Origin of the sequence: Lentzea sp. NPDC051208, assembly GCF_040682435.1 — a bacterium.
Lineage (GTDB): Bacteria > Actinomycetota > Actinomycetes > Mycobacteriales > Pseudonocardiaceae > Lentzea > Lentzea kristufekii.
In genome coordinates, this window is the sequence record NZ_JBFBAW010000002.1 from 375,403 (window position 1) to 432,126 (window position 56,724).

The 56,724-nt window shown below is 70.0% G+C and carries 54 protein-coding genes and 1 riboswitch (1 of these 55 only partly in view); of the genes, 34 read left to right on the forward strand and 20 right to left on the reverse strand.

Going from position 1 to position 56,724, the window contains the following annotated elements:
* Positions 1-144: 144 nt before the first annotated feature.
* The 7 genes from AB0M48_RS06135 (at position 145) to AB0M48_RS06165 (ending at position 10,222) form a co-directional block, all read left to right on the forward strand.
* Positions 145-789, forward strand: coding sequence for a TetR/AcrR family transcriptional regulator (locus AB0M48_RS06135; protein WP_363836273.1), 645 nt, complete (start codon positions 145-147; stop codon positions 787-789).
* 75 nt (positions 790-864) lie between these two features.
* Complete coding sequence (locus AB0M48_RS06140) at positions 865-2,169, forward strand: MFS transporter (protein ID WP_363836274.1); 1,305 nt, start codon at positions 865-867, stop codon at positions 2,167-2,169.
* A gap of 199 nt (positions 2,170-2,368) precedes the next feature.
* Complete coding sequence (locus AB0M48_RS06145; RefSeq protein ID WP_363836275.1) at positions 2,369-6,874, forward strand: hypothetical protein; 4,506 nt, start codon at positions 2,369-2,371, stop codon at positions 6,872-6,874.
* A complete protein-coding gene (locus AB0M48_RS06150) occupies positions 6,843-7,301 on the forward strand; it encodes a hypothetical protein (RefSeq protein ID WP_363836276.1) in 459 nt (152 codons plus the stop codon). Before AB0M48_RS06145 ends, AB0M48_RS06150 begins: the two co-directional genes overlap by 32 nt.
* Before the next feature lie 42 nt (positions 7,302-7,343).
* Positions 7,344-7,781, forward strand: coding sequence for a hypothetical protein (locus AB0M48_RS06155; protein WP_363836277.1), 438 nt, complete (start codon positions 7,344-7,346; stop codon positions 7,779-7,781).
* Positions 7,782-7,845: 64 nt separating this feature from the next.
* A complete protein-coding gene (locus AB0M48_RS06160; RefSeq protein WP_363836278.1) occupies positions 7,846-9,279 on the forward strand; it encodes a WGR domain-containing protein in 1,434 nt (477 codons plus the stop codon).
* 163 nt (positions 9,280-9,442) lie between these two features.
* Complete coding sequence (locus tag AB0M48_RS06165) at positions 9,443-10,222, forward strand: metallophosphoesterase (protein WP_363836279.1); 780 nt, start codon at positions 9,443-9,445, stop codon at positions 10,220-10,222.
* A gap of 498 nt (positions 10,223-10,720) precedes the next feature.
* Here the strand turns inward: AB0M48_RS06165 and AB0M48_RS06170 are convergent, their stop codons facing one another.
* On the reverse strand, positions 10,721-12,163 hold the full coding sequence (locus AB0M48_RS06170; RefSeq protein WP_363836280.1) for an IucA/IucC family C-terminal-domain containing protein: 1,443 nt from the start codon (positions 12,161-12,163) through the stop codon (positions 10,721-10,723).
* Positions 12,164-12,185: 22 nt separating this feature from the next.
* Between AB0M48_RS06170 and AB0M48_RS06175 the strand changes: the two genes are divergently transcribed.
* The gene (locus tag AB0M48_RS06175; RefSeq protein WP_363836281.1) at positions 12,186-13,547 is read left to right on the forward strand and encodes an IucA/IucC family protein; all 1,362 of its coding nucleotides are present in this window, start codon (positions 12,186-12,188) and stop codon (positions 13,545-13,547) included.
* Here AB0M48_RS06175 and AB0M48_RS06180 read toward each other — a convergent pair.
* Together AB0M48_RS06180 and AB0M48_RS06185 are read right to left on the reverse strand one after the other, a co-directional pair.
* Positions 13,537-14,550 (reverse strand): hypothetical protein, encoded by a 1,014-nt coding sequence (locus tag AB0M48_RS06180; protein ID WP_363836282.1) that lies wholly within the window; start codon positions 14,548-14,550, stop codon positions 13,537-13,539. The two genes, AB0M48_RS06175 and AB0M48_RS06180, sit on opposite strands and share 11 nt — an antisense overlap.
* Positions 14,551-14,633: 83 nt before the next feature.
* Positions 14,634-14,984, reverse strand: coding sequence for a hypothetical protein (locus AB0M48_RS06185; RefSeq protein WP_363836283.1), 351 nt, complete (start codon positions 14,982-14,984; stop codon positions 14,634-14,636).
* 177 nt (positions 14,985-15,161) lie between these two features.
* Between AB0M48_RS06185 and AB0M48_RS06190 the strand changes: the two genes are divergently transcribed.
* The 4 genes from AB0M48_RS06190 to AB0M48_RS06205 are packed head-to-tail and all read left to right on the forward strand — an operon-like array spanning position 15,162 to position 18,187.
* Positions 15,162-15,692 (forward strand): NUDIX hydrolase, encoded by a 531-nt coding sequence (locus AB0M48_RS06190; protein ID WP_363836284.1) that lies wholly within the window; start codon positions 15,162-15,164, stop codon positions 15,690-15,692.
* Positions 15,692-16,552, forward strand: coding sequence for a cobalamin-binding protein (locus tag AB0M48_RS06195; RefSeq protein ID WP_363836285.1), 861 nt, complete (start codon positions 15,692-15,694; stop codon positions 16,550-16,552). The genes AB0M48_RS06190 and AB0M48_RS06195 overlap by 1 nt, the downstream gene beginning before the upstream one ends.
* On the forward strand, positions 16,543-17,514 hold the full coding sequence (locus AB0M48_RS06200; RefSeq protein ID WP_363836286.1) for a D-cysteine desulfhydrase family protein: 972 nt from the start codon (positions 16,543-16,545) through the stop codon (positions 17,512-17,514). Before AB0M48_RS06195 ends, AB0M48_RS06200 begins: the two co-directional genes overlap by 10 nt.
* Positions 17,515-17,539: 25 nt before the next feature.
* Entirely contained in the window at positions 17,540-18,187 is a 648-nt protein-coding gene (locus AB0M48_RS06205) for a GTP pyrophosphokinase family protein (protein WP_363836287.1), read from the forward strand.
* Here AB0M48_RS06205 and AB0M48_RS06210 read toward each other — a convergent pair.
* The gene (locus AB0M48_RS06210) at positions 18,174-18,995 is read right to left on the reverse strand and encodes a MerR family transcriptional regulator (protein ID WP_363836288.1); all 822 of its coding nucleotides are present in this window, start codon (positions 18,993-18,995) and stop codon (positions 18,174-18,176) included. The two genes, AB0M48_RS06205 and AB0M48_RS06210, sit on opposite strands and share 14 nt — an antisense overlap.
* Before the next feature lie 101 nt (positions 18,996-19,096).
* On the opposite strand from AB0M48_RS06210, the gene AB0M48_RS06215 reads away from it, so the two are divergent.
* The 3 genes from AB0M48_RS06215 to AB0M48_RS06225 all read left to right on the forward strand — a co-directional run bounded on the left by AB0M48_RS06215 (position 19,097) and on the right by AB0M48_RS06225 (position 21,049).
* Positions 19,097-20,020: an anti-sigma factor RsbA family regulatory protein gene (locus AB0M48_RS06215; RefSeq protein WP_363836289.1), complete on the forward strand. Its 924-nt coding sequence runs from the start codon at positions 19,097-19,099 to the stop codon at positions 20,018-20,020.
* Between the two features lie 216 nt (positions 20,021-20,236).
* The gene (locus AB0M48_RS06220; RefSeq protein WP_363836290.1) at positions 20,237-20,587 is read left to right on the forward strand and encodes a DUF742 domain-containing protein; all 351 of its coding nucleotides are present in this window, start codon (positions 20,237-20,239) and stop codon (positions 20,585-20,587) included.
* A 48-nt stretch (positions 20,588-20,635) separates the two neighbouring features.
* Positions 20,636-21,049 (forward strand): lipopolysaccharide assembly protein LapA domain-containing protein, encoded by a 414-nt coding sequence (locus AB0M48_RS06225; protein ID WP_363836291.1) that lies wholly within the window; start codon positions 20,636-20,638, stop codon positions 21,047-21,049.
* Here AB0M48_RS06225 and AB0M48_RS06230 read toward each other — a convergent pair.
* Positions 21,003-23,627 carry a LuxR C-terminal-related transcriptional regulator gene (locus AB0M48_RS06230; RefSeq protein ID WP_363836292.1) on the reverse strand — a complete coding sequence of 875 codons (2,625 nt, stop codon included), beginning with the start codon at positions 23,625-23,627 and terminating at the stop codon, positions 21,003-21,005. The two genes, AB0M48_RS06225 and AB0M48_RS06230, sit on opposite strands and share 47 nt — an antisense overlap.
* A 280-nt stretch (positions 23,628-23,907) precedes the next feature.
* On the opposite strand from AB0M48_RS06230, the gene AB0M48_RS06235 reads away from it, so the two are divergent.
* Together AB0M48_RS06235 and AB0M48_RS06240 are read left to right on the forward strand one after the other, a co-directional pair.
* Positions 23,908-26,463 (forward strand): AAA family ATPase, encoded by a 2,556-nt coding sequence (locus AB0M48_RS06235; protein WP_363836293.1) that lies wholly within the window; start codon positions 23,908-23,910, stop codon positions 26,461-26,463.
* Between the two features lie 56 nt (positions 26,464-26,519).
* On the forward strand, positions 26,520-27,035 hold the full coding sequence (locus AB0M48_RS06240; protein ID WP_363836294.1) for an EF-hand domain-containing protein: 516 nt from the start codon (positions 26,520-26,522) through the stop codon (positions 27,033-27,035).
* Here the strand turns inward: AB0M48_RS06240 and folE are convergent.
* Complete coding sequence (gene folE / locus AB0M48_RS06245) at positions 27,023-27,571, reverse strand: GTP cyclohydrolase I FolE (RefSeq protein WP_363836295.1); 549 nt, start codon at positions 27,569-27,571, stop codon at positions 27,023-27,025. The two genes, AB0M48_RS06240 and folE, sit on opposite strands and share 13 nt — an antisense overlap.
* Positions 27,572-27,625: 54 nt before the next feature.
* On the opposite strand from folE, the gene AB0M48_RS06250 reads away from it, so the two are divergent.
* A complete protein-coding gene (locus AB0M48_RS06250) occupies positions 27,626-28,303 on the forward strand; it encodes a helix-turn-helix domain-containing protein (RefSeq protein ID WP_363836296.1) in 678 nt (225 codons plus the stop codon).
* On the opposite strand, the gene cobN is transcribed toward AB0M48_RS06250, so the two are convergent.
* A complete protein-coding gene (gene cobN / locus AB0M48_RS06255) occupies positions 28,264-31,830 on the reverse strand; it encodes a cobaltochelatase subunit CobN (RefSeq protein ID WP_363836297.1) in 3,567 nt (1,188 codons plus the stop codon). The two genes, AB0M48_RS06250 and cobN, sit on opposite strands and share 40 nt — an antisense overlap.
* 34 nt (positions 31,831-31,864) lie before the next feature.
* Positions 31,865-32,000: riboswitch (cobalamin riboswitch) on the reverse strand.
* Between the two features lie 8 nt (positions 32,001-32,008).
* Here cobN and AB0M48_RS06260 point away from each other — a divergent pair.
* From AB0M48_RS06260 to AB0M48_RS06270, 3 genes are read left to right on the forward strand one after another with little or no spacing between them, the layout of a single operon-like run.
* A complete protein-coding gene (locus AB0M48_RS06260; protein WP_363836298.1) occupies positions 32,009-33,085 on the forward strand; it encodes a hypothetical protein in 1,077 nt (358 codons plus the stop codon).
* Positions 33,082-33,702 (forward strand): precorrin-8X methylmutase, encoded by a 621-nt coding sequence (locus AB0M48_RS06265; protein WP_363836299.1) that lies wholly within the window; start codon positions 33,082-33,084, stop codon positions 33,700-33,702. The genes AB0M48_RS06260 and AB0M48_RS06265 overlap by 4 nt, the downstream gene beginning before the upstream one ends.
* Positions 33,699-35,165, forward strand: a complete 1,467-nt coding sequence (locus AB0M48_RS06270) for a precorrin-2 C(20)-methyltransferase (RefSeq protein WP_363836300.1) — start codon at positions 33,699-33,701, stop codon at positions 35,163-35,165. The genes AB0M48_RS06265 and AB0M48_RS06270 overlap by 4 nt, the downstream gene beginning before the upstream one ends.
* On the opposite strand, the gene AB0M48_RS06275 is transcribed toward AB0M48_RS06270, so the two are convergent.
* From AB0M48_RS06275 to AB0M48_RS06295, 5 genes are all read right to left on the reverse strand, one after another.
* Positions 35,137-35,838: a cobalt-precorrin-6A reductase gene (locus AB0M48_RS06275; protein WP_363836301.1), complete on the reverse strand. Its 702-nt coding sequence runs from the start codon at positions 35,836-35,838 to the stop codon at positions 35,137-35,139. The genes AB0M48_RS06270 and AB0M48_RS06275 overlap by 29 nt on opposite strands.
* Positions 35,835-36,575: a precorrin-4 C(11)-methyltransferase gene (gene cobM, locus AB0M48_RS06280; protein ID WP_363836302.1), complete on the reverse strand. Its 741-nt coding sequence runs from the start codon at positions 36,573-36,575 to the stop codon at positions 35,835-35,837. The genes AB0M48_RS06275 and cobM overlap by 4 nt, the downstream gene beginning before the upstream one ends.
* A complete protein-coding gene (cbiE, locus tag AB0M48_RS06285) occupies positions 36,572-37,717 on the reverse strand; it encodes a precorrin-6y C5,15-methyltransferase (decarboxylating) subunit CbiE (RefSeq protein ID WP_363836303.1) in 1,146 nt (381 codons plus the stop codon). Before cbiE ends, cobM begins: the two co-directional genes overlap by 4 nt.
* Positions 37,698-38,078: a TIGR03618 family F420-dependent PPOX class oxidoreductase gene (locus AB0M48_RS06290; RefSeq protein ID WP_363836304.1), complete on the reverse strand. Its 381-nt coding sequence runs from the start codon at positions 38,076-38,078 to the stop codon at positions 37,698-37,700. Before AB0M48_RS06290 ends, cbiE begins: the two co-directional genes overlap by 20 nt.
* 118 nt (positions 38,079-38,196) lie before the next feature.
* On the reverse strand, positions 38,197-40,746 hold the full coding sequence (locus tag AB0M48_RS06295) for a chitobiase/beta-hexosaminidase C-terminal domain-containing protein (protein ID WP_363836305.1): 2,550 nt from the start codon (positions 40,744-40,746) through the stop codon (positions 38,197-38,199).
* Between the two features lie 150 nt (positions 40,747-40,896).
* Here AB0M48_RS06295 and AB0M48_RS06300 point away from each other — a divergent pair, with 150 nt between their 5' ends.
* Both AB0M48_RS06300 and AB0M48_RS06305 read left to right on the forward strand, forming a co-directional pair.
* Positions 40,897-41,739, forward strand: coding sequence for a helix-turn-helix transcriptional regulator (locus tag AB0M48_RS06300; protein ID WP_363836306.1), 843 nt, complete (start codon positions 40,897-40,899; stop codon positions 41,737-41,739).
* The gene (locus AB0M48_RS06305; protein ID WP_363836307.1) at positions 41,711-41,893 is read left to right on the forward strand and encodes a DUF397 domain-containing protein; all 183 of its coding nucleotides are present in this window, start codon (positions 41,711-41,713) and stop codon (positions 41,891-41,893) included. Before AB0M48_RS06300 ends, AB0M48_RS06305 begins: the two co-directional genes overlap by 29 nt.
* Here AB0M48_RS06305 and AB0M48_RS06310 read toward each other — a convergent pair.
* From AB0M48_RS06310 to AB0M48_RS06325, 4 genes are read right to left on the reverse strand one after another with little or no spacing between them, the layout of a single operon-like run.
* Complete coding sequence (locus AB0M48_RS06310; RefSeq protein ID WP_363836308.1) at positions 41,871-43,535, reverse strand: aminotransferase class V-fold PLP-dependent enzyme; 1,665 nt, start codon at positions 43,533-43,535, stop codon at positions 41,871-41,873. The genes AB0M48_RS06305 and AB0M48_RS06310 overlap by 23 nt on opposite strands.
* Position 43,536: 1 nt before the next feature.
* On the reverse strand, positions 43,537-44,301 hold the full coding sequence (locus AB0M48_RS06315; RefSeq protein ID WP_363836309.1) for an amino acid ABC transporter ATP-binding protein: 765 nt from the start codon (positions 44,299-44,301) through the stop codon (positions 43,537-43,539).
* Positions 44,282-45,094, reverse strand: coding sequence for an amino acid ABC transporter permease (locus AB0M48_RS06320; RefSeq protein WP_363836626.1), 813 nt, complete (start codon positions 45,092-45,094; stop codon positions 44,282-44,284). The genes AB0M48_RS06315 and AB0M48_RS06320 overlap by 20 nt, the downstream gene beginning before the upstream one ends.
* 7 nt (positions 45,095-45,101) lie before the next feature.
* The gene (locus AB0M48_RS06325) at positions 45,102-46,004 is read right to left on the reverse strand and encodes an ABC transporter substrate-binding protein (RefSeq protein WP_363836310.1); all 903 of its coding nucleotides are present in this window, start codon (positions 46,002-46,004) and stop codon (positions 45,102-45,104) included.
* 134 nt (positions 46,005-46,138) lie between these two features.
* Here AB0M48_RS06325 and trxA point away from each other — a divergent pair, with 134 nt between their 5' ends.
* The 7 genes from trxA to AB0M48_RS06360 all read left to right on the forward strand — a co-directional run bounded on the left by trxA (position 46,139) and on the right by AB0M48_RS06360 (position 50,467).
* Positions 46,139-46,519, forward strand: coding sequence for a thioredoxin (gene trxA, locus AB0M48_RS06330; RefSeq protein WP_363836311.1), 381 nt, complete (start codon positions 46,139-46,141; stop codon positions 46,517-46,519).
* Positions 46,520-46,552: 33 nt separating this feature from the next.
* The gene (locus AB0M48_RS06335; RefSeq protein ID WP_090072592.1) at positions 46,553-46,942 is read left to right on the forward strand and encodes a phage holin family protein; all 390 of its coding nucleotides are present in this window, start codon (positions 46,553-46,555) and stop codon (positions 46,940-46,942) included.
* Positions 46,939-47,292: a DUF3618 domain-containing protein gene (locus AB0M48_RS06340; RefSeq protein ID WP_363836312.1), complete on the forward strand. Its 354-nt coding sequence runs from the start codon at positions 46,939-46,941 to the stop codon at positions 47,290-47,292. Before AB0M48_RS06335 ends, AB0M48_RS06340 begins: the two co-directional genes overlap by 4 nt.
* Entirely contained in the window at positions 47,289-47,558 is a 270-nt protein-coding gene (locus AB0M48_RS06345) for a DUF4235 domain-containing protein (RefSeq protein ID WP_266042589.1), read from the forward strand. Before AB0M48_RS06340 ends, AB0M48_RS06345 begins: the two co-directional genes overlap by 4 nt.
* Before the next feature lie 690 nt (positions 47,559-48,248).
* Entirely contained in the window at positions 48,249-48,767 is a 519-nt protein-coding gene (locus AB0M48_RS06350; protein ID WP_363836313.1) for a VOC family protein, read from the forward strand.
* Between the two features lie 12 nt (positions 48,768-48,779).
* Entirely contained in the window at positions 48,780-49,868 is a 1,089-nt protein-coding gene (locus tag AB0M48_RS06355) for an S-(hydroxymethyl)mycothiol dehydrogenase (protein ID WP_363836314.1), read from the forward strand.
* A complete protein-coding gene (locus AB0M48_RS06360; RefSeq protein ID WP_363836315.1) occupies positions 49,868-50,467 on the forward strand; it encodes an MBL fold metallo-hydrolase in 600 nt (199 codons plus the stop codon). The genes AB0M48_RS06355 and AB0M48_RS06360 overlap by 1 nt, the downstream gene beginning before the upstream one ends.
* A 160-nt stretch (positions 50,468-50,627) precedes the next feature.
* Here the strand turns inward: AB0M48_RS06360 and AB0M48_RS06365 are convergent, their stop codons facing one another.
* Both AB0M48_RS06365 and AB0M48_RS06370 read right to left on the reverse strand, forming a co-directional pair.
* Entirely contained in the window at positions 50,628-50,936 is a 309-nt protein-coding gene (locus AB0M48_RS06365) for a hypothetical protein (protein ID WP_363836316.1), read from the reverse strand.
* A gap of 14 nt (positions 50,937-50,950) precedes the next feature.
* Entirely contained in the window at positions 50,951-51,727 is a 777-nt protein-coding gene (locus tag AB0M48_RS06370; protein ID WP_363836317.1) for an enoyl-CoA hydratase-related protein, read from the reverse strand.
* Between the two features lie 85 nt (positions 51,728-51,812).
* Between AB0M48_RS06370 and AB0M48_RS06375 the strand changes: the two genes are divergently transcribed.
* Entirely contained in the window at positions 51,813-52,781 is a 969-nt protein-coding gene (locus AB0M48_RS06375) for a DUF2332 family protein (protein WP_363836318.1), read from the forward strand.
* An 11-nt stretch (positions 52,782-52,792) separates the two neighbouring features.
* Positions 52,793-53,713, forward strand: a complete 921-nt coding sequence (locus AB0M48_RS06380) for a hypothetical protein (protein WP_363836319.1) — start codon at positions 52,793-52,795, stop codon at positions 53,711-53,713.
* Positions 53,714-53,897: 184 nt separating this feature from the next.
* Here the strand turns inward: AB0M48_RS06380 and AB0M48_RS06385 are convergent, their stop codons facing one another.
* Complete coding sequence (locus AB0M48_RS06385; RefSeq protein WP_363836320.1) at positions 53,898-54,632, reverse strand: SDR family oxidoreductase; 735 nt, start codon at positions 54,630-54,632, stop codon at positions 53,898-53,900.
* A 69-nt stretch (positions 54,633-54,701) separates the two neighbouring features.
* Between AB0M48_RS06385 and AB0M48_RS06390 the strand changes: the two genes are divergently transcribed.
* Complete coding sequence (locus AB0M48_RS06390) at positions 54,702-55,484, forward strand: helix-turn-helix transcriptional regulator (protein WP_363836321.1); 783 nt, start codon at positions 54,702-54,704, stop codon at positions 55,482-55,484.
* Here AB0M48_RS06390 and AB0M48_RS06395 read toward each other — a convergent pair.
* Positions 55,481-56,299 (reverse strand): alpha/beta fold hydrolase, encoded by an 819-nt coding sequence (locus AB0M48_RS06395; RefSeq protein WP_363836322.1) that lies wholly within the window; start codon positions 56,297-56,299, stop codon positions 55,481-55,483. The genes AB0M48_RS06390 and AB0M48_RS06395 overlap by 4 nt on opposite strands.
* A gap of 221 nt (positions 56,300-56,520) precedes the next feature.
* On the opposite strand from AB0M48_RS06395, the gene AB0M48_RS06400 reads away from it, so the two are divergent.
* Positions 56,521-56,724 carry the start of a wax ester/triacylglycerol synthase family O-acyltransferase gene (locus AB0M48_RS06400; RefSeq protein ID WP_363836323.1) on the forward strand. It continues 1,407 nt past the right edge of the window, so the window shows 204 of its 1,611 coding nt (coding positions 1-204); its start codon is at positions 56,521-56,523; its stop codon lies off the right edge, out of view.

The following is a 56,724-nucleotide window of genomic DNA, read 5'->3' on the forward strand; positions in this document are numbered from 1 at the left end:
CGCGGCCGGACGGCCCGCATACCGGTGTTGTATGTGGGCCGTCCGGCCGTGCCACCAGGGGCCGCCTCGGGCCCGGCTATCGCGGACCAGACTTCGACACAGGCCCTAGAGTTGGCTGGTCATCCGCAGATCGAAGGGGGCTCGGTGACCGCACCGTCGTCATCCGATGCCGAGCGCCAGCGCGACAAGGACCGCACGCGCGCCGACATCCTGGAAGTGGCCACGCGGGAGTTCGCGGACAAGGGCTACACAGGGGCACGGGTCGACGAGATCGCCGAGCGCACCAGCACCACCAAGCGGATGATCTACTACTACTTCGGCGGCAAGGAACAGCTTTACATCGCCGTGCTGGAGCGGGCGTACCTGGCGATCCGGGCGCTGGAGGCCGAGGTCGACGTCGAGCACCTCGAACCGGAGGAGGGCATCCGCCGGCTCGCGGAGCTGACCTTCGACCACCACGAGGCGCACCCCGACTTCATCAGGCTCGTCAGCATCGAGAACATCCACCGCGCCGAGCACATCGCCCGCTCTGAAGTGCTGGCGGGCCTCGCGAACCCGGCGCTCGACGGTCTGACGAAGCTCCTCGAACGAGGCCGCGCCGCCGGGCGGTTCCGCGCCGACGCCGACCCGCTCGACGTGCACATGGTGATCAGCTCGTTCTGCGTCTTCCGGCTCGCGAACCGGCACACGTTCGCCGCGATCTTCGGACGGGACATGCTCGACCCCGGCCGCCGCGACCACCACCGACGCATGCTCGGTGACATGTTGATCACTTACTTGACCAGCTGAAATCTGACCCTTGACACGCGGGGGTGGCGTATCCGACCTTGTATTAACTAACTAGGCCGTACATAGGAGTACGCCGTGACCACATCGATGGCCCGCAAGACTGCGCTGGCAGCCTGGATCGGCAGCGCCCTCGAGTACTACGACTTCTTCATCTACGGCACCGCCGCCGCGCTGGTGTTCAACAAGGTGTTCTTCCCCGCCGCCGATCCGGCGACGGGAACCCTGCTCGCCCTCGCCACGTTCGGCGTCGGCTACGCCGCCCGGCCGCTCGGCGCGTTCGTGCTCGGGCACGTCGGCGATCGCTTCGGCCGCAAGAAGGTCCTCGTCTTCACGCTGCTGCTGATGGGCGTGGCGACGTTCGCCGTCGGCTGCCTGCCCACCTACGACACCGCCGGGGTCCTCGCACCGGTCATGCTCGTCGTTCTCCGCCTGCTGCAAGGACTTTCGGCGTCGGGCGAGCAGGCGGGCGCGAACTCGATGTCGCTGGAACACGCACCGCAGCACCGCCGGGCGTTCTTCACCAGCTTCACCCTGAGCGGCACGCAGGCGGGGCAGATCCTCGCCACGGCGATCTTCCTGCCCGTCGCCGCGCTCCCCCAGGAGGACCTGCTGACGTGGGGCTGGCGCGTGCCGTTCTGGTGCAGCGCGGTCGTCGTGGTCGTCGGCCTCGTCATCCGCCGCAAGATCGACGAGACCGCGGAGTTCAAGCGCACCAAGCCGGCCAAGCTGCCCGTGGCGACGCTGTTCCGGACGCACTGGGCCGACGTCCTGCGCGTCGTCGTCGCGGCCACCATCGCCTCGGTCAGCACGATCTTCACCGTCTACGCCCTGAGCTACGCGGTGAACACGGTCGGCCTGGCGCGCACGCCGATGCTCTGGGTCGGCGTCCTCGCCAACGTCGTCGCCCTGGCCGCGATCCCCTTGCTGGCAGGGCTTTCCGACCGAGTCGGCCGCAAACCGGTGTTCCTCGCCGGCTGCGGCGCGTGCGCCGTGCTGATCTTCCCCTACCTGTGGTCGATCTCCATCGGCGCGTACGGACTGGTGTTCGCGCTCGGCATCCTGCTGTTCGGCGTGGCGTACTCCGCGATCAACGGCATCTGGCCGTCGCTGTACGGCGAGATGTTCAGCACCGAGGTCAGGCTGTCCGGCATGGCGATCGGCACGCAGATCGGGTTCGCCGTCGCCGGTTTCGCTCCCAGCGTGGTGGCGGCGATCGGCTCCGGCCGTGACGACTGGATCGGTGTCGCGATCTTCACGGCCGTGGTGTGCGCGATCAGCGCCACCGCGATCGCGACGGGACGCGAGACCTTCCGGCGTCCGACGGCGGAACTCGGACGTCTGCCGCAGGAACCGGCCCCGGTCGTGACCGCCCAGGCCTGACGCGGTCCTTCCCCGTCCCCGTCCCGAACTCGTGGGGACGGGGACGGGCTCGTGGAGCAACGCGACTGCGCTGTTCGGCCCATTCGGGAACCTCGTGGAACCGGCGCGTCCGGCGCTGCGTCATCTTGGGGAACGACTGCGTTTCGGGGGAAGGACGGCACGTGCCGGAGGCCATCACCAAGATCATCGGAGGCGTGTGATGTCGAATCCTCTGGTGGTCAAGCCGGACGCCGAGCCGTCGGGGTTCATGAACGCCGGGACCGGCGACAACGGCTGGGCGACGGGCATCTCCATCGCCGAGTCCGCAATGGACACGTACAACGGCATCAAGGACGGCAACTGGGTCGAGGGCGGCCTGGGCATGGTGGGCCTCGTCGCGGACGCCGCGTCGATGGCGATCGACCCGTTCGGCACCCTGTTGTCCTCGGCGGCGTCGTTCCTGATGGAACACATGCAGCCGTTGAAGGAGGCGCTCGACTGGCTGGCGGGCGACCCGCCGGTGATCGAGTCGTACTCGGCCACGTGGAGCAAGGTCGCCGAGGAGCTCGGCAAGATCGCGCAGGACTACCAGCAGGCCGTGCAGGGCACCGCCGAGTGGCAGGGACCCGCCGCGGACGCGTACCGGGCCGCCGCGGGCGCCCAGGGCGACGCGATCACCGGTGCCGCGTCCGCCGCCGGTTCCGTCGGCACCGTCGTCGGCGTCATGGGCATGGTCGTCGCCTTCGTGCGCGAGATGGTGCGCGACCTGATCGCCGACCTGGTCGGAAAGCTGATCGCGTGGGTGCTCGAGGCCGTGTTCACGCTCGGGTTCGGCACGCCGGTGATCGTGGCGCAGGCCGTCACCGCGATCTCGAAGTGGGCCACCCGCATCGGTGAGCTCATCCAAAAGCTCATCAAGACCATCAAGAAGGTCTCGCCGCTGCTCGGCAAGATCGTCGAGATCTTCACGAAGATCATGAAGGTCGTCGGCAAGCTGGTCGGCAAGGTCACCGGCCTGGACGTGATCTCGACCAAGTCCATCAAGCCCGGCGGTCTCTTCCACCGCACTGATGGCCCAGACCTCCCGAACGCCGGCGGCACGCACACCAGCGGCTCGCCCACCAGCTCCTCCCCTGACGCGCCCTCGACTTCGTCGCCTTCCGCGCCGTCGAGCCCGTCACCGTCCTCACCGTCCTCACCGTCCTCGCCGTCTTCACCGTCCTCTCCGGACGGTCCGAGTCCGGCTTCGCCTTCGCCTTCAACGAATTCGCCGTCGGCTTCCGCACCTTCACCGGGTGGACCTTCGTCCTCGCCGAACGCGCCTACGTCCTCCCCGAGCGCACCGTCGCCGAACGGACCCTCGTCTTCACCGAGCGGGCCTTCGTCCTCGCCGGGACCGGACGGCCCCAGCACGTCGAACGCCCCGTCACCGGGTTCGCCGGGTTCGCCGTCGAGCGGTCCGTCTCCGTCAGGTGGCCCAGCGGGCCCGACCACGCACGGACCGACGTCGTCTCCCGACGCACCGGCGGCCCCGCCGCGCAACACCGGCCAGACCACTCAGGCTGGCGTCGCAGCACCGGAAGCACCGTCGCAGCACGCCCCGTCCGCACCACGGGACGGCGGACCGCCGGCAGGCTCCACGACCACTCCGCAGCAGGGTCCGATGGGCGGTCCCGCGGGAGGACCCGCCGGAGGTCCCGCGGGCGGTGCCCCGGCAGGGGGCGGCCCACGTCCGGGTTCCGGCGGAGGCTGGACCGGCACGCCGGGCGCACGCGGTGACCTGGGCTCGGGAATGCCTTCGCAGCGCACCCCGGACATGACCCCGTCGTCGGCAAGGCCGTCGGCTCCCTCGCAGCCGGGCTTCGGCCCGTCCGCGCCGCACGGTCCGAGCGCACCGCACTCCCCCGCCGCACCGCACACAGGCACGCCGAACGCGCCCCACGGCGGCCCCAGCACTCCCCACACCCCCAACGGTCCCTCGGGACCAAACTCGCCATACGGCGGTCCGGGTGCGCCACACGGCCCCAGCGCACCGTCGGGACCAAACTCGCCGTACGGCGGTCCCGGCGCACCCCACAGCCCCAACAGCCCCTCGGGACCAAACTCGCCGCACGGCGGTCCGGGTGCGCCACACGGCCCCAGCGCACCGTCGGGACCAAACTCGCCGTACGGCGGTCCCGGCGCACCCCACAGCCCCAACGGCCCCTCGGGACCAAACTCGCCGCACGGCGGTCCAGGTGCGCCGCACACGCCCAACGCACCGTCAGCACCGCATGGCGGTCCCGGCTCACCGCACAACCCCAACGGGCCGTCTGGTCCCGGCAGCCCAGGTGCACCGCACTCGCCTGACGGGTCGCACGGTGGTCCTGGAACCACGTCGCCGTCGGCGCGGGCAGACACACCGACCCGTCCGCAGGGAACCACTTCGCCGACTCACGCGGACGCCCCGCACGCCGGGCCGAGTGGTCCCGCAAACCCGCACACGCCGCAGCAGCCCGGCTTCGCGCCGACTCCGGGTGGTCCGGGGGCGCCGCACGCCGGTGGTCCCGGCCCGCACACGCCCGGCGGTCATGGCCCCGGCGGGCCGAGCAGGCCGGACTCGCCCGCACCGCACCAGCGTCCGGACGCCACCCGACCCGACGGCACCCGGCCCGACGGCGCCCGCCCGCGTGGTGCCGACGGTCCCGTCACGCACCCCGGCCAGCGTCCCGACGCGCCCGGTCAGCCGCACAACCGTCCCGACGGCTCACGACCCGACACGTCACGTCCGGACGGCACCAGGCCCGACAGCTCTCGTCCGGATGGCACCCGGCCCGACAACTCGCGGCCCGACAACAACGGGCCAGACGGCAACAGTCCCGACAACTCTCGTCCCGACAGCAACAGGCCGGACAGCAACCGTCCCGACAGCAACCGCCCGGACGGCACCAGGCCTGACGCCGCGCGACCCGACGGTCCCGGCAACGGGCCCGCCAGCGCGCACCGCGACACCGACGCCCCCGGCCACCACAACGACGCCGACAACCGACCCGACAGCGACGCACCGCAGTCCCACGCGGAAGAGCGGCCCTCGCCGGAGCAGGCGCACGAGCGGCACGCCGAACAAACTCCTGCCGGTGTCTCGCACCACGGCGGCGACCCCGACATGGGCGACCTGCCCCACCGCGTGCCGGACGACCCGCGGTTCTTCACGGCCGACGTGCACGTCACGCCGGACGGCCGGGCTCGCGTCGGCGGGCACGACTACACGCCCGCCGAGTACGCGGACATGTTGCGGCGCAGCGGTTACGACGGCAGCAGGCCCGTCCGGCTGATCGGGTGCGACGCGGGCAGCAACGACTTCGCGCAGCAGTTGTCCCGGCACCTCGACGCGCCGGTCGTGGCGCCTACCAAGCCCGCGTGGACGGACAGCAGCGGCCGGGTCTTCACCAGCGACCCCGAGATCTCGCCCGACGGCACGCGCTCGCCCCGGATTCCGCCCAACGGCGAGTGGGAGACGCACCACCCGGACGGTTCCAGGACCAGGGCGAGCGACGACGGGTACGCGCCCGGCAGCGATCGGGACACCGACGGCGTCGACGCCGTGGACCGCGGGGACGGCGCGCAGGGCAACGACCCGGACGCCGACCCCGAGTACACGCCGCCGCCGAAGGACCGGGTCATCCCGGCGGACGACCCGGCGTTCAACGAGCGGTTCGTCGACTTCGACCGGCCCACGCACCAGCCGGTCGACCCGAACAACCCGGACGCTCCGCGGCAGCCGCTCCACCGGCACGACGAGATCCAGGCGCCGCACCGCGACCGCGAGACCGTGCCGGACGGCAACACCCAGCCCGACCGGCTCCAGCCGATCGAGAACCCCGACCCGGTGCCGGTGCCGCTGCGGGACCACCAGCCGTTGCAGCCGTGGACCGAGTACCCGGTGGCCAACCAGAACGGCACGCGCACGACGTTCATCACCGACGGCGACGGCAACGTCAAGTGGGTCGAGGCCACGCCCGGCCGCCAGGACATGGCGGTCGACGGCAAGGGCAAGTGGTCCGGGTTCAACCCCGACCTCAGCCACCCGCTGCTGCCGGACGCCAAGTACCAGGTGCCGAACTACCACAACAACGACAAGATGCTGGCCTTCCACACCGACCAGCACGGTCAGACCGACTCGATGACCGGCGACGTCGAGGCGGGCGGCCAGACCAAGAACTACCGCGACGACGACAGCGGCAAGGGTGCCCAGCAGCGCGCCTACCAGGAAGGCGAGGCCGCGTATCCGAGTAACCCGCCGGACCGCACGCTCACCGACCAGGAGATCGAGAACTCGCGCGTCAAGTGGGCGGGTGGCCACCTGCTGGCCAACGAGCTCGGCGGCTTCGGCGAGTACCTCAACATGCACGGGCAGATGGCGGGGTCCAACTCAGGCAACGCCAAGGACGGCTGGTTCCACGAGCCGTCGTGGCGCAACAAGGAGACGGAGCTCGTCGAGTTCTCGAAGCCGGCGCACCAGGACATCGAGAACTACCAGGTGCGGGCGACCCGCGAGGCGGACGGCGTGCCGTCCGAGGTGACCATGCGCTGGCAGGAGGTCACGTACGCGCGCAACGCGGACGGTACCGTCCAGCTCGGCCCGGACAACAAGCCGGTCGTGGAGAACGTGGTGACCAAGGAGCGCGTCTTCCCGAACCGGCCGGAGGTGAACTATGGACCCCAGGACCGGTACAAGGGTCGCTGAGATCTGCGCGCTGCTGGAGGCGGGTGCCCCGGTCGGGTGGAACCGCGTCACCCTGGACGTCTGGGCGAACGTCATGGCGTACGAGCTCGCCACGTCCGCGCAGGACGCCCAGGGCCGGTTCGCGGGAGAGGTGCGGCTGGCGGAGATCACCGACCAGCTGCAGGAGCTCCGCGAGCAGATGTACGAGGAGGACCGCGGCACGTGGCTGTCGGCGCGGTTCGTGCTGCGCCGCGAGGCCGAGCCCGAGGTGACGTTCAACTACGACGAGGACCCGCGGTGGTCGCCCGAGCTGCACCCGATGATGTTCGTGCGCGATCTGGAGGCGTTCCCGCGCTCCGACGAGCACCTGCGGGGGTGGCTGCGCGAGACCGTCGAGCGCGGGCTGGAACTGCAGCGCGCACACGAGGCGAGCCTGGCCGATCAGTAGGCTGGCCGGGCCCGACCGCGATCTAGGAGGAAGCGAACAACCATGGCGAACTGGCCGGCGCTCAGTCCGATCGAGCAGCAGGAGAAGCTCGCGGAGATCACCCAGGAGATCCTGCCGACCCTGCCGCAGGGGTGGTCGCGCCTGGTGCTGCGCGCCAAGATGATCGGCCCGCACAGCGAGGCCGACACGGGCGTGAAGATGGCGGACGGAACCGTCCGCGGCTGGTCGTTCCCGCCGGAGGTGTGGCGGAAGTTCCAGCAGCTGCGCAAGGGCATGTACTCCGAGGGCCTCGGCTCGTGGATCGAGTTCGAGTACATCTTGGACCCTCCGGGCACGTTCTCCATCCGCTACAACCGCGACGAGGCACCGAAGTTCGACGCCGCGCCGTCCCCGGAGAACTTCGCCACCGAGCAGAAGTGGTTCCCGCGCAACGACGAGCAGATGCCGGACTGGTTCCGCAACGGGCTCGCGAACGCCTGACACCAGGAATTGTCAGACCCCCTTGCTACGGTCATTTCAGCTGATCAACGCGAGGGGGAAGACCGTGGCTGCTGCCACCACGTACCTGGAGCTGTCCGAGGCGAGCGGAAGCGCGCACAAGTTCTACGAGGTCGTCGTCGACGGCACGAAGGTGAGCATCACGTTCGGCCGCATCGGCGAGCGGGGCTCGACGCGCGAGTCCACGTTCGCCGACGAGGCCAAGGCGGTGAGCGCGGCCGAGAAGAAGATCGGCGAGAAGGTCCGCAAGGGCTACGCGCCCGCGGTCAAGGGCCGGCGGCAGCGGCGGGCGATCACCCGGCGCGAGATCACCAGCGTGCAGTCCAGCGCGCGGCAAGCCCCTGTGCTGTGGCGGTTCCACTCCGGCGCGCCCGCGTTCGGCATCTTCATCGGCGAGGACGAGGCCTGGGTCGGCAACGAGCGCGGCGACGTCTTCACGCTCGCGCACGACGGCCGGGTCACGGGGCGCTACGGCTTACCGGACGGCGTGAAGTGCATCGTCGCCGACGACTTCTGGATCTACGCGGGCTGTGACGACGGGCGCGTGTACGACCTGGGCGGCAAGGTTCCGCGCGTGGCGTACGAGATCGCCAACGACGTCGACATCTACTGGCTCGACATCGACGACGGCGTGCTCGGCGTGTCGGACCGGCAGGGCGGCATCACGATCGTCGACCACGAGGACGAGTTCCAGTGGTCGCGTCGCAGCGCGGGCGACAGCGCGTGGATGGTGCGGTGTGCACCGGAAGGCGCGTTCCACGGGCACTCCCGAGGCGTCACGCACTACGCGGCGCGCACCGGCGATCCCGTGTGGCACGCCGAGACGACGGGTGCGGTGCTGTTCGGCTGGCAGGAGCCGGCCGAGGTGTTCGCGGGCACCAGCCGCGGGTGGGTGCACCGGCTGTCGCGCGCCACCGGGGCCGAGACCGCGCGCTACCGTTGTGACGCGGCGGTTTTCTCCTGCGCCACCTCGCCGGGCGGCGACTACGTGTTCGCCGGGGACAACCACTCGTCGGTGTACTGCTTCGCGGCCGACGGCACGCGTCTGTGGAAGCTCGCCACGGGCTGCGGTTCCGCGTTCTCCATGCAGTACCGCGACGAGCGCCTCTACATCGTCACGACGGACGGCTCGCTGGCGTGCATCGACGCCAGCCCCGCGGCCATCCACGCGGCGGAGCAGGGCGAACTGCCGCAGCGCAGCGACATCAAGGCCGACCACTGGCAGCGCGTCGAAGCGACGGCCGAGGTCGAAACCGTGGTCGCAAGCGCGATTCCAGCCGGTGGCGTGGTCGTGGAGTGCGTGCAGGAGGGCGGCCGCATGCGCGTCCACGTGATCTCCGACGGCTACGACCGCTCCCGCGCCGTGCAGTTCCCGAAGGACATCCGGGTGCCCGGTGCGCGATACCTGGTGACCGAGATCCACACCTCGGCGAGCGGCGGCTTCTACCGGGCGAGGGGAGAGATCAAGCGCCTGCTCTGAACGGCCGGAGTTCGCCAGGTGGTGCACTGGTGGACGAGATCGCGGAAGGCCGTGCCCGCCAGGGCTTCCCGCCAGGGCTTCCCGCCGATGAGGAACCGGCAGCGTGCCACAGTCCTCTCCTGACCGATGCGCGCGGAGGTAGCGTGGATCGCAGGGGGTGGGCATGGCCAGGATTGCCGTCATCGGCGACGTCGGCGGGCACGCGGACCAGCTGCGGCGAGCACTGCGGGAGCTGGGTGCCGGTCTGGTCGTGATCCAGGTCGGCGACCTGGTGGACCGCGGACCGGACAGCCTCGGCGTGCTCGACGTGGTCGACGAGCGGCTCGGCCAGGGCTGGGTGCAACTGGTGGGCAACCACGAGGCCCAGTACCTGCCCGGCCGCGAGGTCTTCTGGCCCGATCCCCTGCCACCGCAGGGTATCGAGACGTTGCGCGCGTGGTGGGCGGACGGCCGGATGCAGGTCGCCGCGGCCGTCACGGCGGGCGGGGAGGAGTTCCTGCTCACCCACGCGGGGTTGACGCTCGCTGCCTGGCAACGGCTGGGCGAACCCGCCACCGCCACAGCGGCGGCGGATCTGCTCAACGAACGGCCCGACCTGATCTGGCGCATGGGCGCGCACGGCCGTGATTCGGAAACGGGGCCGTTGTGGGCGGAGTCGGGAGCCGCGTTGCACGAGCCGTGGATGCGGTACGGGGGCATCGTCCCGTTCGGACAGATCCACGGCCACTCCTCGATCGTGCACTTCGGCGACCAGAGGTGGACGTGTGACGGGCGGATCCGGCAGCGCGCCACCGTCGACTGGCAGGCGCGGCACGTGCGGGTGCGGGTCGGCGGACGCATGTTCGTCGGCGTCGATCCCGGCCACGGCCGCGAGGGTGCCAGTGCGTGGCAGCCGCTGGTCTTCGACGACGCCGTGGTGCACGCGGCACCAGCGAGGACCTGAGCTCGCCACCGCCCTCAGCAGGCGAGAAGTCGTTGTACGCACTCGGTTTCCGCCTCCATACCCGCTGGAGGTAGATGCCGAGCGCCTCGCCCCCCGCCTCGGCGCGTGAGCACCGGCCCAGCGCCACGACGGTGTGACCCAGCGCGCCGATGCCGCGCCCGGCCCGGTTCAGTGCCGGCAGGTACTGGCGCGCCACGCGTTCGTTCAGCGGGTGGCGCGCGACCCGTGCGGCCAGCTCGGCCACCGGCCGCCGGCCGCGCGTCGACCGGCTCGTGCGAGGCCGCCTGCCGCTCCTGTTCCAGCCGGTCGCGTTCCTCGCTCGCCCACTCGCCGTCGAGGCCTGTCAGCGCCTCGGTCAGCACCCCAGGGTCGCGTCCCGCCTCGGACCTGCGCGCGCAGGTCGTGGAACTTCCGGCACCCCAGAAGACACAGCACGAAACCCTCACGCGGCAGCGAGCGCCCAGGTTGCCGAGTGGATGCAGGTGCTGCCGATGATCGTCACGGTGCTCGGTACAACGGGTTCGGGCAGTCGACGTACCGGCTCGCCGCACCCTCCGCGCGCGTCCAGCGCAACAGGAGGTTCGCCTTGGCGGGCACGAACCTGTCCTCCAGCAACGACATGACCTGATCCCTTCCGTGATCTCGCGCATAGGCGACGAAGACAGACCGCGCCTCCGCCCACACGTCCAGGCCGGGGTGCCGGTCCAGCACCGCGCCCGCGATCTCGATCAGGTGGTTGACGACGAGGCAGTACCGCAGCCGCTCCCAGCCCTTGGCCTCGGACACTCCCCGCGATCCGTCCGCTCCGTTCATCGAGGACAGCAGCTCGGCGTGACGGGGCAGCAGCCGCATGCCTTCGGGATCGCGGTAGATCGCCTGGACCGGCATGCCCTCGGCGTCGACGCCCACCACGACGTTCTGCAGGTGGCACTCCATCACCACACCGTGTGCGAAGAACGCGTGCAGCACAGGGGGAACGACCACCGAGACGTACTGGCGGAACCACCGCAGCGCGCCGTCGGAGTCCAAGCCGTCCAGGGGATTGCCCTCGAAGCCCTCGCCGATCCCGGCCGCCAGCAACGGGGTCACGCCGGGAAGCGCGTGCTGCCGGATGCCGTCACGCACCACGACCGCCAGGCCCTCGAAGGAGTCCGGTGACGTCCGGTAGCCGCGGTCGATCAGGAAGGCCGCACCGGGGAAGACCGAGGCGATGTCCGCGAACACCGGCCTCAGCAGGCGCGCGAGCGGCGGGATCCACCGCAGGTCGTGCGCCCACAACCGGCGCACGTCGTTGGTGATCCGCACGTCGAGGCTGAACTTGTAGAACAGGTCGGCCGCCGGGTCGTAGACCGTGCGCACCGAGGACGTCGGCCACACCTCGGGCCCGGACACCGGACCTTCGAGTCCCAGCAACGAAAGCTGCCAAGGGTGTGCCGGGAGGACGCCGGCGGGCAACGGCACCTCGCCGTCGTCGGCGAACGAGCCTTCCAGGTGTGCCAACGAGAAGCTCGCGTGCACCTCGGGCGCGTACGGCAGCCACTGCGCCGCGGGCAGGCCACCGCGGCCCTTCGGTGCGGGGTGGTAGCGGTGCCCGGCGACCAACGCCTGCTCGGAGCGCCGGTAGAGGTCGGCGGGCGGAGCGGTGCGGGCGTCGAGCACGGCGGCGATGGCCGACCGCGAGCCCGCGATCTCGTCCAGGAAGCCGACCGGCGGGTCGCCGAGCTCCTTCGTGACGAGCACAGCGAGTTCGTGCCAGGACAACGGCTGCCACGAACCGGTGAACACCTCGGGGTCCGACAGCCAGCGCCCCTCCCGCGCGCGCAGCAGGGTTCCGGTGCGGGGCAGCCGGAGCGTGCCGTCCGCCCACTCCCCCACCTCGCGGCGCAGGCAGTTCAGCAGCGCCGTCGAGGTGATGCCGTCGGGGTCAGTGCTCGATTCCACCGGTGTCCGCTTCCCTCCGGCGATGTGTCAGGATCAGATCATTCTGACGCAAACACCGGTCGAGTCCGAGTTCGCCGCCGCGCTGGACGGAACACGTGCCGAAAGGTTCATCTCGGCGCTGCCCGGCGCTCGTGCGGCGATCCTCGCGCGCCTGCGCCGGGCCTTCGCGGTCGAGCCGTTGCCGCAGGTCAGCGTCGACCCGGCCGAGTACTCGCACCCGGTCGACCTCCTCACCGCGCTGCACTGGCCCCACTCGGAGGACCTGATCGCCGAGGTCGCCCACAGCGTGGCCGGACTGGCCCTGTCCCGCACGACGAGCCCGCTGGCGACCCCGTTCCCGCTCAGGACGCTGGAGGAGCACGAGCAGAGCGTGGTCGACGGCCATCCGCTGCACCCGTGCTGCCGCAACCGCACCGGGTTCACCGCCTCCGACCACCTCGCGTACGGCCCGGAGCACCGCCCGGTGGTGCCGCTGCGGCTGCACCCCGCGGCACAGCACGTGGTGTTCGGCGACTGGCCGGACGAGTTGCGCGACGGCGAGCGGATCCTCCTCCCGGTGCACCCCTGGCAGGCGGACCGCCTGAACGTGCCCAGCGCAGGCACGCTCGACGCCAGCCCGCTGATGGCACTGCGCACGCTCTCGGCCGGCGCCTGGCACGTGAAGACGACGCTGAGCGCCCAGATCACCTCGGCCGTGCGGGACATCTCCGGCGGCTCGATCGCCACCGCGACGACGGTCTCCGACTTCCTGGACAGGACTGTCGAGGGCATCGAACTGCAGCACAACCGGGCGTCGGCCGCCGTGCTCACCGACGGCGAACCGGACCGGAGGCTCGGCGTGATCCTGCGCGACAGACCCGTGCCGCGCGAGGGCGAGGCGCTGCTGCCCCTGGCCGCGCTGACCGCCGGCGACCCTCCGCCCATCCGCGCACTGGGTGACCCGTTCGGGTGGCTCGCGGAGTTCTGCGAGCTGGCCGTCCCACCGTTGATGACCCTGCTCGCGCGCGGAGTGGCGCTGGAGGCCCACGAGCAGAACCTCCTGGTGGGCCTGGTGCACGGCCGCCCGCGCCGGTTGATCTATCGCGACCTGGCGGACATCCGGGTCAGCCCGCGCGCCGATCTGCCCCAACGCCTGCACGCGAGCCCCGACGCGTTGCGCGCCAAGACGTTCGCGACCTTCTTCTCGACCGCGCTGACCGGGGTGGTCGGAGCGCTCGACGCCCCGGACGCCGAACTCTGGCAGGTCGTGGCCGCGACGGTCCCGGACACCCCGGACCGGCACGCCCTGCTGCACGACCCGTTGCCCGCCAAGCCGCTCACGCTGATGCGGCTCGACCCGCGCACGACCAGGTGGGCCTCCCTGCCGAACCCGTTCAGGCCCTGAGCAGTTCCTCCCGGTGCTGCCAGGCCAGCGCCAGCAGTGCGGCACCGGCGGCCTGCGTCGGTTCGTGCCGGGCGTAGCGCTCGACGTTCGCGGCGGTGAACGGAAGTCCGCGCAGCACCTGGCCCTCTTCGTTGTGCGGCACCAGATCGCCGAACAGCTCGTCGAACCGCGAGGCCTCGATCACCGCCACGGTCAGCATGTCGGTGGCGAACGTCAGCGGGTCCACGCCCGTGCCGAGGTAGAACACGCGGGCCGCCTCCGTGAGCCGCTGGGCGAACGGCCAGGACTCGTAGTCGGCGTCGTGGATCTCCTCCGCGCCGAGCATCTCCTCGGCGAACTCGCGGATCATGCAGTGCCACAACGAGAAGTCGGCCTCGGACGATCCCTGGAACACCCCGACCGGCAACACCTGGAACATGCCGCCCGCGTGCCCCACGCGCTTCGGGTCGCGCCAGTGCAGGAAGAACGTCGCCTCGCCGGAGACCTCGTCGTGCCGCAGGGTCAGCGTGCTGATGGCGACGTTGACGGGCCTGCGCCGGGGATCGCACGGATCACCGACGGCCGACCGCACCGGCAGCGCGCTGATCCGCCCGAGGTCGCGCGCCGCGTACTCGTGCGCACAGGCCTCGCCCACGTCGATGCCGTCGAAGTAGCTGCCGAGCCCGAACGTCAGGTGCCGCCCGGTGAAGCCGAGCAGCCGGTAGGTCTCGCGGTTCTGGAACACGGCGGGCGCGGCGAGCGCGGCCATCGCCTCCGAGTAGCTGCCGAACCCGTCGGGGAGCACCGAGGCCGGCACCTCGGGCAGCGCGGTGGACGCCTTCAGCTCCAGCGAGAGGTCGGCCAGCGGGATCGGCCCGGCGGGCATCCAGTCCGGCGACGTGAGCAGCGGTGTGCCGGCGACCCTGGGCACGTCCTGGTACTCGGCGACGGCCGTGAGCGCCAGCGCGTGGCGGTGTTCGAGCAGGTGAGCGCGCACTTCGAGCCACTCGGCAGACGTCGGCATGTCCTCATTCTGCGGGTGCGGAGCCCCGGGACACGGCGAGATGACCGGACCACCCCGTGGCCCGGCCTCCGCTCATGAGGCCCTCAGGCCCGCCAGCGCCGTGACGCGTGGACGACTTCGCCGACCGCGCGTGCCAGGCTTCCGTCGGCGTCGACGTGGCTCTCGTGGAGCTCTGCCGGAAGCGGCTGGGCCACCTCGGGCGGTGCCTCGTACGAGTCGCTGTCTTCCCAACGCAGCCTGCGCGCCGTCTTCACGAACGCGACCGCCGCTGCCAGCAGCAGCACCCCGACCACGGCCGGCCACCAGACCGATTCCGCGATCGCGATGGCGAACTGGACCTGGGCCACCACGACGAACACGACGGTGAGTCCGACCACCGACCACGGGGCCGATCCACCGTCACGTCTGCGCTTGGCGGCACCGGTTGCCCCCATTGGCGTCACCTCCACCGATGTTGCCTGGACATCGGCGATTGATCGCACGGAGTTACAGGGGTAAGCGTACTCCCCGATCGTTTGGTTGCAGACCGTCATGGTCCGGACGTCGGCTCACCAGCGCCGGAACGGTGTACAGGGCGTGCACCATTCACCCTGTGGTGTGATCATCGGCTCGTGTCCGCACTGCACGCGGGAGACCCCGCCTCATTCGCCGCCGATGTTCTCGACGAGGGCCCGGCCGAGCTGGAGCACGTGCCCGGAGTGGCGTCCAGCCGGCCCACCAAGACGTGTGCGGGAGGAGCGCTGATCCGTGATTCCACCGGACGCGTGCTGTTCGTCGTGCCGACCTACAAGGCGGTGCTGGACATCCCCGGAGGCATGACCGAGGAGGACGAGTCCCCGAAGGCCGCGGCGCGGCGGGAGATCCGGGAGGAACTCGGCCTGTCCGTGGCTCTGGGACCGCTGCTGGTGGTCGACTGGACGCCGCGCAACGGGGTCTGGAGCGACTGCCACCAGTTCGTGTTCGACGGTGGCGTCGTGGACGGTGCCGTGGCGTGCGATCCCGAACTGGAAGGCGTCCTGTACTTGACGCTGGACGAGGCGAAGCCGCGCATCTACCCGTCACTGCACCGCCGCCTCACGCTCGCTCTGGCGGCCGTTGAGAGCGGTTCCACGCGGTACGCCGAGTTCGGCAGGGAGGTCTGATGCGGATCGTCTCGCTGCTGCCCGCGGCCACCGACATCGTCGCCGAGCTGGGCCTGGCCGGACACCTGGTGGGACGCACCCACGAGTGCGACTGGCCCGCCGAGGTGGCGGGCGTCCCCGTCGTCACGAGCACCGGCGTCGACCAGGACGCCCTGAGCAGCAGGGAGATCAACTCGACCGTCCACCGCGGGTCGTCGCTCTACGGCCTGGACGCGGACCTGCTGCACGACCTCGAACCGGACGTGATCCTCACCCAGGACCTCTGCGAGGTCTGCGCGATCTCGTACCGCGAGGTCACCGGCACCGTCCGGGTGATGGACATCGGCCCGACGGTGCTGAGCCTCGAACCTTCCACGCTGGACGAGGTGCTCGGCTGCCTGAAGACCGTGGGCGACGTGCTCGGCGTCGACAGCGCGGACAGGGTCGCCGCCCTGCGGCAGCGCGTCGGCGACGTCGAGCGGCGGACCAGGGACCTCGTCCGCCCGCGCGTGGCCGCGATCGAGTGGCTCGACCCGTGCTGGCCCGCCGGGCACTGGGTCCCGGAACAGATCACGGCCGCGGGCGGCGTCCCGCTCCTCGCCGGGAAGGGCGAGCACACCGGGCCGATCACCTGGCAGTCGGTCCACGACGCGGAGCCGGACGTGGTCCTGCTCATGCCCTGCGGCTTCCCGCCCGAGCGGACGCTGCGGGAACTCCCCGGCCAGCCGCTGCCCGAGACGTGGGTGCTGGACGGACCGTCCTACTTCAACCGGCCGGGCCCCCGCGTGGTCCGCGGCATCGAGATCCTCGCCCACGTCCTGCACGGCATCGGCGAAGAACCCTCCGAACACGAGGCACTTAAACTCGCCGCATGGACCTGAGCGCGTTCCCCCGAGTCTCCCTGGGCACCTGGCCGACCCCGCTGGAGGACGCCCCCAGGCTCGCGGACTCGCTCGGCGCCCCGCCGGTCCTGATCAAGCGCGACGACGTCAACGGCCTCGGCGCGGGCGGCAACAAGCTGCGCAAGCTCGAGTTCCTGCTCGGCCAGGCGATCGAGCAGGGCGCGGACACGATCATCACGTTCGGCGCGCTGCAGACCAACCACGGCCGCCAGACCGCGGCGGCGTGCGCGAAGCTCGGGCTGCGCTGCGAGCTCGTGCTGACGGCCAAGGTGCCGATGACGGGCGCCGCGTACGAGCGGTCCGGGAACGTCGTGCTGGACCACATGTTCGGGGCCAACGTGCACGTCTGCGCGGACGCCGACGAGACCGTCCGGACGTACGAGAAGGTCAACCACGACAAGGCCGTCACGCTGCCCGTGGGCGGCTCGAACGGGCTGGGGACGCTGGGGTACGTCGCGGCGGCCGTCGAGCTCGTCGGGCAGCTGAACGAGCGCGGCATCGGCAACGCCACCATCGTCGTGCCGGACGGCAGCGGCGCCACGGCGGCGGGCGTGGCGCTCGGCACCGAACTCCTGGGCTGGCGCGGCACCGTCCACGCCGCGAGCGTCTCGCACACCGCCGCGGACGCCGAGCAGGAACTGCGCACCCTCGCCACCGACGCCGCCGCCCTCCTCGGCGAGCCGGCCCCGCGACTCGGCCACCTCACCGTCACCGACGACACGGTCGGGCCGGGCTACGGCGTGCCCACGCCGGAGATGTGGGACGTGCTGAAGCTGTTCGCGGAGACCGAGGGCGTGATCCTCGACCCCGTCTACACCGGCAAGGCCGCGGTGAAGTTCCGCGAGATCGCCCCGCGCAGCGACGTGCCAGTCGTGTTCCTCCACACAGGTGGTCTTCCCGGCTTCTACGGCTACGCGCCCGAGGCGGTCGCGCAGTTCTGACGAGCGTGATCAGTACTCTGGTGTGGTGACCGACCTCGCCGACGACCTGGGCCTGCTGCGCGACCTCGAACGGCGGCTGCTCGTCTACAAGTTCGCGATCGAGGAGCTCATGACGAAGCTCCGGATCCTGAGCGAGGAGTTCGACTCGGTCCACCAGCACGACCCGATCGAGCACATCACCAATCGGGTGAAAAAGCCGGAAGGCATCCTGGAGAAGCTGCGGCGCAAGGGTTTTCCGCTCGACCTCGACTCCATCGGCGACTGGCTCGACGACATCGCGGGCGTGCGGGTGATCTGCCCGTTCGTCTCGGACGTCTACCGGGTCAAGGCGATGCTGGCGCGCCAGCACGACGTGGAGATCCTGCACACCAAGGACTACATCGCCGCACCGAAGCCGAACGGCTACCGCAGCCTGCACCTGATCGTGCGGATCCCGGTGTTCCTGTCGGACCGGGTCGAGCACGTGAAGGTCGAGGTGCAGCTGCGGACGATCGCGATGGACTTCTGGGCCACGCTGGAGCACAAGCTGTTCTACAAGTACGACGACAGCCCGCCCGCGGACTTCGTGGGCGAGCTGATGTCGACCGCGATGATCGCGGCACAGCTGGACGAGCGGATGGAGTCCCTCCACCGGCGCATCCACCAGGACGAGCCGCCCGTTACGGCCTGGTGATCTCCAGCTGCAGCTCGGTCACCCAGTCCGCCGGGTCACCTTCGCCGTAGTTCAGGTACACCTCGCGGGCGAACCCGTTCTGCTTGTACCCGTGCGCCTCGATCCACGCCGCCACGGCCTGGTACGAGGTGTCGACGTCGTCCATCGTGCCGCGGTGCACGATCGTCGCCGCCTCGGCCAGCGCCGGCAGGTCGACGACCTCGAAGTCGTAGGAGGGGGACGGTTCCACGGCCACGGTCACCCCGGCCCGCACGATCACCTGGTCTCCCTCGGCGGTTTCGTAGGTCGCGATCCCGTGGCCGCACGGCGAGACCCCAGCGCGGCCCAGGCGTTCGAAGAGCTGCGGGTACAGCGGCTGGATGACCGGGCCGATGTCCTCGGGCTCGTACGACGCGGCGGTGGCGGTGAGGCGGGCGACCCGGACGGCGGGGACGGGCTTCACGACGATGTCGTCGGTGGGCATGGCGCCTTCTCTCTCTATGACGCGGAGACGTGCCTCGACCCGGCGCAGCCGCGACTCGTCCGCGAGGATCTGCTGCCGCAGCTCGGCCCGCCGCAACGAAAGCATGCCGTGCAACTGTTCGACGGAAAGCTTTTCGTCGAACACCACACGCACCTGGTCGAGCGTCAGACCGAGGTCTTTCAACGCAAGCAGGCGGTTCAGTCGTTGCAGCTGGGCGGCGGTGTAGAAGCGGTAGCCGCTGACCGGGTCGACGTGTGCCGGCGGGAGCAACCCGACCGCGTCGTAATGGCGCAGCATCCGCACCGACACGCGCCCCAGATGGGCGAAGTCTCCGATGGTGAACATGACTGCTCCTGTGTAGGGGCTGACACGGTGTGAGGGTCAAGAAATGATGGTTTGAGCAACGTGCCGGGTGCGCATCCTGGGATGTTGACGAGAGGTGGCACATGACGTTCGCACATCCGGCGCTGTTCTACTCCGACGAGGAGTCCTACATCGACGGGACCGTCCCGTTCGTGGTCGAGGGCCTCGCGAGCGCCGAACCCGTCGCGGTGGCGGTGCCGGGCAGGAACCTCCAGCTGCTCAAGGAAGCGCTCAGCGGCTTCGCCCACCTCGTCACGTTCCTCGACATGACGGACACCGGCCGCAACCCCGGCCGGATCATCCCGGAGCTCCGCGCGTTCGCCGACCGGCACCGCGGGGCCGTCCGCATCATCAGCGAACCGGTGTGGGACCTGCGCACCGACGTCGAGTACCCGGCGTGCACGCTGCACGAGGCGCTGGTCAACTACGCGTTCAGCGGACGTGACCTGAGCATCCTGTGCCCCTACAGCACCACCACCCTCACACACGACATCCTGGCCGACGCCGAGAAGACCCACCCGGTCGTGATCGACGCGAGCGGCCACCGCCCCAGCGACCACTTCCACCCCGCGCGGGTGGTCGTCGCCGCCCACTCACTACCGTTGACCATCCCGTCCGACGCGGCGAGCACGTCGGTCGGCGCCGGCGCGATGGCGGCGGTGCGGGCGTTCGCGCGCGAGCAGGCCGTCAAGCTGGGGCTGGCTCATGACCGGGTCGACGACTTCACGCTCGCGGTGACCGAGCTGGCCACGAACAGCGTGCGGCACGGCGGCGGCGAGAGCACGGTCCGCGTCTGGTCGGAAAGCAAAAGTATTGTTTGCCAAGTCAACGACAACGGCCACATCACGGATGTTCTCGCTGGCCGGACCCCTGTTCACGCAAACGAACCGGGCGGTCGCGGTCTGTTGCTCGTCAACCGTTTGGCGGATCTCGTGCGCACCCAAACGACGTCGTCGGGCACTGCAATCCAAGTCAGATTCGACCTGACCGACAAAAAGGCAACGTGATCCACATACATTTGGGCGACTTCGTTATAGCTTGAGCACGTGCACGACGAGGAAGCGACGGAAATCGGTTACACGGGGGCTCGTTTCGGGTCTCCGGCGACCCGTAGACGGCTGCGCACCGACGGAAGTGAAGACTTCATCGGCGCGGAGACGCAACAACTGCCCCGTCAGCAACCGTTGCGCCAACGCCCACCGGAACCGCCACCGGAGTGGCCTGTGCCAGAAGAGCAGAACAACAGCCCCGCCAGGGACAGCTCGCTCATTCGTCCCTACGCCCGCACCGGTGGCCGCACCACGGCCCGCCACGACCTGCGCCTGGAAACGCTGCTCTCCACCGACGAGGACCGGCTCTACCGCGCGACGAACGACCAGGCGGCGATGATGCGGCTGTGCCTGCAGCCGCGTTCGGTCGCCGAGATCTCGGCGCTCATGAAGATCCCGCTCGGCGTCACGCGGGTGCTGCTGAGCGACCTGATCACGCTGAACCTGGTCGCCGTGCACGAGCCGAGCGCCCAGCCGAACATCGCGCTGCTCGAACGCGTGCTGTCCGGATTGCGCAACTTGTAGTCCGTTCGCCAACGCGCGGGATCACTCCTGGTCGCCGATAATCCGTACGTGGCTACCTCCAGCGACGAGACCCCGAAGACACCGGTCACGGAACCCATCCCGGCCGCTCCGCCGGCCGCCGCTCCGCCGACCACCGCACCGCCCGCGCCGGTGGCCGCACCGAAGAAGCTGCGGCCCACCCGGATCAGCGGCACCTGGATCGCCGTGCTGGTGGCGATCGTCGTGCTGATCTTCCTGCTGATCTTCATCCTGCAGAACGGCGGCAACGCCACGATCCACTTCCTGTGGGGCCAGTTCAGCCTGCCCCTGGGTGTGGCCCTGCTGTTCGGCGCGATCGGCGGCGCGCTGCTGGTCGCCGTCGTCGGCGCCGCCCGGATCCTGCAGCTGCGGCGTCAGGCCAAGCGGACCGTGCCGCCTACTGGTCGTCCCTCGACCTCATCACCAGCTCGACGCGAGAGCTGATCCCGAGCTTGCGGAAGATCTTGCGCAGGTGGAAGTTCACCGTGTGCGGCGACATGAACAGCTGCGTGGAGATCTGCCGGTTCGTCTGACCCTTGGCCACCAGGTTCGCGATGGCCCGTTCGGTGTCGTCCAGACTCGACCATCCGGACTCAGGCCGCGCCGGAGCGGCCCTGCGACGCCGGCCGAGCTTGCGCAACCGGCCGAGGACGCGCGCGCTGTCCCGTGACGCGCCGATCTGCCGGTAGAGCTCCAGCGCGTTCTCCAGCACCTTCACCGGCTCCGACCGGTCCGGCGAGTCCGCGAGCAGCGCGCCGAGGTCCTCGGACGCGTTCGCCCGCGCCCACAGGTCCCGGTGTTCGCGCGCGGCGAGTTCCAGCGACTTCGCGTCGGAGTCGAGCAGGCCGCGCGCGTGCAGCGCGGCCGCTCCGATCGCCGGGAATCCCGGATGCTCCTGCGCCAGCCGTTCCGCGTGGTCCACGACGGCCCGCGCCAGCCGCTCGTCCCCCGCCTCCAGCGCCCGGCGCAGGAACCAGCCGGCGGCGCGGGGTTCCTCCGCGAGCAGGCCCGACGACACCAGGCCCGGATACTCCCCGGCGAGCAGCGCGAGCGCCTTGTCGAGCCCGGACCCGACGTAGGTGACGAGCACGTCGGTCCACTGGTAGTAGGCGTGCGAGAAGATCAAGCCATCGGCCGGGACCCGGCCGCGGCAGCGCTCGACGTGCTCGACGGCCGCGGGCAGGTCGCCGGTGTGGATCGCGACCATCGCCAGCACCGCCAGTGCCGGCGCGACCACCGTCTCGTGCCCGGTCTCCTCCGCCACCGTCAGCGCGGCACGCGCCTCGGCCGCGGCCTCCTCGATCCGCCCCGCCTGCAACAGGATCCGCGCCTGCACGACCGCGGTCAGGACTCCCCTGGTGACCACGGCGGACGGCCCGCCGCGGACCCGTCGCACCACGTTGTCGGCGTCGGCGAACTCCCGCTGCCCCGCCAGCAGGGTCGCGAGCAGCAGTTGCGGGTACGCGCCGAGGTCGTGCGAGGTGCTCGACCGAGCGGCCTCGCGGGCCAGTTCCAGTGCGGCACCGGGCCGGCCGGTGTCGCGCGCGATCGCCGCCAGCACGGCCAAAGCCGTTGCCAGCACGTCGTCCGGCGCTCCCTGGCGGGTGCGCACGACGGACTCGGCCAGCTCCTGCGCGCGGTGCCGGTCGTGGCCGAGCAACGCCATCAGCCGGGTGATCTCCACCCAGGGCGCGAGGTCCGGCGCCAGGTCGGGTTCGCGCAGCAACGCCTCGGAGATCTCCAGCGACTCCGCGTACCGGGCTCCCAGCAACGTCGTCGTGGCCACGCAGTGCCGGAGTTTCGCGGCGGGCTCCGGGGAGACCTGGCGGGACAGGGCCTCCTCCGCGAGCGCCTGCGCGGCGGTGAGCCGGCCGGCCGCGGTGAGCGCTCTCACCGCCATGACCGTGCGGTGGACCAGCGAAGCAGACGCTTGGTCGGTCAGTTCGAGCGCGCGCACCGCGAGTTCGGCGGCGGCCTCGGGAGCGTTCCACAGCACGGCTTTCGCGGCCGCGACCAGGCTGTCGATCGACCGGGCGTCGCCGCGCTGAGCGCCGTGCAGCAGGTGCTTCGCGGCGAGGACGGCGGAGTCACCGCGTCCCAGCAGCATCTCGCCGGCCTCGCGGTGCAGCGCGCGCCGCACGGGCGGGGGCACGGAGTCGGCCACCAGCCGCCAGAGCAGTTCGTGCCGGAACGCCAGCCTGTCGTCGAGGGCCGTCACCACGCCCGCGCGGATGACCTCGTCCAGGGCGGGCAGCAGGATCGCGGTGCTCGACGCCAGCATCTCCGCGACGTCACCGGGTTCGAAGCGCGGCCCGAGCACGGCGGCGACCTGCAGGAGGTGCCTCGCCTTGCCGCTCAACGCACTCAGGCGGTCGCGCAGCAACGCCTCGGTGCGGTGCGGTGGCCGGTCGGTCCTGATCGAGGCACGCCCGGCGCCGGTCAGCACCAGGTCGTCCTCGTGCAGGGCCCCGAAGAGCGCGATCAGCGCGGCCGGATTGCCCTGGGCGGTGGAAGCAAGCGCTTTCAGCTCGTGGTCGGGGTCACCGCCCGCCAGGTCGGTGACGAGGTCCGCGACCACGTCGTCCGCCAACGGTCGCAGCTCGATCCTGGTGGCACCGCGCTGCGCGGCGGCACCGAACAGGCGGTCGGCGCCCTCGCCGCGGCGGCGAGCGAGCAGCCACACCACCTTCTCGTGGGTGGAGGCGGGTAGCAGAGCGCGCAGTGCGGCCAGGGTGCCCGGCTCGGCCAGGTGGAGATCGTCCAGCACGACGAGCGTGGGACCACCGGGCCGGCGTTCTGCCAGGCGGGCCAACAGGAACGGCTGATCGAGTTCGTCCTGCGCGGTGGCGACCTCGAAGCCGCGGCCGGCGGCGACGGCGGCGATCTCGGCCAGCAACCGCGTCTTGCCGGTGCCCGCGGCGCCGTCGATCAGCACCACACCGGTGCCCGCGTCCAGCACGCCGTCCAGGAGCTCCCGTTCTCCCTCACGGCCGCGGAACATCCCGTCCCGATTCCCCGACACCCATTCTTCCTTTCGCTCCGCGGCGGCGGAGAACAAGCGCTGCAATACCACAACGACCAGCATCGCTACCAGCCCCGAGCGGCCCCCCTACGCCGTTGGGACGACCTCGAAGCGCAGTCGCCGACCTTCACGCTACCCATTCGAGTAGTAGCCCGCGGGATCATACGGGCCACCATCGTGTTGAGACGCTCATAGCTCAGGAAGCTTTACCTGGGCAAGTGGAGCGCTTTCTCCTAGCATCAATTCCGCTGAGCTTTCAGCGGCGGATTGTGGAGAGATCTTGGAAAACCGGCTGAAAGTGTGGTGCGCCGGAATCAGCGATCAGGCGGCGCCGGGCACGACCACGGTGGTGGAAGGCGCACCCGGCACGGGGAAGACGGCGGCCCTGGACGACCTGGCCGCGCGCTGGGAAACGTCCGGCAGGCAGGTCGTGCGAGCGCGCGGAAGCGCATTGGAAAGCGATCTTCCCTTTGGGATCGTGGCCCAGCTGTTCGACCTGGTCGACCCCGATCTCGTGCCCGCGGAGGCGACCGGCGCGGTGCAGCTCACCGCGATGACGGCCGATTTCCCCGTGCTGCACGGGGTCTACCGGCTGGCCGCGGCGCTGGCCGCACGCGGCGACCTGCTCGTCGTCGTGGACGACGCGCAGTGGGCCGACGCCGCTTCCCTGCGCTGGCTCGCCTATCTGGCGTTGAGGGTGCGGCGGCTGCGCATCGCCGTGGTGCTGGCCGTCGGCCTGGGCGAGCGGTGTGACGACCCGTCGTTCGGCGAGATCATGGCGTCGTGCCAGCGGGTGACGCTGGACAACCTCACCTCCGCCGAGACGGGCCGGCTCGTCTCGGCGGCACTGGGCGAGGCCGCGCCCGAGTTCACGGCCGCCTGCTTCGACGCGACCGGCGGCAACCCGCTGGCGGTGACCCGGCTCGTCAGGGTCCTGGCGGAGGACGAGGTCCCGCCGACCGCCGAGGCCGCCTGGCGGGTCGCCCGGCACGGCGCCGAGGTGTCCGGCGAGATCATGGCGGCCCGGCTGCGCCGCCGCTCCGCCTCCGTCGTGACCGCGGCGCACTGCCTGGCCGCGCTCGGCCCGTCCCCGCACCCCGGCGTCCTGGCCGAACTGACGCGGCTGAGCCCGGTGGAGCTCGCCGAGGCCGTCCGCACCGTCGAACTGCTCGGCGTGGCCGGGCCCGCGGTGCTCAGCGACATGCCCGCCGCGGCACGGGCCGAACTGCACCTGCGGGCCGCGCGTGCGTTGCGGACGCACGGCGCCTCGGACCGGGCGGTGGCCGATCACCTGCTGGAGACCTCGCCGGGCCTGGAACCGTGGGCGGGCGAGGTGCTCGACCGGGCCGCGCAGGAAGCGGTGAACCACGGCGACACGGCCGGTGCCGCGCGGTTGCTGTGGCGGGCGTTGCGCGAACCGGTGGCGAACCCGTCACGGGCGTTGCGGCTGCTGGGGATCGCCGAGCTGGTCGGCAACCTGCCCGGCGCGACGGCCCGGCTGCGCGAGGCCTTTCAGTCCGATGTGGACGACGTCGAGTCCGCGATCGCGCTGTCCTACGCCCTGCACGCCGAAGGCAGTCCCGCGGAGATCCCGGCGGTCCTGTCGAGGGAATCCGCCGGCGCACAGGCACATCTGGTGGTGCACGGGCTGGTGTGGCAGGAGGCAGTGCCGCCGGCCGTCTCGCTCGACACACCGGCCGGGGTGCTGCACCGCGTCATGGTCGGGGACATCAGCGCCACCGAGGCGGTCGGGCTCGTCTCGCCCGACGGGGTGCTCGCCTCGCTCACGTCCGCGATGACGCTCAACCTGGCCGACTCGCTGGACGAGGCACTGGCCGTGCTCGACGAGGTCGACCGGGCGCAGGCACCGGCGTTGCGCGCGCTGACGAACGTGATGCGCGCGAACGTCCAGCGCCGCAAGGGAGATCTCGCCTCCGCCCGCGCCGACCTGGAGGTGGCGGCCGGCCACCTGCGGCAGGACCGGCGCTGGCACGCCGTCTCCACCTGGCACGCCGCGTTGCTCGCCGACATCCTGCTCGAGGAGGGCCGTCTCGACGAGGCCGCCGCGGTGATCGCCGAGGCCTCGACGGACGAGGCGCGGCGCACGTGGTCGTTCGGCGGTGTGCTGACCGTGCGCGGCCGCGTGCTGACCGCGCGAGGCGACGATCACGATGCCCTGGAAGCGTTCCTGGCCGCCGGACGGCACTGCGCCGCGTGGCCGTACCGCAACCCGGCGGCGCTGTCGTGGCGTTCCGGAGCGGCCCTGGCCTGCGCGGCGATGGGCGACGGCGAACGGGCGCGCGAGCTGGCCCAGGAAGAGGTGGCGCTCGCCCGCGTCTGGGGCGCGCCGAGAGCGCTGGGCATGGCGTTGCGCGCGGAGGGCAGGGTCACCGCGGGAGCGGCCGGACGAACGTTGCTGGAGGAGGCCGTGCGGGTGCTGCGCGCCTCCCCCGCTCGCCTGGAACTGGCTCGCGCGTTGGTGGACCTCGGCGTCGTGGTGCGGCGTCAGGGCGACACGGCGTTCGCGCGCACGTGCCTGCGTGACGCCGTCGACCTGGCGCAGAAGTGCGGATCGGCCGCGATGGCCGCGCGGGCCTACTCCGAACTGGTGGCGACGAGCGCCGGACCTCGGCGGATGCGGCAGACCGGGCCGACCGCGCTCACCCCGACGGAGCACCAGGTGGCGGAACTGGCGGCACGGGGCCGTTCGGATGACGAGATCGCATCGACGCTGCTCATGGCGCCGACAGCCGTAGAAGGCGTGCTGTCGGGGATCTACCGCAAGTTGGGCGTATCGGGCCGTTTGCAGCTCGCCGATGCTCTGTTCGTGGACTAGTTCGGACCCATTCGGCCGATGGTCCGCGTTGCGACGTTCGGCCTATCGTCCTGCGCATGGCGAGCGACTTTCAGCGCAGCAAGGTGGTTCTGGTCTTCGGGGCCATGGACGTCACCGGTGACGGCTACCTGACGGAGGAGGACTTCCGGCTCCTCGCCGCGCGCTGGGCCGGCCTGCGCGGCAGCGACGACAGGCTGCTGTCCCAGGTGATGCTGAGCTGGTGGACGACCCTGCAGTCGGCCGCGGGCGGTGCGGACAGGGTGACGCTGGACGACGTGCTGAACGTCGTCGACGTGCTGCCGGACAACATCGAACCCGTTCTCGGGACGGCGGACGCGATGTTCGGTGCCGTGGACGCGGACGGCGACGACTACGTGTCCGAGGCCGAGTACCGGGTGATGGTCGAGGCCTGGCTCGGGCGCGAGGCCGCGACCGACTTCGCCGTGCTGGACCTCGACGGCGACGGCAGGCTGTCACGTGCCGAGTTCGCCACGCTGTGGGCGGAGTTCTGGGCGGGCGACAACGCGGATGCCGCCGGCTCCTACGTGTTCGGGCCCGTTCAGGCCGCGTGAACGAGGGCGAAGAACTCTCCACGTGAGGCAGGATCGTTGCGCAACACGCCCTTCAACGCCGACGTGACCGTGCGGGATCCACTGACCCGCACGCCCCTGTGCGCCATGCGCAGGTGCTCGGCCTCGATCACGACACCGACCCCCAAGGGCCGCAACTGGTCCTGCAACCAGTCGGCGACCTGCTTGGTGAGCCGTTCCTGCACCTGGAGGTCGCGCGCGAACATCTCCACGACGCGCGCGAGCTTCGACAGGCCCAGGATCCGTTCGCCCGGCAGGTATCCGACGTGCGCGACGCCGTGGAACGGCAGCATGTGGTGCTCGCACAACGACTGCACGGGAATGCTGCGCGCGAGCACGAGTTCGTCGTAGCCCTCGTCGTTGGGGAACGTCGTCATGGTGAAGGCGCGCGGGGTCAGCATCTCCGAGTACGCCTCGGCGACGCGGCGCGGGGTGTCGGCGAGGTGCACCGAGTACGGGTCCTTGCCCAGCGCCTTGAGCAGGTCCGTGACCGCCCGCTGTGCCGCTTCGACGTCCATGCCGTCACGGTAAGGTCGCTGGCCGAATTTAGTCAACAGGAGTAGTTTTTAGAGATGGCCGACCCCGTCGCCGCCGTAGCGGCCCTCGACGAACCGAACCGCCGCAGGCTCTACGACTTCGTGGTGCGCCAGACCGCTCCCATCAGCAAGGACGAGGCGGCGAAGGCCGTCGAACTGCCCCGCACGACGGCCGCGTTCCACCTCGACAAGCTCGTCGACATGGGCCTTCTCACAGTGGTGCACCAGCGACGGACCGGGCGCAGCGGGCCTGGGGCCGGTCGGCCGGCGAAGCTCTACCGGCGTTCGGAGGAGCAGATCGAGGTGTCGCTGCCCGACCGCCGGTACGAGGCCGCGAGTCATCTGCTCACGGACGCGCTGGTGGAAGCCGAGAGCACGGGTGAACCGGCCCGCGAGATCCTCCACCGGCGTGCCTACGAGTGGGGCGCGGACCTGGCGGCCCAGGCCTCGGGCGGCGTGACGGAAGCGTTGGCGGACTTCGGTTTCGAACCGCGGGAGGACCGCGGTTCGATCCTGCTGGGCAACTGCCCGTTCCACAGCCTGGCGCACCGGCACACGCAGCTGGTGTGCGGGATGAACCTGTGCCTGGTCAGCGGCCTGCTGGACGGGATCGGGGCGAGCGGTGCGTCCGCCCGCCTCGATCCGTCACCGGGTCACTGCTGCGTCCGGGTCGATCAGACGCCGTCCTCCAGGTCGCCCTCGGTCTCCAGGTAGGCCGCCCGCAGCGCGTCCAGAGTGGACTCCTCCGGGTGCTCCCACATCTTGCGCTCGGCCGCCTCCAGCAGACGCTCGGCGATGCCGTGCAACGCCCACGGGTTCGACGTCTGCAGGAACTTCCGGGTCTCCGGGTCGAGCACGTAGCTCTCGGTCAGCTTCTCGTACATCCAGTCCGCGACGACGCCGGTCGTGGCGTCGTAGCCGAACAGGTACTCGACCGTCGCCTGCAGTTCGAACGCGCCCTTGTACCCGTGGTTGCGCATCGCGCCGATCCAGCGCGGGTTCACCACGCGGGCCCGGAAGATCCGTGAGGTCTCCTCGGTCAGCGTGCGCGTGCGGACGGCCTCGGGGCGCGTGCTGTCACCGACGTACGCGGCGGGTGCCTTGCCCGTCAACGCCTTCACCATCGTGACCATGCCGCCGTGGTACTGGAAGTAGTCGTCCGAGTCGGCGATGTCGTGCTCGCGGGTGTCGATGTTCTTGGCCGCCACCGCGATCCGCCGGTACGCCGACTCCATGTCCGCCCGTGCCGCCACACCGTCGACGCCACGTCCGTACGCGTAGCCGCCCCACACCGCGTAGACCTCGGCGATGTCGGACGAGTCGCGCCAGTTGCGGCTGTCGATCAACGGCAGCACGCCCGCGCCGTACGCGCCCGGCTTGGAACCGAAGACGCGCAACGTGGCCCGGCGCTGGTCGCCGTGCTCTTCCAGGTCCTTGAGCATGTGCGCCCGCACGAAGTTGTGCTCCGCGGGCTCGTCCAGCGCGGCCACCAGCTGCACGGCATCGTCCAACATGGACACGACGTGCGGGAAGGCGTCGCGGAAGAAGCCGGAGATCCGGACCGTGACGTCGACGCGCGGCCGCCCCAGTTCCTCCAGCGAGATCACTTCGAGGCCGGTGACGCGGCGCGACTGGTCGTCCCACACCGGCCGGACGCCGAGCAGCGAGAACACCTCGGCGATGTCGTCGCCGGCGGTGCGCATCGCGGACGTGCCCCAGACCGACAGGCCCACCGACGGCGGCCACTCGCCGTCGTTCTCGGAGCGGTAGCGCTCCAGCAGCGAGTCGGCCATCGCCTGGCCGGTCTCCCACGCCAGGCGCGACGGGATGGCCTTCGGGTCGACCGAGTAGAAGTTGCGGCCGGTCGGCAGCACGTTCACCAGGCCGCGCAACGGAGAACCGGACGGGCCGGCCGGGATGTAGCCACCGTCCAGCGCGTGCAGGACGTTCGTCATCTCGTCCGTGGTGCGCGCGAGCCGGGGCACGACCTCGTCCGCCGCGAACTCCAGGATCTTCCGCACGTCCTCGGACTCGTGCAGACCCGCCGCGGCGGAACGGTCCCAGCCCGCGTCCTCCATCGCCTGGACGAGCACGCGAGCCTGTTCCTCCACGGCGTCGACGTCTTCACGGCCCGTGGTGTTGAGGCCGAGTGCCTCGCGCAGACCGGGCAGCGCGGCGACCTGACCGCCCCACATCTGCCGTGCCTGCAACATCGCCAGCACGAGGTTGACGCGGACCGAACCCGTCGGCGCCTCGCCCAGGACGTGCAGGCCGTCGCGGATCTGGACGTCCTTGACCTCGCACAGCCAGCCGTCGACGTGCAGGATGAACTCGTCGAACTCCGCGTCGTGGGGCCGGTCGTCGAGTCCCAGGTCGTGGTCGAGCTTCGCGGCCTTGATCAGCGTCCAGATCTGCGCGCGGATCGCCGGCACCTTGGCCGGGTCCATCGCGGAGATGTTCCCGTACTCGTCGAGCAACTGCTCCAGGCGCGCGATGTCGCCGTAGCTGTCGGCGCGGGCCATCGGCGGCACGAGGTGGTCGACCAGCGTGGCGTGCGCGCGCCGCTTGGCCTGCGTGCCCTCGCCTGGGTCGTTGACGAGGAACGGGTAGATCAGCGGCAGGTCGCCGAGCGCCGCGTCCGTGCCGCAGGACGCCGACATGCCGACCGTCTTGCCCGGCAACCACTCCAGGTTGCCGTGCTTGCCGACGTGCACGACGGCGTCGGCGCCGAAGTTCGACTCGATCCACCGGTACGCCGCCAGGTAGTGGTGCGACGGCGGCAGGTCGGGGTCGTGGTAGATCGCGATCGGGTTCTCGCCGAACCCGCGCGGCGGCTGGACGATCACCGCGACGTTGCCGGACCGCAGCGCGGCCAGCACGATCTCGCCGTCCTTCGACTTCGAGAAGTCGACGAACAACGAGCCCGGCGCCTCGCCCCAGTGCTCGCGCATCGACTCGCGGAACTCGTCGGGCAGCGTCTCGTGGAACTCGCGGTAGTCGGCCGCGGCGATGCGGATCGGGTTGCTCTCGAACTGCTCCTGCGTCAGCCAGTCGGCGTCCTGGCCACCGGCGGCGATCAGCGCGTGGATCAGCTTGTCGCCGTCGAGCTCCTGCACGCCCGGCAGCTCGTCACCGATGTCGTAACCGTGCTCCTGCATGGCCTTCAGCAGCCGGACGGTCGACGCGGGCGTGTCGAGCCCGACCGCGTTGCCGATGCGGGAGTGCTTCGTCGGGTACGCCGACAGCATCACGACGACCTTGCGGTCCGCGACCGGGATGTGGCGCAGGCGGCCGTGCCGCACCGCGATGCCCGCGACGCGCAGCGCCCGTTCCGGGTCGGCGACGTAGACGGTGAGGCCGTCGGCGTCGATCTCCTTGAAGGAGAACGGGACCGTGATGATCCGGCCGTCGAACTCGGGGATCGCGACCTGGGTCGCGGTGTCCAAAGGAGACAGTCCGTCGTCGTTGGAGTCCCAGGACTCGCGGCTCGACGTGAGGCACAGGCCCTGCAGGATCGGCACGTCGAGCGCGGCCAGCGCACCGACGTCCCACGCTTCGTCGTCACCACCGGCGGACGCCTTGGCGGGGTTCGTGCCGCCGGCCGCGAGCACCGTCACGACCAGCGCGTCGGCCTGGCGCAGCGTGTCGAGCAGCTCGGGTTCGGCGGTGCGCAGCGAGGAGCAGTAGACCGGCAGCGGCCTGCCGCCCTTTGCCTCGATCGCGTCGCACAGGGCGTGCACGAACGCCGTGTTCCCGGCGACGTGGTGCGCGCGGTAGTAGAGCACCGCGACCGTCGGGCCTTCCTCCGGCCGCGTCTCCCGTTCCAGCACACCCCACGAGGGGGTGGCGGCAGGGGCCTCGAAGCCGTGGCCGGTCAGCAGCACGGTGTCGGACAGGAACTTGTGCAGCTCGGTGAGGTTCGCCGGACCACCGTGCGCGAGGTAGAGGTGCGCCTCGGCACACACACCGCCGGGCACCGTGGACAGCTCCATCAGCGCCGCGTCGGGCTGCTGCTCACCGCCGAGCACCACGACGGGCAGCCCGCCCGCCAGCAGCCAGTCGAGGCCTTCCTCCCACATCCGGCGGCCGCCGAGGATGCGCACGAGGACGAGGTCGACGTCGTCGACCAGCGCGGGCAGGTCGTCGACGGTGAGCCGGGCGGGGTTGCCGAGCCGGTACTCGGCTCCGCTCGCACGCGCCGACAGCAGGTCGGTGTCGGAGGTCGACAGCAGCAGGATCACGCAGGCTCCATCCCTCGTGGGGTCCTCGCCCCAAAGTGCGGGTGACTGGCGAAGCGGAGTTCCTGACTCCCAGCGGTGTTCGCTGGTCACAGTGGCGGGACCGCGCCGGATTCACACCGGCTTCCTCCTGCGCTTCGTCGTTCGGGCTCACCCTAACCGGCGGGTTACAGTCCGACCTATGCGTAGTCACCCGGACGCCTGCCCCGGCGCCGTCGAGCTGCACGCCGCGGCCGACGGCGGGCTGGCGCGCATCCGGGTGCCCGGAGGCACTCTTTCCGCTGCTCAGTGGGATGCCGTCCGTCTTGCAGCCGCCGAACTCGGCACCGGCTCGATCGAGCTGACCTCGCGGGCGAACCTCCAGATCAGGGGGCTCGCGGACGGGGTGGAGCTGGGCGAGCGGATGCGTGCGGCGGGCCTGCTGCCCTCCTGGTCGCACGAGCGCATCCGCAACATCATCGCGGCGCCCCTGGACGACAACCAGGCCCTGGTCGACGCGCTGGACGCGGCCCTGTGCGCGGACCCCGAGCTGGCCTCGCTACCAGGGCGTTTCCTGGTCACGGTCGGCGCTTCGGTGAGCGGACTGGGTGGCGACCTCGGCCTCGTCGGAGACGTGCTCCTGCTCGCCGGTACCGATACAGGTATCCGCGTGTCCGACCCGGTCGACGCCGTCGTGACCGCCGCCCGCCTGTTCCAGTCGATGCGCGGACCCGCCTGGCGCCTGTCCGAAGTGGACGGCGGTGTGCGAAAGATCACCGCACACTTCGGCGCCACCGACGCCCCTCGCTTCACGCCGGTTGTGACTCCTGTCGCACCTTCACCGTTGACCCCGGGAGTTCCGCTGGGCCGGCTCGACGCCCGGCAGCTCCCCGGCGTCCCCCTCCGCCTGACCCCGTGGCGCAGCCTGGTCGTGCCCGCCGGCACCGACGTCACCGGGCTGATCACCGACCCCGCCTCCCCCTGGCACGGCGTCAGCGCCTGCACCGGCCGTCCCGGCTGCGCGAAGTCGCTCTCCGACGTGCGGGCCGATGTGCACGCTTGGGTCGATGCGCCCGCACAGACGCATGCGCCCGCACAGGCCGATGCGTCGCACCACACACACGCGCCAGGCCGGGTACCCCCGATTTCAATTCTAGGGAGCAGGTCCGACAGGCCCGGCGCGGTGCATTGGTCCGGCTGTGCCCGCCGGTGCGGTCGTCCCGCCGGCGATGTGATCGAGTTCGTCGCGACCGGCGACGGCTACGAGGAGATCAGGTGACGCAGTACATCAAGGACGGGGCGGAGATCTACCGCCAGTCCTTCGCCACCATTCGCGCGGAGTCGGACCTCACCAGGTTCCCCGGCGACGTCGCGCAAGTCGTCGTCCGCATGATCCACGCGTGCGGCATGACCGACCTGCCGGACGACGTCGCGTTCTCCCCGAACGTCGTGCGCGACGCCCGCGCCGCGTTGCGGGCGGGCGCGCCGATCCTGTGCGACGCCAACATGGTCGCGTCCGGCGTGACCCGCCGCCGCCTGCCCGCGGACAACGAAGTCCTGTGCTACCTGCAGGATCCGCGCACGCCGGAGCTGGCGAAGACCATCGGCAACACGCGCAGCGCCGCGGCCCTGGAGCTGCTCGCGGACCGGTTCGACGGCGCGGTGATCGCGATCGGCAACGCCCCCACCGCGTTGTTCCACCTCCTCGACCTGATCGCCGCCGGTGCACCGCGACCCGCCGCGGTCCTGGGCATCCCGGTCGGGTTCATCGGGGCGGCGGAGTCCAAGGAAGCTTTGGCCGCAACGGATCTGGAGCACCTCGTGGTGCGCGGCCGGCGCGGCGGCAGTGCCATGACGGCGGCGGCCATCAACGCGATCGCGAGCGAGGAAGAATGACGGGCAAGCTCTACGGCGTCGGCCTGGGTCCGGGCGACCCGGAACTCGTGACGGTCAAGGCCGCGCGACTCATCAGCGAGGCCGACGTGGTGGCGTTCCACAGCGCCCGGCACGGCAAGTCGGTCGCCAAGACCATCGCGGCGCCGTACTTCCGCGGCCAGGACGATCCGAATCCGCAGATCCTGGAACAGCTCGTCTACCCGGTCACGACCGAGGACACGGACGACTACCAGGGCGAGATCGACGCCTTCTACGAGGAGGCCGCTGGCAAGCTGGCCGCGCACCTCGACGCCGGCCGCGACGTCGTCGTGCTGGCGGCGGGAGACCCGTTCTTCTACGGCTCCTACATGCACATGCACAAGCGCCTCGCCGACCGCTACGAGTGGGAGGTCGTCCCGGGCGTGACGTCCGTGAGCGGCGCGTCCGCGGTCCTCGGCACACCGCTGGTGGAACGCGACGAGGTGCTCACGATCCTGCCCGGCACGTTGCCGCCCGCCGAGCTCGCGGCCCGCCTCGCCGACACCGACTGCGCCGCGATCCTCAAGCTGGGCCGCACTTTCGGCAACGTCCGCGAGGCACTGGAGACGGCCGGCCGGCTCGACGGCGCCTGGTACGTCGAACGCGCCACGACCGGCCGGCAGAAGATGGCGCCGCTGGCCGACGTCGACCCCGCGACCGTGCCGTACTTCTCCATCGCCGTGCTGCCCAGCCAGTCCCGGCCGGCGAAGCCGAAGGGCGAGGTCGTCGTCATCGGCCTCGGTCCAGGAGACCGTGCGTGGCTCACGCCGGAAGCCCGGCAGGAACTCGAAGGCGCCGACGAGCTGGTCGGCTACAGCACCTACCTCAACCGGGTTCCGGAACGCCCTGGGCAGAAGCGGCACTCCTCGCACAACCAGGTCGAGTCCGAACGCGCGGCCTTCGCGCTGGACCTCGCTCGCAAGGGCTCACGGGTCGCCGTCGTGTCGTCGGGCGATCCGGGTGTCTTCGCGATGGCCACCGCCGTGCTGGAGGTCGCCGCGGAGTCCCCGGACGTGCCGGTCCGCGTCCTGCCCGGCGTCACGGCGGCGAACGCCGTGGCGGCCAAGGCGGGCGCGCCGCTCGGCCACGACTACGCGGTGATCTCGTTGAGCGACAGGCTCAAGCCGTGGGACGTCATCGCCGAACGCCTCGAAGCCACGGCCAAGGCCGACCTGGTCGTCGCGATCTACAACCCGGCGTCCAAGGCCCGCACGCACCAGGTGGCGGACATGCGCGACCTGCTGCTCAAGCACCGCGGCCCGGACACCCCGATCGTCGTCGGACGCGACGTCGGCGGCCCGGAGGAGGAGATCCGCGTCCTCACGCTCGGCGCCCTCGACCCGGCGACGATCGACATGCGCTGCCTGCTGATCATCGGCTCGTCGCAGACGATCGTGACGCCCCAGGGCGTCGTCTTCACGCCCCGGCGGTACCCAACCAGCTGACGGCGGCATCGACGTCGGCCACCGTCTCCGCAGGTGGGAGCGGTGGCCGACGCACGATCACGACCGGCATGCCGAGCTGACGCGCGGCTTCGAGCTTGGCCGACGTCATCGAGCCGCCGCTGTCCTTGGTGACGAGCACGTCGATCTCGCGCGACCGCATCAGCTCCAGTTCACCGTCCACAGTGAACGGGCCGCGCGACAGCAGCACCTCGATGCGTTGTGGCATGGGCGGTTCCGGAGGTTCGACCATCCGCGCCAGGAACCACTGCGGGCACTCGGCGAACTCCGCGAGGTCCTGCCGCCCGGTCGTCAGGAACACCCTCTCTCCCGGCAGATCCCGTGCGGCGCAGGCAACGCTGTCCACCCAATGCCATCCGGGCTGCGGCGTGAACCCAGGTCGTCGCAGGATCAGCAGTGGCACGCCGACCCGTGAGCAGGCCTCGAAGGCGTTCGAGGTGATCTGCCGCGCGAAGGGGTGGGTCGCGTCGACCACGGCACGCACGTCGTTGTCCCGCAACCACCGCGCGAGCCCGTCGACCCCGCCGAACCCGCCGATCCGGACCTCGCCGGCGGGCAGGGCGGGGTTGCTCACCCGGCCTGCCAGTGAGGACACGGCGGGCACGCGGGAGGCGAGCGCTCGCGCTTCCCCCGTACCGCCGAGGATCAGGATCATCGAACCCGCGTGGCCGAGTACAGGTGGCTGTCCGGGAACTGCGTGGCGCCGAGCGTCTGCCCGACGATGATCACGGCGGTCCGCTTGATCCCGGCGGCCTCGACCTGCGCGGCGATGTCGTCCAGCGTTCCCCGCAACACGATCTCGTCCTCCCGTGACGCGTAGGCGACCACCGCGACCGGGCAGTCCAGCCCGTAGTTGGGCACCAGCTCCGCGACCACGTCCGAGATCCGCTGCACGGCGAGGTGCAGCACGAGAGTCGCGTGGCTGCGGCCCAGCGTGTCCAGGTCCTCGCCCTCGGGCATCGGCGTGGCGCGCTGCGACGTCCGCGTCAGGATGACCGTCTGCCCGACCCCCGGCACGGTCAGCTCGCGCTGCAACGACGCCGCGGCGGCCGCGAAGGCCGGGACGCCGGGAGTCACGTCGTAGGCGATGCCCAACGCGTCCAGCCGGCGCATCTGCTCGGCCATCGCGCTGAACACCGAAGGGTCGCCGGAGTGCAGCCGCGCCACGTCCAGCCCCCGTTCCGAGGCGGCGACCAGCTCGGCGACGATCTCGTCCAGCGTCAGCGACGCCGTGTCGACCTTGCGTGCGCCCGCGGGGCAGAAGTCGAGCAGCTCGACCGGCACCAGCGCGCCCGCGTACAGGCACACCGGTGACGACTCGATCAGCGACCGCCCCCGCACCGTGATCAGGTCGGCCGCTCCGGGCCCGGCCCCGATGAAGTGCACGGTCACTTAGTCACGCTCCACGTCGTCACGGGCATGTGCGGGCGCCACCCGGTGAACTTGCCGACCGCGGAGCCGCGGTTCACCGAGATCCGCACCAGGTCACCACCGAGCCTCGCGTACCACTGGGCGACCACGGCCTCGGACTCCAGCGTCACCGCGTTGACGACCAGACGACCGCCTGCCGCCAAAGCGTCCCAGCAGGCCTGCAGCAGGCCGGGCACCGTCACGCCGCCGCCGATGAAGATCGCGTCGGGCTTCTCCAGCCCTTCCAACGCCTCCGGCGCCCGTCCGATGTGGACCTCCACACCGGGCACACCCAGAGACGCAGCGTTACCGGCGATTCGCTCTGCGCGTTCGACCGACTGCTCGACGGCGATCGCCCGGCACGTCGGATGCGTTCGCGCCCACTCGATCGCGATCGAACCCGCCCCTGCCCCGACATCCCACAGCAGCTGCCCGGGCAGCGGCGCCAATCTCGACAGCGAAATAGCCCGCACCTCTCGCTTCGTCAGCTGGCCATCGGATTCGTACACGTCGTCAGGCAGTCCGGGGACCCGTGAGAGAGCGCTCCCGCGGTACTCGATCGCGATCACGCACAGCGGGTCCGAGTCCTGCCCGGACCAAGGGTAAACCCGCTCGGCGGGCCCACCTAGCTGTTCGAGCACAGTGATGTCCCCGGCCAGTGCCGCAACGGTTGCCGGGTCGCCACCGAGCACGAGCACGCGCTGTCCCGGTGTCAACACGGGGCGTAGCAGGTCGGTGGATCGCGCCACCAGCGACACGACCTCGACCTCGTTCAACGCCCAGCCGAGGCGGGCGCAGGCGAGCGACACGGAGGACGGGTGCGGGATCACCGTCACCCGGTCACCCAGCAGCCGCACCAGGGTCGTGCCGATGCCGTGGAACATGGGGTCACCGGAGGCCAGCACGCACACGTCGCGGTACTTCTCGAACAGCGCGGGCAACGCCGGCACCAGCGGCGACGGCCACGCGACCCGCTCGAACTCCCCCGGCACCAGGTCGAGCTGCCGGCGCGAGCCCATCAGCACACGTGAGCGGGAAACCGCCTGCTGAGCGGCGGGAGAAAGCCCGTCCCAGCCGTCGGTACCGATGCCGACGACCACGACGTCAGACGGTGCCGGTGACACGCTTCACCTGGATCTCGATCACGACCCGCTCCGGGTTGACCCGCGGCTGCCGGTAGCGGAGCGCGTACCGCCGCTCGGCCTCCCGCACGGATTCCACGTCGTCGCGCACGACGACCGGACCCTCCAACGTGGACCAGCGCCGACCGTCCACCTGGCACACCGCGGCGTACCCGGCCTTGCGGGCGTGCTTGACCTTCCACGACGCGCCGGAGGTGATGATCCGCGCGATGCCGGCCTCGGCGTCGAGCGTGACCCCGACGGGCACCACGTGCGGAGTCCCGTCGGGACGGACGGTGGACAACGTGCACAGGTGCCGTTCGGTCCAGAACTCGGCGAACTCGGCACCCCGGTCGATCGACATGGCACGCATCATCGCAATGACGCCCGCCCGAAATGAAATCGGCTGGATGGCGGCCGATGCCGCTCGATCACGAATACGGCCCGCCACCTGAGGTGACGGGCCGTATGTCAGGGTGTGACTACGGGTAGTTGACGACGTTCACCGGCACGGTGCCCGGCGGTGTCACCCCGCCCACGTTGTTGATCACGTGGGTGATCGTGCCCTGGTAGTTGAGCGACACGGTCAGCAGGTTGTGCATCCTCACGCCGGGCCGGTTGGGCACCTCGAACGCGTTCTCGGCCCGCACGGACGGGTTGACGTTGAAGAAACAGTAGCTGCCGAGCCCCCACGCCTCGTGCGTGGTGACGTTGTCGCCGACCTTGTAGGCCGCGTATCCGGCCTGCCCGTTCGGCCTGTTCCAGACCGCCTGGTTCGGCACGTCGTACGGCATCTCGTTCTGGTAGAAGATGGTCCGCCCGCGCTCGCCGTTCCAGATGGTCTGGTACTTCTGGTAGTGCTCGACGAACAGGCCGGTGGCCAGCACGTCGTTGCCGTTCACGACCAGACCGGTGTCACCGATCGCCTCGTCCCAGCCCCAGGTTCCGGCGTTGCCGTGGTCGGCCCGCCAGATCCAGCTGTGGTCGATGATCGTGTTGTGGCTGTTGACCACGAGGCTGTTGGTCGCCTTGCCCGCGACTGCGCCGCCGACGCGGAAGAACACGTCCTGCAGCGTCGTCGGGTTGGACGCGTGCGACGCCGACGAACCGGCCGGGCCGACGGTCAGCAGCGAGTTCGACAAGGTCGTGCCCGCGTCGAACAGGATGCCCTTGATCCGCACGCCGTCGACGTCCGCGACCTGCATCGCGGTGACGCCGTTCTGCGGCACGATCGTCGCGTAGCCGATGCCCAGCACGACGGTGTTGGGCCGCGTGATGTTGATCGTCTGGTTGACGTTGTAGATGCCGGGCGTGAAGAACAGGTTGCAGCCCTGACCCAGCGCCGCGTTGATCGTCGCGGCGGTGTCGCCGGACTTCACGACGTAGAACTGGCTCATCGGCAACGAGGTGCCGGGCGTGCCGCCGTTGATCCACGACGCACCGGAAGCGTTGGTGCGCAGCGAAGGCAGGAACACCCTGTACTGGTTGCCGTCGAGGTAGAGGTACGGCACGTCGCGCGAGATCGGCGTCGTCGCGAGGTTCGTCGACGGCGGGTTCGGGAACGTGGTCGCGGGTGCGCCCGGCGTTCCGGAGAACACCATGTTCCACACGCCGCCGTTCCAGCTGCCGTAGTTGGAATCGCGCGTGTACCACTGCTGCTGCGAGACCGACGCCGTCTGACCGGACACGCGGGTGTCGGCCGTGTAGCCACCGGACGCGAACCCGTAGCTCGCCGGGTAGAGCGCCAGGTTGCCGCGGACGTCCATGCGGCGGAAAGGCGCGGCCTGCGCGACGGCCCAGCGGTTGGTGCCGCTGGCCGGGTTGACGGCCATGTTCTCGGCGGAGCGCCAGAAGTTCTGCAGCGCCACGCCCTTGTCGGACTCGTTGAACGCGTCCACGGTGATGTCGCCGTTGATCAGCACGTCACCGGGGTTGCGGCCGAGACCCGAGACGGACGTGTAGTAGCCGACGTCGTCGTGGATGCCGTTGTAGACACCCGGCTTGAACAGGTGCGCGACCCGCCGCGGCGCCATCTGCGCGGTGATCGTGTCCTTCTGGTTGTTGAAGTCCGTGTCGAGCTGCGCCTGGATGCTCGTGGCGGACATGCTCGGGTCGAAGATGCGCGTGTTCGGCCCGAAGTTCGGGTTGTCGGACTGCGTACAACCCTGCTGCGTGCCGATCGTGTAGGTCGCGCTGGCCACAGCCGAGTTGGCGAGGCCGGACTTGATCCCGATCGCACTGACGGTCCTGTTGCTGGACACGGAGATCGGCCCGCTGTAGACCGGCGACGACGCGGTAGGCGTCGAGCCGTCCACTGTGTACCGGATCGTCGCACCCGAGGTCGCCGTCGAGATCGTCACGGTCTGCGCGGACGCGTAGGCGCCGCCCGGCGGACTGAACGTCGGCGTCGCGACCGGCGTGCCGATCACGTACGACGCGGAGCCCACCGACGAGTTCGGCTGACCCGACTTGATACCGATCGCGTTGATGGTCCTGTTGCCGGGCACCGAGATCGGCCCGCTGTAGACCGGCGAACTGCTGGTCGGCGTCGAACCGTCGACCGTGTAGCGGATCGTCGCACCCGAGGTGGCGGTGGAGATCGTCACCGTCTGGGCCGTCGCGTACGTGCCGCCCGGCGGGCTGAACGTCGGCGTCGCGACCGGTTGCGGCGCGCTGTTGTGCGTGTAGCTGAAGTGCGGGGTGTCGTACTGCGGCCCGGACTTCTCGTAGGTGAACCAGTAGTCGATCACCGTGCCGGCCGACAGCGACCCGACGGTCTTCTGCCAGGTCCCGGCGTTGTTGGTCATCCGGAAGTTCTGCTGACCTTGGCCGGGGATCAGGTAGTGCACGTCGACGTAGACAGCAGGGGTCGTCGGCGTGAAGTTGATCCGGGCTTGAGTCGCGTCGATCGCGGTCACGTTCTGCGTGTAGTCGTCGGCCGCGTACGCGGCCTCGACCGTCGCCAATGACGACAGGGCAATCGCTACGGCGGCCAGTCCGCGCCGCCATCTCACCTTTGAGAGCGCTCTCACACCTGGAACGGTAAAGCCGATATGACGTCGATGGAAGACGCAAGTTACAAGAAAGTCGCGCGGCTCCAGCGGAACACGAACGGAGCATCGCGGTTGTTTTCACCCGAACGAGCAGCTGCTTGGATTGATTACAACCCATAGCGTCGGCCTATGACTCCCTCCACCGCGTACAGCAGGGACCTGGGTGACGAGCTCCGGAGCCTGCGCGAGACCTGCACCGGTCTCAGTGGCAACAAGCTCGCCATGAAGCTGGGCTGGGACCCGAGCAAGGTCTCGACCATCGAGCACGGCAAGGCCCGCGCCAGCGAGGTCGACCTCATCCAGTACTTGTCCATGTGCGACAAGGACATCGACTTCATCAACGACTTCAGGCGTCGCTACCAGTACGCGTTCGACGAGTACCGGGTGCAGGTGTCGGAGAATCTCCGCGCGATGGTGATGGCAGAGGCGACAGCAACGGCGATCACGAGTTACGACGTGCTGGCCATGCCGGGTCTCATGCAGTCCCCCGACTACGCCGCCTACGTCTACCGGATGACCGGGATGGTCGCCGAGGAGCGAATCCCGAACCTCGTCCAGTACCGCACCGAACGTCAGGCGATCCTTCGCCGACACGATCGGCCGACTTGCGTGTTCTACATCCATGAGCATGCGCTGGACCTGCAGGTTGGCAACGCAGAGATCATGGAGGATCAATACGCCCGGCTGCTGTTCAACCCGCACATCATCCGGATCGTGCCGAAAGACGCCCCCATCGTCGCTTCCAGCTTCGTGCTGTGGGAGTTCGACAAGCTACGGCCACTGGTCTTCAGCGAGACCAACCTCGCGAACGTCTTCGTGGAGGACCCCGGCGCCATAGCCCGCACCCGGCTTCTCTTTGGTCTCTTGGATGAGCTCGCCTTGAGTGCGGAACAATCGCGGAGCAAACTGGCGGAGTACGTCAGCCCACCGCGAGAGGACTCCGATGACTCAGGACCGCACTTGGCGTACTAGCACCTACAGCGGCGGAGCGGAGGACGGCAACTGCGTCGAGGTCTCGCTCGCCCACAACGTCCTCGTCCGGGACTCGAAGAACGCGAGCGGCGGCGTGCTCGCGTTCTCCTCCCCCGCCTGGCAGGACCTGCTCAGGTCCCTCGGTTCTCGTTGAGGTAGTTGTAGATCGTGTACCGGGTGACCTCCAGGACACCCGCCAGGTGGTCGACCGAGTCGCGGATGAGGAAGAACCCGGCCTCGTCCAGCACTCGGACGACCTGCGACTTGTGCACCTTCTTCATCAGCTCGACCGGCACGCCCACGTCGGCGATCGCCTTCTCCACGAGCACGCGCTGAAGCGTGTCCACGTCCTGTGGAAACGACTCCACGGGCCCGGAAGCCTCGTGCGCGGCGAGTTTGTTGACGCACAGGCACCCCACGGCGACGCCCGCCGCGTCGCGCACGAAGGTCGTCGACGACCAGATCGCGCGCCCGTCCGGCGCGTAGGTCTCGTAACCGGGCATGTCGGTGGTCGTGCCGCGCCGGACCAGGCCCAGCAACAGGTCCGTCATCGGGCCGCCCACCTTGCGTCCGGTCAGCGAGCCGGCGATCGCGATGATCGAGTTCGGCAGGCGGGTCAGGTCGTGCACGACGACCTCGGTGTCCGGGCCCAGGGCCGAGGCGAGGCTGTCGATGGTCGGCACCAGCGCCGACAGTGCGGCCGGAATCGGCGAGGACGCCGTGCCGGACAACGATTTCAGGGCTGCCCGCAGCCGCTCCAACGTTCCCCGCGAGGTGGTGGCGTGCGGGGACAGGCGGACGTGTTCCGGGCGGACCGTGGCGGTGATTCCGAAGGCGTTCAACGCCTCCCCCACCACCGAGGCGGCCTCGGGCATGGTGAACGCCAGGATTCCGGCACGGCGTTCGCGCGCGGAGACGATCTTGCCGCCGCTCGCCAGCACGATCTCCTCGACCTCGGCGACGATCTCTGCCACCGCCGAGTCCAGCGAGGAGACCCCGGCCAGTTCGACCAGTTCCAGGGCTTCCGCGAAGGCGCCCGACACGACCGGGGAGAGGTTGGTGATGTTCCAGGAGGCGGCGTCCGGGGCGGCGTCGTGGACCGAGTCGTCGAACAGGCCGGCGTCCACGGCGCCGGTCCAGCCGGACAGCACCGGTGACAGGCGTTCCAGGGCGCGGTCCGACAGCACGACGAAGCCGGTGCTCCACCCCGCCCGCAACCACTTCTGGCCGCCGACCACCAGCACGTCGGCGACTTCCCACGGTTCGTCGACCACGCCGAAGCCCTGGATGCCGTCCACGATCAGCAAGCGGTCGCCGACGGCCTCGCGCAACGCCGCCAGGTCCGTGCGGTAGCCGGTGCGGAAGTCCACAGCGGACACCGACAGGGCGGAGACCTCGGGCGTGAGGTGGGTCGCGACGGCCGCGGGGTGCACCGGGCCGTCGAGAACGACCGACGGGAGGCCCGCCCGCACCCACGGGTAGGTGTTGGACGGGAACTCCGCCGCCGAGTACATGACCGTCCCGGACAGCCCGAAGGCCGCCTGGAACAGGCCGATCGACGTGTTCGGCACCAACGCGACGTGGTCGGTGTCCGAACGGCAGAGCCGCGCGACGGCGGCCTTCACCCGCTGTTCCTCGCGCATCAGGGTGTCCACAGTGGATGGACCGGCCAGGGATGCCTGTTCCATCAACCGCGCGGTGGCCGTGACCACCGGCAGGGAGGGCGGGCCGAAGCGGGCGAAGTCGAGATACCCCTCCGGTTCGCGGAACTGGGCGAGGTACGAGGCGTCGATCAAGTCAGAGCACCTTTGCGAGGAACTGTTGCGTGCGCGGCTGCTGCGGATTGTCCAGCACGTCCGACGGTGTGCCGGACTCCACCACCGCGCCGTCGACGAGGAACACCACGCGGTCGGCGACCGAGCGGGCGAAGCCGATCTCATGGGTGACCACGATCATCGTCATGCCGTCGCGGGCCAGCGAGGTCATCACGTCGAGCACCTCGCCGACCAGCTCCGGGTCCAACGCGGACGTGGGCTCGTCGAACAGCATCAGCTTGGGCTTCATCGCCAGAGCGCGCGCGATCGCAACACGTTGCTGCTGACCACCCGACAGCTGGGCCGGGTAGGCACCGGCCTTCTCGGCCAGTCCCACCCTCTCCAGCAGCGCGAGCGCCTCCGCGCGCACCTCCGCGCGGCCGCGTCCCAGCACCTGGACGGGGCCCTCCATGATGTTCTCCAGCGCCGTGCGGTGCGGGAACAGGTTGAACCGCTGGAACACCATGCCGACGTCGCGCCGCTGGTGGGCGGCGTCGCGTTCGCGCAGCTCGTAGAGCTTCCCGCCCGCGGCGCGGAACCCGACGGGCACGCCGTCGACCCAGATGCGGCCGGCGTCGATGGTCTCCAGGTGGTTCACGCAGCGCAGGAACGTCGACTTGCCGGCGCCGGAGGGACCGAGCAGGCAGACGACCTCACCGCGCTCGACCTCCAGGTCGATGCCCTTCAGCACCTCGGTGTGGCCGAACGACTTGCGGACCCCAATCGCCTCAACGAGGGCCATAAGCACGCTCCAGGTAGTGCTGCCCGATCGACGCGAGGGACACCATCACGAGGTACCAGGCCGCGGCGGCGAACAGGGTTTCCATGATCTCCAGGTTGCGCGACGAGATGTTGTTCGCGGCGTGGATGAGCTCCAGGAAGGCGATCACCGACGCCATCGAGGTGCCCTTGATCATGTTGATGAAGTTGTTGCCGGTCGGCGGGATGATCACGCGCATCGCCTGGGGCAGCACCACCCGGCGCAGCGTCGTCATCGGCGTCATGCCGATCGACTTGGCCGCCTCGGTCTGCCCCTCGTCGACGCTGCTCAGGCCGGCGCGGACGATCTCGGCCATGTAGGCGCTCTCGTTCAGGCCGAGTCCCAGCAGCGCCGCGACGAACGCGGTCATGACCACGTTGGTGGGCACGGAGAACACGCCGGGGATGCTGATGTTCTGGAACACCAGCGCGAGGTTGAACCAGATCAGGATCTGCAGCAGCACCGGCAGGCCGCGGAACAGCCAGATGTAGCCGACCGCGAACCACCGGGCGACGGGGTTGGCCGACAGCCGCATCAGCGCCACGACGACGCCGAGGACGATCGCGCCGCCCTGCGCGGCGAGGGCGAGCACGATGGTGTTGAGCAGGCCTTCGAGCATCACGGGGTGCGTGAAGAACCCCGGCACGTCCTCCCACTGGATCTGGGCCTCGGACATCGCCCAGCCCAGACCGGCGATGACCAGCACGATCACCACGCCGCTGAACCACCGCCAGGGGTGGCGCAGCGGCACGACGACCAGTTCCTCGCGGACGTCGTTCATGCGGGTGTCACTTGCCATTGATGGTGGCCTTCGTGATCGCGCCCTGCTTGATGTCCCAGGTGGTGACGATCTTGTCGTAGGTGCCGTCGTCGATCAGCGACTGCAGCGCGCCCTTGATCGCCTCGGACAGCTTGGCGTTCTTCTTCGCGACGCCGATGCCGTACGGGCCGCCGTTGATCGGCGCGAGCGGCACGACCTCGAAGTACTGGCCGTCACCCGCGGTCTTAGCGACGTACACGGCGGTCGGCAGGTCGTTGAGGATCGCGGCGACGCGGCCGGTGCGCAGCTGGTTCTGGTTGCCGGTGTCGCTGTCGGTGACGCTGAGCGTGACCTCCGGCTTGCCCGCGGCCAGGCACTTCTGGCTCTGCTCCTTGCCGAACTGCTCCTGCGAGCTGCCCAGGTTCACCGCGATGCCCTTGCCGCACAGGTCTTCGACCGTCTTGACGCCCTGCGGGTTGCCCTTCTGCACCATGATCGTGATGCCGGAGGTGAAGTAGTCGACGAAGTCGATCTTCTGCTGGCGCTCGGCGGTGTCGTTCATCGCGGCCATCGTCACGTCGACGCGCCCGGTCTCGAGGCTCGTGATCAGCGAGCTGAACGCCATGTCGCTGTGCTCGGCCTTGAGCCCCAGCTTGGCGGCGATCGCCTTGATCAGGTCGACCTCGGACCCCATCGGGGTCTTGCCGTCCTGGTCGTAGAAGTTGTTCGGCGGGTTCTGGATGTTCGACCCGACCTTCAACGTGCCGGCCGAGGCGATCTCGGGCGGCAGCAGCGCGGCGAGCGCGTCGTCCTTCTTGACCGTGGACAGGTCGGACGACGGCGGAGTGGACGTCTGAGTGGACTCAGGCGTGGACCCGCAGGCAGCGAGCCCCAGTACGAGCAGCGAGGTCACGAGCAGGCGCGGCTTCATGGCGGGGACCGTACAACGTCCAGTTGAAGACGTCCACAAAAAGTTGAAACCAGGCGTGACTGGGCGCACGCGGGGAATTCCACAGGGCCCAGCTCCGTTGGACGGGGTGCCCCCAGCGAACGAGGAGGACCAACATGGCGACGGTCGAGCTGACCAAGGAGAACTTCGACGAGGTGGTCGGCGGCTCCGACGGCTCCGGCATCGTCCTGGTCGACTTCTGGGCCGAGTGGTGCGGCCCGTGCCGCGCGTTCGGGCCCACCTACGAGGCCGCGTCGGACAAGAACGAGGACATCGTGTTCGGCAAGGTCGACACCGAGGCGCAGCAGGAGCTCGCGGCCACGTTCGGCATCCGGTCGATCCCGACGCTGATGATCGTGCGCGACGGCGTCGTGCTGTTCTCGCAGCCGGGCGCTCTGCCCGCTCCCGCACTGGACGGCCTGATCCAGCAGGCCCGCGAAGTGGACATGGAAGAGGTCCACGCGAAGGTCGCGGAGGCCCAGGCCCAGCAGGGCTGATTGACGCAGCACGCCTGTGGGTAACTGACGTGCATGAACACCGACACGTCGACCGCACAGCTGGTGCACCAGCTGTCCGAGCAGGTGAGCAGGCTCGCGCGCGATGAGATCCGTCTCGCCGTCGCGGAGCTGAAGGACAAAGGCAAGCACGCCGGTGTCGGCGCCGGGATGTTCGGCGTGGCCGGCGTGTTCGCGTGGTGGGGCGGGCTCAGCGTCGTCGCGGGCCTGATCCTGCTGCTGGCACTCGTAGTACCGCCGTGGGCGGCCGCTCTGATCGTCGCGGCCGCCCTTCTGGTGTTCGCGGGCATCTTCGCGCTCGTGGGCAAGGGCCAGGTCAAGCAGGCCGCTCCGCCGGTTCCCAGGCAGGCGATGGACAACGTCCAGCAGGACATTGCGACGATCAAGGAGAGTGCGCACCGATGACCGAACCCAAGGACCAGCTCCAGCGCGACGTCGAACGCACCCGGCGTGAGCTGGGTGAGACGGTGGAAGCGTTGGCGCACAAGGTCGACGTGCCCGGCCGCGTGAAGGAACAGGCGCAGGAGACGGCCGACCGGGTCAAGGAGCAGGCCCAGGAGACGGCCGTGCGCGTGAAAGAGCAGGCGCAGGAGACGCGCCAGCGACTGACCGCCGCGACCAACGAGGCGATCGGCTCGCTGCCCGAGCCCGTGGCCGAGCAGGTCGAGAAGGCGCGCCGCCACCCCGGAGCCATCGCGGCGGCGCTGATCGCGCTCATCGTCGCGATCTGGGCGATCTCCCGGAGGAACCGATGAAACTCCTGTACCGCCCGCTCGGAATGCTGTTCGGCGCGCTCGGCGGTTTCCTCGCCACCGCGATCTTCGGACAGGTGTGGAAACTCGTCGCGGGCGACAAAGAAGCGCCCAGCGCCACGATGCGCAATCGCGCCTGGACCGAGGTGCTGATGGCCGCGGCCATCCAGGGAGCGATCTTCGGCCTGGTCAAGGCCGCCATCGACCGCGGCGGCGCCAAGGGTTTCCAGAAGCTGACCGGAGAATGGCCCGGCGACGAGGAAGATTGAGCCCTCACCGGCCCGATCGAGACGGCTGGATGCACGCAGATCGCCTTCTGACCTGATCTGGCCCGGTCCCCCGAGAAAGGGCCGTCATGACTCGTCGGTTGCGGGGCCCGTGCGCTGTCTTCGACGTTCGAACCGCTCACCGCCGTTCCGGACGCCCTGGCCCGCACCTGGGCCGGGTATCCGGAACTGACGGTTCACCTGGCCGAGGAGGGCCTCGGGTTCGCCGAGGTCTGGACGAGCGCCCGCGGCGTGGAGTCCGGTGAGCACTAGGCGATCGCCGACGCCGGGCGGCCGGCGTTCCACGCAGCGCTCGAACTGGCCGGCGGGCCGGCTATCACCACGTCTTCCGGATGTGGAACAACCGGCAGGGCCTCAGCCCGCGCACCTGTCGCGAGTTCCTGCGGGGCAGGCGGAGGCGTTCGCGCGGCGGCCGGTGATGTGGAGCGACCTGACCGCGGTCACCGCGGTCGGCCCGCTCGGCGGCGGCATCGCGTTCCACTTCCTGGCCTGCCGGTCACCATCATCTCTCCCGTCAACCGGGTGATCTTTCCGTGGCGGTAGCCCGTCTGGCCCCTCGGACCAGCGTGGCGCATCTGCAGGTCAGGCTGCTTTCCGGGACCACACTGCGGAGTTCGAGGGCGTTGCGGGCTAGGCCTGCGAATCTTTGAACCCTCAACTACTCTGACCCTCATGCCACAGCCAGAGGGTGCAGAGCTCGACGCCATCCGCGCCAAGCGCGACGAGCTGCGCGAGCGCTACGTGAAGCCGCTCGCCGAGCGGGGCGGGTCGCCGACGCGCGGAGTTCACCACATCGCGTTGATCTGCAAGGACGTCGAGGAGACCATCCGGTTCTACCAGGAGTTCCTGGGCTTCCCGCTGGTCGAGCTCGTGGAGAACCGCGACTACAACGGCTCCAGCCACTTCTTCTTCGACCTCGGTTCCAAGAACCTGCTGGGGTTCTTCGACTTCCCGGGTCACGACCACCCGGCGTTCTCCGAGACGATCGGCGCCGTTCAGCACCTGGCCCTCTCGACCTCCCCCGAGCGGTTCGAGGAGATCAAGTCCAAGCTGGACGAGGCGGGGATCGAGTACCTGGGCCCCGACCGCGGCGTCGAGGACAGCCTGTACATCCGCGACCCCAACGGTGTAGGGATTGAGTTCTACCGGGAAGAACTCGGCGAGTTCGAAGGCACGACACTGATCAACTAGGACGGAGTCGCAGTGGCGCAAGAGGTCAAGGGCATCGTCGCCCGGGGCAAGGGACAACCGGTCGAGCTCACCTCGGTGCTGGTGCCCGACCCCGGTCCCGGCGAGGCGGTGGTGAAGGTCCAGGCGTGCGGCGTCTGCCACACCGACCTGCACTACCGCGAGGGCGGCATCAACGACGACTTCCCGTTCCTGCTGGGCCACGAGGCCGCGGGTGTCGTGGAGTCGGTCGGTGAGGGTGTCGTCGATCTGGAGCCCGGCGACTTCGTCGTGCTGAACTGGCGCGCGGTCTGCGGCACGTGCCGCGCCTGCCGCCGTGGCAAGCCCTGGTACTGCTTCTCGACGTTCAACGCGTCGCAGCCGATGACGTTGGTCAACGGCACGAAGCTCTCGCCCGCGCTGGGCATCGGCGCGTTCGCGGAGAAGACGCTCGTCCACTCCGGACAGTGCACCAAGGTCGACCCGTCCGCCCGTGCCGCGGCGGTGGGTCTGCTGGGCTGCGGCGTGATGGCGGGCGTGGGCGCCGCCATCAACACCGGTGGCGTCACGCGCGGCGACTCGGTGGCCGTGATCGGCTGCGGCGGTGTCGGTGACGGCGCCATCGCGGGCGCCCGCATCGCCGGTGCCGCGAAGATCATCGCCGTCGACACCGACCCGCGGAAGCTGGAGTGGGCCAAGGGATTCGGCGCCACGCACACCGTCAACGCCCGCGAGGTCGACGACGTCGTCACGGCGATCCAGGACCTGACGGACTCGTTCGGCGCGGACGTCGTGATCGACGCGGTCGGCCGCCCGGAGACGTGGAAGCAGGCGTTCTACGCCCGCGACCTCGCCGGAACCGTTGTCCTGGTGGGTGTTCCGACGCCGGACATGAAGCTCGAGATGCCGCTGATCGACTTCTTCTCGCGCGGCGGCTCACTCAAGTCGTCGTGGTACGGCGACTGCCTGCCGACGCGCGACTTCCCGATGCTCGTGGACCTGTACCAGCAGGGCCGCTTCGACCTGGACGCGTTCGTCACCGAGGAGATCGCGCTGGACGGCGTCGAGGGCGCGTTCGAGAAGATGCACCACGGCGAGGTCCTGCGATCGGTCGTGGTGTTCTGATGCCGTTGCGCGTTGATCACACCGTCACCTCCGGCACCTTCTCGCTGGACGGCGAGACCTTCGACGTCGACAACAACGTCTGGGTCATCGGCGACGCGTCGGAGTGCGTCGTCATCGACGCACCGCACGACGTGGACGCGATCCTGAAGGTCGTGGACGGGCGTCGGGTCGTGGCGATCCTGCTGACGCACGCACACGACGACCACGTCCGCGTCGCGCCGGATCTGGCACATGTGACCGGGGCGCCGCTGGCGTTGCACCAGGCCGACCACGTGGTGTGGAACCTGACGCACACCGGCGTGCTCCCGCACCTGGCGCTGGAGGACGGCCAGGTGCTCACCGTCGCCGGCGAGGAGATCCACGTGCTGCACACGCCAGGGCACTCCCCTGGCGCCGTGTGCTTCTACGTGCCGTCGCTGGGCGCTGTGTTCACCGGCGACACGCTGTTCCAGGGCGGGCCCGGGGCGACCGGGCGGTCGTTCTCGGACCGGCCGACGATCGAGGCGTCGATCCGGGAGAAGCTGCTGACGCTGCCCGGGGAGACCGTGGTGCACACCGGGCACGGTGCGGACACCACGATCGCCGCCGAGGTGTTCTAGGGCCTGTGTCGAAGTCTGGTTCGATGAGAGTCGCGCTTGAGGTGGTTTCTGGTGGTACGGCCGGATGGCCCGCATACCGGTGTTGTATGTGGGTCGTCCGGCCGTGCCGCCAGGAGCCGCCTCGGGCCCGGCTGTCGCGGATCAGACTTCGACACAGGCCCTAAGCGAAGACGATGTCGACGGACTCGGGGTGGTCAACCGAGTCCGTCAGCACGTGGAACGGGTTCGGCCCGCGGTCCAGGCGGAGCGCCGGCGACACGTCCTCGTTCGCGTCGGACAGCCTGACCCGGCCTCGCGAGACCTGCAGCGTGCCGGAGAAGTACGGCACGGTGGCCGCGCCGGGCGCTGGTTCGCCCCGCCACACCCGCACGGTGACCATCCCGTCGGCAGACGGAAGCACGCTGAAGACGACGGAGTCGTCCTTTAGCACCAGACAGCCGTGGTGGACCGCCGCCGTGAAGGCACCCATCAGCTCACCCACGGCTAGAACCGCGGCGGCCGCTTCTCCAGGAACGCCGTCACGCCCTCGGCGTAGTCGGCGCTGGAGGCGGCCTCCGCGTACAGCGCGCGCACGAAGTCGTCCTCGTGGCCGCCGTCCGTGATCGAGTTGATGATCTTCTTGGCGCCCCGGACCGACACCTGCGCGCGGCCCGCGATCTGCTCGGAGAGTTCCTTCACGCGGGCGTCCAGGGACTCGACGACCTCGTTCACGAGGCCGATCCGCAGGGCCGTCGCGGCATCGAGCAGATCGGCCGAGAACAGGATCTGCTTCGCCCAGGCCGGGCCGACCGCGTCCACCAGCGCCTTGGTGGAGGTGAAGTTGTAGACGATGCCGAGCTTCGCCGGCGTGATGCCGAAGCGGGCGTCCGCGGCCGCCACCCGGATGTCGCAGGCGAGGGCGATCTCACAGCCGCCGCCGACGCAGAACCCGGAGATCGCGGCGATCGTCGGTTTGTCCAGTCTGGCGATGGCCCGTTCACCGTTGTAGACGGCCTCGCCGTAGTGCGCGGCGCCCTCGGCACCCCGCCGCAGCGTCGAGAACTCGGCGATGTCGGCACCCGCGGAGAAGTGCTCCCCGCCCCGGATCACGAGCACCCGCACGGTCTCATCTGCGGAAACCTGAGCCAGGAGCTCCGGGATGGCCGACCACATGTCGTACGACATGGCGTTGCGCTTGGCCGGGCGGTTGATCGTCAACGTGGCGACCGGACCGGCCGCGGACAGCTCCAGGAACTCGCTCACCCGCCGCACGATACCCATCGTCCCCGGCGGCACGCGCGGACTCGGATGGGTGGCGATGCGGTCACCCCCTTGTAAAGTCCGGTGCCGAAGAGGGGGAGGAAACGTGACAGCGGCTGCCATCGGCGCTTCCACGCTGCGCACGCTCTCGGTGCGCTTGCGCACCAGTGCGCCGGTGTCCGCGCGCATCCTCTCCGAACTCGCGAGCGAGCTCGACCGGGGCGGGCCGGTGGCGGACCTGCTGTGCTCGCACAGCGCCGTGCACAGTCCGTTGTTCGGCGTCCAGGCGCTCGCGGGCGTGCGGTTGCTGATGCTGTCGGGCAAGGCCCCGGAGCTCAGCCAGCGGTTCGCCAGCGCGCACGCGGCCGCGATGGCCGGGGAGTCCGACTCGACGGCGCTGCTGGCGTGGCTGGCCGCACGGAGCGCGATCGTGGAGAACGCGGGCGAGATCCTCGCGGCGCTCGACCGGACGGTGCAGCAGCACCAGCCGAAGACGGCCGCGTTCCTGCTGCGGGGCCTCACCATGATCGGCGCGCCGAAGGTCCGGCTGCTCGAACTCGGCGCCTGCGCGGGACTCAACCTGATCCTCGACCACTACCGCTGGTTCGGCCTCGGCTGGGAGTGGGGCGACAAGGACTCGCCGGTGCGCCTGGCCGCCGTCGGGCCGCGGCCGCCGAACCTAGAGATCGTCGGCAGGGCCGGCTGCGACCTGCAACCGCGCGACCCGGCCGACCCCAAGCACGCGATGATCCTGCAGTCGTTCATCCCGCCCGAGCACGACGCGCTGCGGTGGGACCTCGACGACGCCATCGAGCTGGCCGCCAAGGTCGGCGTGAAGGTCGCGCGCTCCCCCGCCGGCCGGTGGCTGCGGGAGAACCTCGTGCCGCCCGGCGACCGCGGCACGTACACGGTGGTCTGGCACAGCTCGTTCTGGGCGTACCTGACCGAGGACGAGCGCAACGAGATCGAGACGACGCTGACCGCGGCGGCCGGCTCGATGCCACTCGCGCGCGTTGCCTACGAGTCGACAGATCTTCGCTCGAACCCCCGCTTGACGGTCACCATCTACAGCTAGATTCCGGCGTCGTGAAAACGATCCGCGCCTCCCTGCTGGCCGTCGCTCTCTTCACCACGGCCCTCACCACACCGGCGAACGCCGCCGTCTCCGACCACGACCTGGCGTTCCACTGGGCGCCGGTCCACCACCAGGACACCGACTCGTCCGACCACGACGCCGACTACCTGTCCACAGTGGACTTCGACGGCGACTGGAACACGCTGAACAACTGGGAGAACCAGCCCCAGCTCGCGAAACTCACCGGCGCCGCCTACTACTCCGTGGTCGAGACGTCCACGCACTGGTTCGTCGTCTACGGCTTCTTCCACCCGCGCGACTGGGACGACCAGCCCGACCCGTTCAGCACCAGGACCCACGAGAACGACCTGGAGGGCGCGCTGTTCGCGGTCCGCAAGGACGGCTCGCAGTACGGCAGGCTCGAAGCCGCCGTCACGGTGGCGCACAGCGACTTCTACTCCTACGTGCCCGCAGGATCGCCGTACCAGAACGGCTCCGAGACCATCGACGGCACGCTGCTGCTGGTCGGCGGGCGCCCCGCCACGTTCCAGGAGGCCAAGGGCCACGGCCTGTACCGCTGGACCGGCACCGACTTCCCCGGCGGCGACGGCGTGGTCTACCAGCCCGCCGCCACCGGCGAGGTGCCGTCGGGCGGCAACGACCGCAGCGTCGGCTACCGCCTCGTGAACACCCTGGAGGCCGGCGGGATGTGGGCGCGCCGCGACAACGCGGAGACCTACTCGTCGTCCGGCACCTTCCGCGGCGACAACGGCAAGGACAACGCCGCGAACGCGCCGTGGGGCTGGGACGACCAGAACGACGGTGCCGTCTACCGCGGCTACCTGGCCACCGACCCGGCCCTGGTGATCGACAGGTACTTCTCCGGCAAGGGCAGCTTCAGCCTGACCTACACGCGCAACGCGTTCCGCTGACCCACAGGAAACTTTTACAGTCGTTTCTGCACCACTCCGCCGCCGTCACGCCTCCCAGCGGAAGAGGAAGCATGGACGGCAGGATCAACCGCAGGCTGCTGATGAAGTCCACCGTCGTGGCCGCGATCGCCACCCCCGCCCTGACCCGGACGGCCCTGGCAACGGGAAACCGATGACCAAGTAACTAGCTCTGAGCAGTCGGCCGAACGGCGATCTCGTTCACGTCGACCTCGGCCGGCTGCTCGACCGCGAACGCGATGGCACGGGCGATCGCGTCCGGCGGAATCGCGATCTCGTCGCGCATGCCCGCGATCCGTTCCCGCACAGCGGTGTTGGTGGACGCCTCCGCGAAATCGGTGTGCACGAAACCGGGGAACACCGTGGTGACGCGCAAAAAAGCGCCCGCCTCCTGGCGCAGGCCCTCGCAGATCGCCCGGACCGCGACCTTGGTGCCCGCGTAGACGGCCATGGAGGGCACGACGCGGAACGCCGCGGTGGAGGAGGTGGTGACGAAGTGCCCCGCCTGTTGCTCGCGGAACACCGGCAGAGCCGCCGCGATGCCGTGCAGCACGCCCTTGATGTTGACGTCCACCATCTCGTCCCACTCGTCGACGCGCAGGTCGTCCAGTGGTGAGATCGGGCCGGCGCCCGCGTTGCCGACCAGCACGTCGAGGCGGCCGAACCGCTCGCGGGCCAGTGCCACCAACGAATGCAGGTCTTCGCGACGGGTCACGTCGGTGCGCGTGTGCACGGCCGTGCCGCCTGCCTTCTCGATCCTGTCCACCAGGTCCGCGAGGCGCTCCGACCGGCGTGCCCCGAGCACGAGGCGCGCACCCCGTTCCGCGAGGAGAAGAGCGGTCGCCTCCCCGATCCCGCTGCTGGCGCCGGTGATCGCCACGACCTTGTCCGCAATTGCCATGAACCCCAGCGTGCGGCAGCCTCAGCCTGGTATCCAGAGCGCGTTTATTCTGGTACTGGAGGTGCCAGCGTGCGGAGAACGGACGATCAGCGGCGCGAACTCGGTGCGTTCCTGCGCAGCCGGCGGGAGCGGCTCACCCCGGCCGAGGCGGGCCTGCCGCGCACAGGGAGGCGCCGGACTCCCGGTCTGCGCCGGGAGGAACTGGCGGTGCTCGCGGGCATCAGCGCCACCTGGTACACGTACCTGGAACAGGGCCGGGACGTGCGGGCGTCCGATCAGGTGCTCGGTGCGCTCGCCGCCGCTCTCGCGCTCAGTCCGTCCGAAAAGGACCATCTGTTTCGGCTCGCGGGCCATATCAGGCCGCACACCGTGGAAGCAGAGCCGCTGGCCGCGGAAGTGGCCGCCGTTCCAGGGTTTCTGGACCCGCATCCGGCGTTCGTCATCGGCGCCACCTACGACGTGCTCAGCCACAACGAGGCCGCGGCCGAGCTCTTTCCGGGGCTGAGCAAGGAGAATCCCAGTTTCGCGCGCTGGGTGTTCATCGCCCCGGAGTCGCGGCACGTCCTGATCGACTGGGACACGGAGGCGCGCGGCCTGCTCGCCCGGCTGCGGGCGCTCGCCGGCCAGCACCCCGCCGACGAGCGGTTCACCCGGCTGATCGACGACCTGCACGAGGCCAGCCAGGAGGTGCGCTCCTGGTGGCCCCACTACGACGTGCAACCCCGGCACGGTGGCCGGAAACGCTTGCGGCATCCCAGGCTCGGGCCGCTCGACTACGCGTACACGGCGTTCCACCTCGCCGAGCGGCCCGACCAGACGCTGGTGGTCTACTCGGACGAACGGCCCTGCTAGGCGGCGCGCGGGTAGAGGCTGGCCATCCCCGGAGGCGCGGCGAAGGGCGCCCACGTGCCCTCCGCCTGTGCCAGCCGGTCCGCGACGACCCACAGAACGCTGGAGTTGAAGCCATATCCCAGGTGTGAGGACGACACCTGGACGTTCTCCCTGCGCGGTCCGGGTTCCTCGACGCACGACTCCCACGAGACGATGCCGTCCGTCTTGGAGTAGATCGACGTGGCGGGCACCGGGATCGGCGGCCGCGACGACTCGAGCGGCGGGAACTCGTCCTTCGGGATGTGCAGCCGGGAGAACAACGCGAAAGCGGGCATCGCCCGTGACTGCACGGGATCGCTCATGTTGTACGGCGATCCCATGGTGATCACCTGGCGGACGCGGTGCGGGTGGTCGCGTGCCATCTCGCGCGCGAAGATCCCGCCCAGCGACCAGCCGACGATGGAGACCGGCCCGCCGTATGCGTCGGAAACCTTCTTCACCAAGGCGTGCATGCCGTCCACGGCCTTGCGCGTCGGCCCGATGTTGCGGCCCAGGCCCCACGGGTTCACCTCGTAGCCCAAGCCCGACAGGAAGCGGCGCAGCATCACCGTGGACGAGTCGGCGGCTCCCAGGCCGGGAAAGACGAGCACCGGATGGCCGTCACCGGACGGAGCACCGCGCAACATCGACCGGGTGGCCACGAACTCGCTGACGTCGAGCGCGCAACGGGTGGGCTCGGTGAGGTACCAGAACAGGCCGGGCGCGGAGCCTCTGACGAGGTGGAGGGGTGGAGCGGCAGGCACTTCGAAGACTTCGTCCGAAGGTACGGCGGACATGGCGGCCTCCCCACACGTCGACAACCCCGAGCCGGCGCCCTGGGCAGCGTTGCCCAGTGAGTCCATGATGTTTCGTGAACGATCTTTTCGCCAGCACTTTCCAGTCTCGATTCGCCACCCGCAGGTAACACGTTGGCAACTTCACAGCTGTGCAGTGCCTCTCACCTGCATGGACGTCGATTGAGACGCCCTGGTCCTCTACTCTTTTTCGAGTGGATCGCATGAGCTCTCTGGACGCTGGCTTCTACTTCATCGAGGACGAGAACGTGCCGATGCACGTGGGTTCCGTCCTGGTTTTCGACGGGCCGGCCCCGTCCTACGGAGATGTGATCCGCCTTTTCCTGGCACGCATGGACCAGGTTCCGCGCTACCGGCAGAAGGTGAAGGCGCTGCCGTTCCACGTCGGGCGTCCGGTCTGGGTCGAC

Excerpts from the sequence above, each read along its gene's own strand:
- AB0M48_RS06145 (WP_363836275.1), top strand. The coding sequence starts at position 2,369 with ATGTCGAATCCTCTGGTGGTCAAGCCGGACGCCGAGCCGTCGGGGTTC.
- AB0M48_RS06150 (WP_363836276.1), top strand. The coding sequence starts at position 6,843 with ATGGACCCCAGGACCGGTACAAGGGTCGCTGAGATCTGCGCGCTGCTG.
- AB0M48_RS06155 (WP_363836277.1), top strand. The coding sequence starts at position 7,344 with ATGGCGAACTGGCCGGCGCTCAGTCCGATCGAGCAGCAGGAGAAGCTC.
- AB0M48_RS06165 (WP_363836279.1), top strand. The coding sequence starts at position 9,443 with ATGGCCAGGATTGCCGTCATCGGCGACGTCGGCGGGCACGCGGACCAG.
- AB0M48_RS06175 (WP_363836281.1), top strand. The coding sequence starts at position 12,186 with ATGTGTCAGGATCAGATCATTCTGACGCAAACACCGGTCGAGTCCGAG.
- AB0M48_RS06180 (WP_363836282.1), bottom strand. The coding sequence starts at position 14,550 with ATGCCGACGTCTGCCGAGTGGCTCGAAGTGCGCGCTCACCTGCTCGAA.
- AB0M48_RS06185 (WP_363836283.1), bottom strand. The coding sequence starts at position 14,984 with ATGGGGGCAACCGGTGCCGCCAAGCGCAGACGTGACGGTGGATCGGCC.
- AB0M48_RS06195 (WP_363836285.1), top strand. The coding sequence starts at position 15,692 with ATGCGGATCGTCTCGCTGCTGCCCGCGGCCACCGACATCGTCGCCGAG.
- AB0M48_RS06200 (WP_363836286.1), top strand. The coding sequence starts at position 16,543 with ATGGACCTGAGCGCGTTCCCCCGAGTCTCCCTGGGCACCTGGCCGACC.
- AB0M48_RS06210 (WP_363836288.1), bottom strand. The coding sequence starts at position 18,995 with ATGTTCACCATCGGAGACTTCGCCCATCTGGGGCGCGTGTCGGTGCGG.
- AB0M48_RS06215 (WP_363836289.1), top strand. The coding sequence starts at position 19,097 with ATGACGTTCGCACATCCGGCGCTGTTCTACTCCGACGAGGAGTCCTAC.
- AB0M48_RS06240 (WP_363836294.1), top strand. The coding sequence starts at position 26,520 with ATGGCGAGCGACTTTCAGCGCAGCAAGGTGGTTCTGGTCTTCGGGGCC.
- folE (WP_363836295.1), bottom strand. The coding sequence starts at position 27,571 with ATGGACGTCGAAGCGGCACAGCGGGCGGTCACGGACCTGCTCAAGGCG.
- AB0M48_RS06250 (WP_363836296.1), top strand. The coding sequence starts at position 27,626 with ATGGCCGACCCCGTCGCCGCCGTAGCGGCCCTCGACGAACCGAACCGC.
- AB0M48_RS06260 (WP_363836298.1), top strand. The coding sequence starts at position 32,009 with ATGCGTAGTCACCCGGACGCCTGCCCCGGCGCCGTCGAGCTGCACGCC.
- AB0M48_RS06270 (WP_363836300.1), top strand. The coding sequence starts at position 33,699 with ATGACGGGCAAGCTCTACGGCGTCGGCCTGGGTCCGGGCGACCCGGAA.
- AB0M48_RS06275 (WP_363836301.1), bottom strand. The coding sequence starts at position 35,838 with ATGATCCTGATCCTCGGCGGTACGGGGGAAGCGCGAGCGCTCGCCTCC.
- AB0M48_RS06290 (WP_363836304.1), bottom strand. The coding sequence starts at position 38,078 with ATGTCGATCGACCGGGGTGCCGAGTTCGCCGAGTTCTGGACCGAACGG.
- AB0M48_RS06300 (WP_363836306.1), top strand. The coding sequence starts at position 40,897 with ATGACTCCCTCCACCGCGTACAGCAGGGACCTGGGTGACGAGCTCCGG.
- AB0M48_RS06305 (WP_363836307.1), top strand. The coding sequence starts at position 41,711 with ATGACTCAGGACCGCACTTGGCGTACTAGCACCTACAGCGGCGGAGCG.
- AB0M48_RS06320 (WP_363836626.1), bottom strand. The coding sequence starts at position 45,094 with ATGAACGACGTCCGCGAGGAACTGGTCGTCGTGCCGCTGCGCCACCCC.
- AB0M48_RS06325 (WP_363836310.1), bottom strand. The coding sequence starts at position 46,004 with ATGAAGCCGCGCCTGCTCGTGACCTCGCTGCTCGTACTGGGGCTCGCT.
- trxA (WP_363836311.1), top strand. The coding sequence starts at position 46,139 with ATGGCGACGGTCGAGCTGACCAAGGAGAACTTCGACGAGGTGGTCGGC.
- AB0M48_RS06335 (WP_090072592.1), top strand. The coding sequence starts at position 46,553 with ATGAACACCGACACGTCGACCGCACAGCTGGTGCACCAGCTGTCCGAG.
- AB0M48_RS06340 (WP_363836312.1), top strand. The coding sequence starts at position 46,939 with ATGACCGAACCCAAGGACCAGCTCCAGCGCGACGTCGAACGCACCCGG.
- AB0M48_RS06345 (WP_266042589.1), top strand. The coding sequence starts at position 47,289 with ATGAAACTCCTGTACCGCCCGCTCGGAATGCTGTTCGGCGCGCTCGGC.
- AB0M48_RS06350 (WP_363836313.1), top strand. The coding sequence starts at position 48,249 with ATGCCACAGCCAGAGGGTGCAGAGCTCGACGCCATCCGCGCCAAGCGC.
- AB0M48_RS06360 (WP_363836315.1), top strand. The coding sequence starts at position 49,868 with ATGCCGTTGCGCGTTGATCACACCGTCACCTCCGGCACCTTCTCGCTG.
- AB0M48_RS06365 (WP_363836316.1), bottom strand. The coding sequence starts at position 50,936 with ATGGGTGCCTTCACGGCGGCGGTCCACCACGGCTGTCTGGTGCTAAAG.
- AB0M48_RS06370 (WP_363836317.1), bottom strand. The coding sequence starts at position 51,727 with ATGGGTATCGTGCGGCGGGTGAGCGAGTTCCTGGAGCTGTCCGCGGCC.
- AB0M48_RS06385 (WP_363836320.1), bottom strand. The coding sequence starts at position 54,632 with ATGGCAATTGCGGACAAGGTCGTGGCGATCACCGGCGCCAGCAGCGGG.
- AB0M48_RS06395 (WP_363836322.1), bottom strand. The coding sequence starts at position 56,299 with ATGTCCGCCGTACCTTCGGACGAAGTCTTCGAAGTGCCTGCCGCTCCA.